Origin of the sequence: Streptomyces paromomycinus, assembly GCF_003865155.1 — a bacterium.
In the GTDB taxonomy this organism is placed as follows: Bacteria; Actinomycetota; Actinomycetes; order Streptomycetales; family Streptomycetaceae; genus Streptomyces; species Streptomyces chrestomyceticus.
The window spans coordinates 1,601,292-1,658,962 of sequence record NZ_BHZD01000001.1 but is presented as its reverse complement, the minus strand read 5'-3'; the positions used below and the strand labels follow the sequence as shown (position 1 = coordinate 1,658,962).

The 57,671-nt window shown below is 73.6% G+C and carries 46 protein-coding genes and 2 pseudogenes (1 of these 48 only partly in view); 31 read left to right on the top strand and 17 right to left on the bottom strand.

All coding sequences use genetic code 11. The annotated features are described in order from the left end of the window. Window positions 1-177 precede the first annotated feature (177 nt). Genes OEIGOIKO_RS06295 through OEIGOIKO_RS06285 form a run of 3 tightly spaced genes read left to right on the top strand, consistent with a single transcriptional unit; the run spans window position 178 to window position 1,801 of the window. Complete coding sequence (locus tag OEIGOIKO_RS06295; RefSeq protein ID WP_030020487.1) at window positions 178-723, top strand: RNA polymerase sigma factor; 546 nt, start codon at window positions 178-180, stop codon at window positions 721-723. Beyond that, the gene (locus OEIGOIKO_RS06290) at window positions 714-1,367 is read left to right on the top strand and encodes an Asp23/Gls24 family envelope stress response protein (RefSeq protein ID WP_125052589.1); all 654 of its coding nucleotides are present in this window, start codon (window positions 714-716) and stop codon (window positions 1,365-1,367) included. Before OEIGOIKO_RS06295 ends, OEIGOIKO_RS06290 begins: the two co-directional genes overlap by 10 nt. Beyond that, window positions 1,364-1,801 (top strand): Asp23/Gls24 family envelope stress response protein, encoded by a 438-nt coding sequence (locus tag OEIGOIKO_RS06285; protein ID WP_246177234.1) that lies wholly within the window; start codon window positions 1,364-1,366, stop codon window positions 1,799-1,801. Before OEIGOIKO_RS06290 ends, OEIGOIKO_RS06285 begins: the two co-directional genes overlap by 4 nt. Window positions 1,802-1,870: 69 nt before the next feature. On the opposite strand, the gene OEIGOIKO_RS06280 is transcribed toward OEIGOIKO_RS06285, so the two are convergent. Then, window positions 1,871-2,914 (bottom strand): DUF1266 domain-containing protein, encoded by a 1,044-nt coding sequence (locus tag OEIGOIKO_RS06280; protein ID WP_246177233.1) that lies wholly within the window; start codon window positions 2,912-2,914, stop codon window positions 1,871-1,873. 106 nt (window positions 2,915-3,020) lie between these two features. Between OEIGOIKO_RS06280 and OEIGOIKO_RS06275 the strand changes: the two genes are divergently transcribed. Both OEIGOIKO_RS06275 and OEIGOIKO_RS06270 read left to right on the top strand, forming a co-directional pair. Continuing rightward, window positions 3,021-3,968, top strand: a complete 948-nt coding sequence (locus OEIGOIKO_RS06275) for a methyltransferase (protein ID WP_125052587.1) — start codon at window positions 3,021-3,023, stop codon at window positions 3,966-3,968. Between the two features lie 101 nt (window positions 3,969-4,069). Then, complete coding sequence (locus OEIGOIKO_RS06270; RefSeq protein WP_125052585.1) at window positions 4,070-4,495, top strand: VOC family protein; 426 nt, start codon at window positions 4,070-4,072, stop codon at window positions 4,493-4,495. A 259-nt stretch (window positions 4,496-4,754) separates the two neighbouring features. Here the strand turns inward: OEIGOIKO_RS06270 and OEIGOIKO_RS06265 are convergent, their stop codons facing one another. From OEIGOIKO_RS06265 to OEIGOIKO_RS06245, 5 genes are all read right to left on the bottom strand, one after another. After that, window positions 4,755-5,075, bottom strand: coding sequence for an SH3 domain-containing protein (locus OEIGOIKO_RS06265; protein ID WP_125052583.1), 321 nt, complete (start codon window positions 5,073-5,075; stop codon window positions 4,755-4,757). Window positions 5,076-5,340: 265 nt separating this feature from the next. After that, window positions 5,341-6,171, bottom strand: a complete 831-nt coding sequence (locus tag OEIGOIKO_RS06260) for an aldo/keto reductase (protein WP_125052581.1) — start codon at window positions 6,169-6,171, stop codon at window positions 5,341-5,343. Window positions 6,172-6,268: 97 nt separating this feature from the next. Continuing rightward, the gene (locus OEIGOIKO_RS06255) at window positions 6,269-7,285 is read right to left on the bottom strand and encodes a hypothetical protein (protein WP_125052579.1); all 1,017 of its coding nucleotides are present in this window, start codon (window positions 7,283-7,285) and stop codon (window positions 6,269-6,271) included. Between the two features lie 107 nt (window positions 7,286-7,392). Continuing rightward, complete coding sequence (locus OEIGOIKO_RS06250; protein ID WP_246177232.1) at window positions 7,393-9,219, bottom strand: AMP-dependent synthetase/ligase; 1,827 nt, start codon at window positions 9,217-9,219, stop codon at window positions 7,393-7,395. 353 nt (window positions 9,220-9,572) lie between these two features. Beyond that, complete coding sequence (locus OEIGOIKO_RS06245) at window positions 9,573-10,457, bottom strand: LysR family transcriptional regulator (RefSeq protein ID WP_125058498.1); 885 nt, start codon at window positions 10,455-10,457, stop codon at window positions 9,573-9,575. A gap of 255 nt (window positions 10,458-10,712) precedes the next feature. Here OEIGOIKO_RS06245 and OEIGOIKO_RS06240 point away from each other — a divergent pair, with 255 nt between their 5' ends. Beyond that, a complete protein-coding gene (locus tag OEIGOIKO_RS06240) occupies window positions 10,713-11,834 on the top strand; it encodes a bile acid:sodium symporter family protein (RefSeq protein WP_125052577.1) in 1,122 nt (373 codons plus the stop codon). A 32-nt stretch (window positions 11,835-11,866) separates the two neighbouring features. Here OEIGOIKO_RS06240 and OEIGOIKO_RS06235 read toward each other — a convergent pair whose 3' ends face one another. Both OEIGOIKO_RS06235 and OEIGOIKO_RS06230 read right to left on the bottom strand, forming a co-directional pair. After that, window positions 11,867-13,876, bottom strand: coding sequence for an exo-alpha-sialidase (locus tag OEIGOIKO_RS06235; protein ID WP_174857132.1), 2,010 nt, complete (start codon window positions 13,874-13,876; stop codon window positions 11,867-11,869). 270 nt (window positions 13,877-14,146) lie between these two features. After that, a complete protein-coding gene (locus OEIGOIKO_RS06230; RefSeq protein WP_125058494.1) occupies window positions 14,147-15,088 on the bottom strand; it encodes a quinone oxidoreductase family protein in 942 nt (313 codons plus the stop codon). A 141-nt stretch (window positions 15,089-15,229) separates the two neighbouring features. Here OEIGOIKO_RS06230 and OEIGOIKO_RS06225 point away from each other — a divergent pair, with 141 nt between their 5' ends. Continuing rightward, window positions 15,230-15,724, top strand: a complete 495-nt coding sequence (locus tag OEIGOIKO_RS06225) for a MarR family winged helix-turn-helix transcriptional regulator (protein WP_125052575.1) — start codon at window positions 15,230-15,232, stop codon at window positions 15,722-15,724. Between the two features lie 170 nt (window positions 15,725-15,894). Here the strand turns inward: OEIGOIKO_RS06225 and fdhD are convergent, their stop codons facing one another. After that, entirely contained in the window at window positions 15,895-16,749 is an 855-nt protein-coding gene (fdhD, locus tag OEIGOIKO_RS06220; protein ID WP_125052573.1) for a formate dehydrogenase accessory sulfurtransferase FdhD, read from the bottom strand. 253 nt (window positions 16,750-17,002) lie between these two features. After that, complete coding sequence (locus OEIGOIKO_RS06215; protein ID WP_125052570.1) at window positions 17,003-18,256, bottom strand: FAD-dependent monooxygenase; 1,254 nt, start codon at window positions 18,254-18,256, stop codon at window positions 17,003-17,005. Between the two features lie 271 nt (window positions 18,257-18,527). On the opposite strand from OEIGOIKO_RS06215, the gene OEIGOIKO_RS06210 reads away from it, so the two are divergent. Continuing rightward, window positions 18,528-19,205, top strand: coding sequence for a GntR family transcriptional regulator (locus OEIGOIKO_RS06210; protein WP_125052568.1), 678 nt, complete (start codon window positions 18,528-18,530; stop codon window positions 19,203-19,205). A 64-nt stretch (window positions 19,206-19,269) separates the two neighbouring features. Here the strand turns inward: OEIGOIKO_RS06210 and OEIGOIKO_RS06205 are convergent, their stop codons facing one another. Further along, window positions 19,270-20,460, bottom strand: a complete 1,191-nt coding sequence (locus tag OEIGOIKO_RS06205; RefSeq protein WP_125058492.1) for a serine hydrolase domain-containing protein — start codon at window positions 20,458-20,460, stop codon at window positions 19,270-19,272. Window positions 20,461-20,870: 410 nt separating this feature from the next. Between OEIGOIKO_RS06205 and OEIGOIKO_RS06195 the strand changes: the two genes are divergently transcribed. Further along, on the top strand, window positions 20,871-21,647 hold the full coding sequence (locus OEIGOIKO_RS06195; protein ID WP_125052566.1) for a MerR family transcriptional regulator: 777 nt from the start codon (window positions 20,871-20,873) through the stop codon (window positions 21,645-21,647). Between the two features lie 36 nt (window positions 21,648-21,683). Here the strand turns inward: OEIGOIKO_RS06195 and OEIGOIKO_RS06190 are convergent, their stop codons facing one another. After that, window positions 21,684-22,682: a hypothetical protein gene (locus tag OEIGOIKO_RS06190; protein ID WP_125052564.1), complete on the bottom strand. Its 999-nt coding sequence runs from the start codon at window positions 22,680-22,682 to the stop codon at window positions 21,684-21,686. Between the two features lie 313 nt (window positions 22,683-22,995). Here OEIGOIKO_RS06190 and OEIGOIKO_RS06185 point away from each other — a divergent pair, with 313 nt between their 5' ends. Beyond that, a complete protein-coding gene (locus tag OEIGOIKO_RS06185) occupies window positions 22,996-24,003 on the top strand; it encodes a siderophore-interacting protein (protein WP_125052562.1) in 1,008 nt (335 codons plus the stop codon). Window positions 24,004-24,021: 18 nt separating this feature from the next. On the opposite strand, the gene OEIGOIKO_RS06180 is transcribed toward OEIGOIKO_RS06185, so the two are convergent. Next, window positions 24,022-27,609, bottom strand: coding sequence for an AfsR/SARP family transcriptional regulator (locus OEIGOIKO_RS06180; protein WP_218039980.1), 3,588 nt, complete (start codon window positions 27,607-27,609; stop codon window positions 24,022-24,024). Between the two features lie 216 nt (window positions 27,610-27,825). On the opposite strand from OEIGOIKO_RS06180, the gene OEIGOIKO_RS06175 reads away from it, so the two are divergent. From OEIGOIKO_RS06175 to OEIGOIKO_RS06080, 20 genes and pseudogenes are all read left to right on the top strand, one after another. Beyond that, window positions 27,826-29,007: an ROK family transcriptional regulator gene (locus OEIGOIKO_RS06175; RefSeq protein WP_125052560.1), complete on the top strand. Its 1,182-nt coding sequence runs from the start codon at window positions 27,826-27,828 to the stop codon at window positions 29,005-29,007. A 479-nt stretch (window positions 29,008-29,486) separates the two neighbouring features. After that, window positions 29,487-31,175, top strand: a complete 1,689-nt coding sequence (locus OEIGOIKO_RS06170; protein ID WP_125052558.1) for a sugar ABC transporter ATP-binding protein — start codon at window positions 29,487-29,489, stop codon at window positions 31,173-31,175. A gap of 113 nt (window positions 31,176-31,288) precedes the next feature. Then, the gene (locus OEIGOIKO_RS06165) at window positions 31,289-32,236 is read left to right on the top strand and encodes an ABC transporter permease (protein WP_246177950.1); all 948 of its coding nucleotides are present in this window, start codon (window positions 31,289-31,291) and stop codon (window positions 32,234-32,236) included. Continuing rightward, window positions 32,233-33,324, top strand: coding sequence for a substrate-binding domain-containing protein (locus OEIGOIKO_RS06160; protein WP_125052555.1), 1,092 nt, complete (start codon window positions 32,233-32,235; stop codon window positions 33,322-33,324). The genes OEIGOIKO_RS06165 and OEIGOIKO_RS06160 overlap by 4 nt, the downstream gene beginning before the upstream one ends. A 336-nt stretch (window positions 33,325-33,660) precedes the next feature. Beyond that, window positions 33,661-34,809: a Gfo/Idh/MocA family protein gene (locus tag OEIGOIKO_RS06150; protein ID WP_125058489.1), complete on the top strand. Its 1,149-nt coding sequence runs from the start codon at window positions 33,661-33,663 to the stop codon at window positions 34,807-34,809. A 207-nt stretch (window positions 34,810-35,016) separates the two neighbouring features. Then, entirely contained in the window at window positions 35,017-36,030 is a 1,014-nt protein-coding gene (locus tag OEIGOIKO_RS06145; RefSeq protein ID WP_125052553.1) for a sugar phosphate isomerase/epimerase family protein, read from the top strand. 141 nt (window positions 36,031-36,171) lie between these two features. After that, complete coding sequence (locus OEIGOIKO_RS06140; RefSeq protein ID WP_125052551.1) at window positions 36,172-38,664, top strand: PQQ-dependent sugar dehydrogenase; 2,493 nt, start codon at window positions 36,172-36,174, stop codon at window positions 38,662-38,664. Between the two features lie 123 nt (window positions 38,665-38,787). Then, complete coding sequence (locus OEIGOIKO_RS06135; protein ID WP_125052549.1) at window positions 38,788-40,140, top strand: ThuA domain-containing protein; 1,353 nt, start codon at window positions 38,788-38,790, stop codon at window positions 40,138-40,140. A 254-nt stretch (window positions 40,141-40,394) separates the two neighbouring features. Beyond that, window positions 40,395-41,498 (top strand): inositol-3-phosphate synthase, encoded by a 1,104-nt coding sequence (locus OEIGOIKO_RS06130; RefSeq protein WP_246177231.1) that lies wholly within the window; start codon window positions 40,395-40,397, stop codon window positions 41,496-41,498. Continuing rightward, window positions 41,495-42,160 (top strand): annotated as a pseudogene (locus OEIGOIKO_RS43850) (SCO3242 family prenyltransferase); the annotation flags it as partial. The gene OEIGOIKO_RS06130 and the pseudogene OEIGOIKO_RS43850, both read left to right, overlap by 4 nt. A gap of 348 nt (window positions 42,161-42,508) precedes the next feature. Continuing rightward, window positions 42,509-42,889 carry a UbiA prenyltransferase family protein gene (locus tag OEIGOIKO_RS43845; RefSeq protein ID WP_371859044.1) on the top strand — a complete coding sequence of 127 codons (381 nt, stop codon included), beginning with the start codon at window positions 42,509-42,511 and terminating at the stop codon, window positions 42,887-42,889. Beyond that, window positions 42,886-43,860: a sugar phosphate isomerase/epimerase family protein gene (locus tag OEIGOIKO_RS06120; protein WP_125052543.1), complete on the top strand. Its 975-nt coding sequence runs from the start codon at window positions 42,886-42,888 to the stop codon at window positions 43,858-43,860. Before OEIGOIKO_RS43845 ends, OEIGOIKO_RS06120 begins: the two co-directional genes overlap by 4 nt. Further along, entirely contained in the window at window positions 43,854-44,744 is an 891-nt protein-coding gene (locus tag OEIGOIKO_RS06115; protein WP_125052541.1) for an EboA domain-containing protein, read from the top strand. Before OEIGOIKO_RS06120 ends, OEIGOIKO_RS06115 begins: the two co-directional genes overlap by 7 nt. 162 nt (window positions 44,745-44,906) lie before the next feature. Continuing rightward, window positions 44,907-45,754, top strand: a pseudogene (locus OEIGOIKO_RS06110) (TatD family hydrolase). Between the two features lie 12 nt (window positions 45,755-45,766). Next, on the top strand, window positions 45,767-47,146 hold the full coding sequence (eboE, locus tag OEIGOIKO_RS06105) for a metabolite traffic protein EboE (protein ID WP_125052539.1): 1,380 nt from the start codon (window positions 45,767-45,769) through the stop codon (window positions 47,144-47,146). Beyond that, window positions 47,143-48,537 carry a nucleotide pyrophosphatase/phosphodiesterase family protein gene (locus OEIGOIKO_RS06100; RefSeq protein WP_125052537.1) on the top strand — a complete coding sequence of 465 codons (1,395 nt, stop codon included), beginning with the start codon at window positions 47,143-47,145 and terminating at the stop codon, window positions 48,535-48,537. Before eboE ends, OEIGOIKO_RS06100 begins: the two co-directional genes overlap by 4 nt. Before the next feature lie 130 nt (window positions 48,538-48,667). Then, entirely contained in the window at window positions 48,668-49,777 is a 1,110-nt protein-coding gene (locus tag OEIGOIKO_RS06095) for a sugar phosphate isomerase/epimerase family protein (RefSeq protein WP_125052535.1), read from the top strand. Window positions 49,778-49,862: 85 nt separating this feature from the next. Next, window positions 49,863-50,246 carry a chorismate mutase gene (locus OEIGOIKO_RS06090; RefSeq protein ID WP_125052533.1) on the top strand — a complete coding sequence of 128 codons (384 nt, stop codon included), beginning with the start codon at window positions 49,863-49,865 and terminating at the stop codon, window positions 50,244-50,246. A 114-nt stretch (window positions 50,247-50,360) separates the two neighbouring features. Then, window positions 50,361-50,939, top strand: coding sequence for a hypothetical protein (locus OEIGOIKO_RS06085; protein ID WP_125052531.1), 579 nt, complete (start codon window positions 50,361-50,363; stop codon window positions 50,937-50,939). A 172-nt stretch (window positions 50,940-51,111) separates the two neighbouring features. Beyond that, complete coding sequence (locus OEIGOIKO_RS06080; RefSeq protein WP_125052529.1) at window positions 51,112-51,768, top strand: PASTA domain-containing protein; 657 nt, start codon at window positions 51,112-51,114, stop codon at window positions 51,766-51,768. A gap of 159 nt (window positions 51,769-51,927) precedes the next feature. Here OEIGOIKO_RS06080 and OEIGOIKO_RS06075 read toward each other — a convergent pair whose 3' ends face one another. Beyond that, window positions 51,928-52,524 (bottom strand): class I SAM-dependent methyltransferase, encoded by a 597-nt coding sequence (locus tag OEIGOIKO_RS06075; protein WP_125052527.1) that lies wholly within the window; start codon window positions 52,522-52,524, stop codon window positions 51,928-51,930. A 54-nt stretch (window positions 52,525-52,578) separates the two neighbouring features. Further along, on the bottom strand, window positions 52,579-53,700 hold the full coding sequence (locus OEIGOIKO_RS06070) for an NAD(P)/FAD-dependent oxidoreductase (protein ID WP_125052525.1): 1,122 nt from the start codon (window positions 53,698-53,700) through the stop codon (window positions 52,579-52,581). Window positions 53,701-53,791: 91 nt separating this feature from the next. Between OEIGOIKO_RS06070 and OEIGOIKO_RS06065 the strand changes: the two genes are divergently transcribed. Beyond that, window positions 53,792-54,400: a helix-turn-helix domain-containing protein gene (locus OEIGOIKO_RS06065; RefSeq protein ID WP_125052523.1), complete on the top strand. Its 609-nt coding sequence runs from the start codon at window positions 53,792-53,794 to the stop codon at window positions 54,398-54,400. Window positions 54,401-54,440: 40 nt separating this feature from the next. On the opposite strand, the gene OEIGOIKO_RS06060 is transcribed toward OEIGOIKO_RS06065, so the two are convergent. Next, window positions 54,441-55,805 carry an OFA family MFS transporter gene (locus OEIGOIKO_RS06060; protein WP_174857131.1) on the bottom strand — a complete coding sequence of 455 codons (1,365 nt, stop codon included), beginning with the start codon at window positions 55,803-55,805 and terminating at the stop codon, window positions 54,441-54,443. Window positions 55,806-55,838: 33 nt separating this feature from the next. Beyond that, window positions 55,839-57,671 carry the 3' portion of an acetate--CoA ligase family protein gene (locus OEIGOIKO_RS06055; protein WP_125052521.1) on the bottom strand. It continues 342 nt past the right edge of the window, so the window shows 1,833 of its 2,175 coding nt (coding positions 343-2,175); its start codon lies off the right edge, out of view; it ends in the stop codon at window positions 55,839-55,841.

Here is a 57,671-nt window from a genome sequence, read left to right as displayed (position 1 = left end):
TCGCGCAGCGTACAAGCGTGCGGAGCGCGCTCCGTCCGGTGGTGCGCCGTGGTAGGCGTCTTCCCTGCGGCCGGCTCGGGTGACGGGGCGGAAACGCCGGTGATGCCCGTATAGCCGCAAAGCGGTGCATTGTGTCCGTCTCCGGTGAAGATGGTCAGGGAAGGAAGGAGCCGGTGAGTGCCCGAACCCAGCGACGCCCTGCTGGCCGTACGTGCCGCAGAAGGGGACGAGGGGGCCTTCGAGGTGCTCGTACGGCGGCACAGCGCTCAGCTCCTGCGCCTGGCGACCCGGCTGCTCGGCAGCCGCACCGACGCGGAGGACGCCGTGCAGGACGCCTTCGTGAGCGCCTGGCGCCGCATCCCGGAGTTCCGCGGCGACGCCGCGTTCGCGACCTGGATGTACCGCATCGTCACCAACCGGTGCCTGAACCTGCTGCGGGCCCGCAGGCCCACCCAGGACCTCGGCTCGGTGCCCGAGCCGAGCGCGCCCGAGCACGCGTCCTCGCCGGTGCGGGCGGCCGAGTCGACCGCCGCCGTCGAGGCGCTGATGCGGGCGATGGACGGACTCACCCCGGAGCAGCGAGCCTGCTGGGTGCTGCGCGAGCTGCACGCCCTGCCGTACGAGGAGATCGCCGCGGTGGTGGGCATCAGCCACCAGGCGGTCCGTGGCAGGGTCTTCCGGGCACGCCGCTATCTGACGGAGGCGATGGGCGCATGGCGCTAGGTGAGCACGACGACCCGATCCTGCCCTGCGGCCGCGCGCTGTCGTCCGTGTGGGAGGAGAGCGAGGCGGAGCGCACGGACGGTCCGGCCGGGGACGGCGCCCCGGACGCCGGTCCGCACGCAGACCGGTGTCCGTACTGCCAGGAGGCGCTCTCGGGCCTCGGCGTCCTCGACCGTTACGTACGCGAAGCCCGGCAGAGCGCGGGGACGGCGGGCCGCGACGAGGAGGAGCGGAGCGCCGAACGCTTCACGGCCCGGGTGATGGACCTGGTCAGAACCGAACTCCGGCCCGGCAGGACGCTGCCGCTGGGCGACCCGGAGGACGACGCCTGGATCACCGAGGCCGCGGCGGCCAAGTCCTTCCGCGCCGCCGCCGAGACCCTGCCGGACGTCCAGGCGGGCAGCTGCCGGGTCACCCTGCTCGCGCCGCGCGGGCCCATGAAGGTGGCGATCGAACTGGCGGCCGGGTACGCGTGGCCGCTGCCCGCACTGGCCGACCGGGTACGCGAACGGGTGCGCGCGGCCGCGCGGGACGGCATCGGCCTGGAGGTCGAGGAGGTGGACGTCACCGTCGTCGACCTGGTCGACGGGGAGGCGGAGGGCTCCGGCGGGCATCCGGAGGCCGGCGAGGGGGACAGGTCATGAGCCAGATCATGAGCGGTGACGCGCAACTGCACGCCGCGGTTCTCCGTGCCGCCGCAGGGGCCGCCAAGGACACCCCCGGTGTCGCCTTCCTCCGGCCCGGCCTGGGCGAACTGCTCCGGGGAACGGTGGCGCGGTCGACCGGAACCGGCTCCGGCGCCCGGCCCGGCCCGGGTACCGTCTCCCGGTCCGGCGCCGGTTCTCCCTCCCCGTCCGGGCGGGGCGGCCGGGTGCCCGGCGTACGGGCCGACCGCGGCCCCGGCTCCGGGCCGTGGCGGATCCGCGTCCACCTGGCCGTCCGGCGCGGTCACCGGGCCCTGGACGTGGTCCGCGCGGTCCGGCCACGCGTCATGTCGGCGGTCCAGGAGACGCTGCGGACGGCGGGCGAAGCCCCACCCGAGGTCGCCGTGACGGTGACCGTCACGGACATCACCTGAAGAGCACCACCTGAAGAGCACCACCTGAAGGACATCACCTCGGAGCACCCCGCCGCGTGTCCCGCCGGGTCAGGCGAAGGGTAGATTCGCCCACGGCGAGGCCGGGTCCTGGCCGAGCACTCGGTGCAGGTGCACCGCCTCCTGGTACGCCGTGCCGAACCAGCCGTTGTCGAAGGCCAGCGCCCGGCCCAGCGCGTACCCCGCCGAGAACTCCTGCCAGGAGCCGTACGCCGCGCGCGCCAGCTCACCGGCGCGCAGTACGGCCTGCTCGGCCTCCGGCGGCGCGCAGTAGCGGGCCCCGAGCCCCCAGCGGACGAGGGCGACGGCATGCGCGTAGTCCAGGGCGACGAGCGACTTCACCTGCCCGTCCGCGGGCAGCACCCCGTCCGCACGGAAACGCTCCTCGTACTTGTCCACCAGCTCCGGCACACTGCCGGCTCCGGTGTCTTCCCCACCGGCGCGGGCACGCAGCGCGGCTTCCGTCCCGGCCGGTACGAAGCCGGCGTCGAGCAACTGGCCGAGGCGCTGCTGCCAGGACGCCGGATCGGTGACCGACCACTGCTCGTGCAGCAGCTGGGCGTCGGCCGCGTAGTCGAGGAAGGCGGTGCCCAGTTCGTTCCACGGCACGCTGTGGTGCACGGCGACCGGGGCGCCGCAGGCGAGTCCCTGGGCGAGCGGACCGTGCAGCGGACCGCCGAGGTGGGTGGTGAGCAGCCCGCCGGGACGGACTCCGTACTGGGCGCGGATGCGCGTCCAGGCGCCGCGGTGCGCGGCGGTGGCCGGCAGGTACGCGGCACACGGCGTACCCGGGTTGACCGCCAGGTTCCACCGGTCGTTCGGCCAGTCCTGCGCCAGCTCCTCCACCGTGACCCGGTCGAAGAGCTGCTGGGGGTGCCAGGGCGGCAGCATGCCGCGGGTCGTCACGGGGATGCACGTACCGCCGCCGGCCGGGTCCTCGTAGACCGGCAGCGGGTCCTGGCCCTGCTGGGGCACCGCCAGATACAGGTCCTCGCCGGCCACGGCCGCGACTTGGCCTTCCCGGTCGCCCCGCGCACCGGCCTCGCACAACCGCCGTTCCGTCTCGGTCGGCGGTATCCATCCTGGAGTTCCCACGGAGCAGAACCTTACGGTGGGCGGTCCGGCGGCCCAGAAGGCGGGGTGTTTTGCCGGACCAGCAAGGATGTTTGCCTTATGGCCCGCCCTGCCGGACGCTCGCACCATGACGGACCACCACCACGGCACCACCACCCCGGCGCCCGAGCACGGCCACGACCATGGTCAGGGCAACGGCCACCACCACGACCACACGCACATGGACTGGGACGCGCTCGCCGCCTACCTCGAAGGCGAGGCGGAGTTCCTGACCCCGCTCCTCGAACAGGCCACCGCCTGGCTCCGGGACCTGCTGACGCAGTCGTCCGGCCCGGGGCCCGACGAGGTCCGCCGGGTGCTCGACGTCGGCAGCGGCCCCGGCGTCACCAGCTGCCTGCTCGCCCAGGCGTTCCCGCAGGCCGAGATCGTGGCGGTGGACCCGACCGAGGCGCTCCTCGGACGGGCCCGGGAACGCGCCGCCCGGCTGGGCCTCGGCGACCGGTTCCGTACCCAGGTGGCCGAGCTGCCCGACCACATCGACGCCGTCGGGGACGCGGACCTCATCTGGTCCAGCAAGGCCCTGCACCACGTCGGCGACCAGGCGGCCGCCGTGGCCGCGCTGGCCCGGCGGCTCCGTCCGGGCGGGCTGCTCGTCGCGTCCGAAGGCGGCCTCGCCCCCCGGTTCCTGCCCCGCGACTTCGGCATCGGCCGTCCCGGCTTCCAGGCGCGTCTCGACGCGGTGCAGGAGGACTGGTTCGCCCAGATGCGCGCCGCGCTGCCCGGCAGCCGGGCCGTCGTCGAGGACTGGCCCGCCCTCCTGACCGCCGCGGGCCTGCGCTCCCCGCACAGCCGCAGCTTCCTGCTCGACCTGCCCGCCCCGCTCGCCCCGGCCGGACGGGCCCAACTCACCCTGCTGCTCTCCCGCTTCGCCGAGAAGGCCGGCGACGACCTGGACGAGGAGGACCGTGCCACCCTCGCCCGCCTCCTCGACCCGGACGACCCGGCGGGCATCGCCCGGCGCCCGGACCTCTTCTGGCTCTCCGCCCAGACCTTCCACACGGCACGAGCGGCCTGACGGCCCGGCGGCCGGCCGCCGGGCGGGGCAGGACGGTAAATGACGATCGCTTCTGTTTCCGACCGGCGCGCGGGGGACACCCGCTGTCAGAGGTGATCACATTGTCCGGAGCGAACGCGCTGACTCTGCACCAGGTGGTGCTGGACAGCACCGACATCCGGGGGCTGGCGGAGTTCTACCGCTCGCTGCTCGGCCTGGTCTACAGGCCCGGGGACGAACCGCCCGAGGCGGGGCGACCCGACGAACGGGGGCAGGACTGGCTGGTACTGCACACCGCCGACGGCAGGCCGCGGCTGGCCTTCCAGCACGTCGGCCGGCTGACGCGGCCGACGTGGCCCGACGGGCCGGTGCCGCAGCAGCTGCACCTGGATCTGAGCGTGTCGTCGGTCGAGGAACTCACGGCGCAGCACGAACGGGTCCTGAGCCTCGGCGGCCGCCTGCTGTCCGACAACAAGCAGGGGCCGGAAGAACCCTTCCGGGTCTATGCCGATCCTGCGGGCCACCCCTTCTGCATCTTCGTCGACTGAGCGCCCCGCCCTGGGAGCGGGCGGGACGCGACGGCACCGCCCGGCCGCCGCCCCCCGTAGAGCCACGTCCATGGCCTGCCGCGCACGCCCCCGTCGGTGTGCTCTCGTGCGCGATGGGCAGGACGTGGCCGAACGGCGGCCGGCCGGTGCCGGGCGGGGTGGTGGCCCTCCCGGCCGGGAAGACCCCTCCACCACCCCGCCGTGTGATCAGCTCGCCGGCCCGGAGCGCGGGCCTGTGGCCGGGCCGGCGGGCCGGTCCTCAGCAGTCCAGGTAGGCGCGGTGGATCCACACCCCGGTGCGGCCGCCCCACAGGTCACCCATGACCCAGGAGCCTTCGGTGCCGCGCGCGTTCATCTTCTGGCCCCGGTTCACCTGGCCCAGCACCGGGTAGCCGGTGCCCGGGCCGCCGCGGTAGTTGACGCCGTTGTCGTTGACGGTGCAGACGACGGCCTGGACCGCGGGCGAGGTTGTCTGGCGGGCAGGGGCCGGACCGGCGGCGGTGGCCATGGTGCCGCCGCCGAGGGCGAAGACGGCCGCGGTGGCCGCGAGAGCGGCGGCGGCGCGGGGAATGCGGATCATCTGAAGCTCCTCCGTTGGGTGATCCTCGGTGCGCCGGGGCCGTCGGCTGCCCGGACCCGGCACCCTGACCTTCGTCCCGCGCCGGGCTGCGGGCCAAGGGGTTTCCCGTCCCCCGCGGGGCGTGGGAAACCGGGAAACCGGGTGTGAGCTGGGAGGGACGCGAGGAGGAGATGGAACGGACGGGACGGAAAAGGCGGCGCCGCCGTCCCGGGTGGGGCGGCGGCGCCGGAAGGTGCCGCACCGGACCGGAGTCCGGGCAGGCGTCTCAGCCGTTCATGGTGTCCGGGTCCGGGCCCAGGCGGGTGCCGGAGTCCAGGGCCGCGAGGGCGGACAGGTCGGCGTCGTCCAGCTCGAAGCCGAAGACGTCGATGTTCTCCTTGATCCGGGACGGGGTCACGGACTTCGGGATGACGACATTGCCGAGCTGGAGGTGCCAGCGGAGCACGATCTGCGCGGGGGTGCGCCCGTACTTCTCGGCGAGCCCGGTGACGGTCGTGTTCTTCAGGAGGTCCTTGCCCTGGCCCAGCGGCGACCAGGCCTCGGTCGCGATGCCGTGCCGGGCGTGGAAGGCGCGCAGCTCGGACTGCTGGAGCTGCGGGTGCAGCTCGACCTGGTTGACCGCGGGCACGACGGACGTCTCGCCCATCAGCCGCTCCAGGTGGGCGGGCTGGAAGTTGGAGACGCCGATGGCCTTGGCGCGGCCCTCTGCGTAGATCTTCTCGAACGCCCGGTACGTGTCCACGTACGTGTCCTTGGCGGGCATCGGCCAGTGGATCAGGTACAGATCCACGTACTCCAGGCCCAGCTTGCCGAGGGAGGTGTCGAAGGCGCGCAGGGTCGCGTCGTAGCCCTGCTCGTCGTTCCACAGCTTCGTCGTCACGAAGAGCTCGTCACGCGCGATGCCGGAGGCGGCGAGCGCCTTCCCCGTGCCCTCCTCGTTGCCGTAGATCGCGGCGGTGTCGATGCTGCGGTACCCGGCTTCCAGGGCGTGGCCGACGGCCGTGGCGGCCTCGTCGTCCGGCACCTGCCAGACGCCGTAGCCGAGCTGCGGCATGGCGACGTCGTTGTTGAGGGTGATGTGGGGGACCTTGCTCACGAGCGATTCGATCCTTAGGTCGTCGTACATGTTCTCCAACGTCAACGATCATCCCGTACGGAGCATTCCCGCGCACCTTCGGTACGTGCGGAAAAGTTCAGCCCGTGCCGACACCTTCCGGCGCGGGTGCGGACGAGGACGCCGTACGGGCCGTCTCGGCGGCCAGGGTGAGGGCGCCGAGGCAGAGCACGACCAGCCCCGTGACCAGCTCCAGGGCGCCCGCCAGGCCGGGCAGGCCGCGGGTGGGAGCCGGCCCGCCGCCGGTCAGGGCGTCGGCCACGGTCCACGAGAGCCACATCGTCCCGCCCCACGCGAACACCGTCGCGGAGCCCAGCCAGGCCAGCGCGAGCGGCACCCGCGTACGCAGCCGCCGCAGCCGCCCCCGGTGGGGAAAGAGGAGAGCGGCCAGCCCGGCCGCGCCGGCCAGCGCCAGCAGGCCCTGGACCACGCCGGACGTGGCCGTGACGACGCTCCGCGCGGGCAGGGCCGCCGCTCCGGGGCCCGTCGGCACCCCGAGGCCCCACAGCACGTCGACGATGCCGAGTACGGCGAGGAGCACCGCAGCGGGCACACCGAGCAACCGCCGTGCCGCCCGTACACCAGCGGCGGGAGCGGGTACGGACTCCAGCCGCCGCCGCAGCAGCGTGCCCCAGCGCCGGTGCGCGTAGAGCCAGAACGCGCTCAGCAGGGTGAGGCCCTCGACGATGAAGGCGCCGTAGACCAGCACGTAGACCCAGGGTTCGAGGAAGTCGCCGGATGCCATCGGATTCGCCGCGCCGGTCAGGGCGGCGACGGCGGAGCCGGTGGGCACGGTGATCATCAAGGGCGTGAGCAGCCCGGCCGCCATCCACAGGGGCAGTGCGAGCAGCCAGGCGGGGGCCCGCAGGCCGGACGGGCGGGTGAGGGTGTACGCGATGGCGGCGGCGACGGCGTCCATCAGGAACGTGACGGCGTTGGCCGCGATCCAGGTGCCCCGGCCGGCCCTGCCCACGTCCACGATGCCGAGGTCATGGCCCAGGATCCACAGCAGTTTGAGGAGGAGGTACGGGGCGCAGGCCGCGACGGCCACGCGCCCCAGGAGGACCTGGCGGCCCATGAGCTGTTCGGTGTTCATGACACGAGCCTCCCGGCGGCGCCCGGACGGCACCTCCGGCCGGGGGACGAACCGCCTCCGCCGCGCGGGGGAGGCGGGGGTACGACCGTGCGGCCCCTCGTGCCCCCTCACGCCCGGTACAGCGCCTCCACCTCCGTCGCGTACGCCGCCTCGATGGCCTTGCGCTTCAGCTTGAGCGACGGCGTCAGCAGACCGTGCTCCTCGCTGAACTGGTGCGCCAGTATCCGGAACGTACGGATCGACTCGGCCTGCGAGACCAGCGTGTTGGCGGCGACCACGGCCCGCCGGATCTCCGTCTCCAGGTCGGGGTCGTGCACCAGGTCGGTCGGCGGCAGCTCCGGCTTGCCGCGCATCCTGAGCCAGTGCCCGACCGCCTCCGGGTCCAGCGTCACCAGCGCGGCCACGTACGGGCGGTCGTTGCCGACGACGATGCACTGGGCGACCAGCGGGTGCGCCCGGACCCGCTCCTCCAGGACGACCGGGGAGAGAGTCTTGCCGCCGGAGGTCACCAGGATCTCCTTCTTCCGGCCGGTGATCGTCAGGTAGCCGTCCTCGTCGAGCGCGCCGAGATCGCCGGTGGCCAGCCAGCCGTCGCGCAGGACGGCGTCGGTGGCCCGCGCGTTGTTCAGGTAGCCCTGGAAGACCTGGCCGCCGTGCAGCCAGATCTCGCCGTCCTCGGCGATGTGCACGGTCGTCCCGGGGACGGGGGAGCCGACCGTGCCGAAGCGGGTGCGCTCGGGCGGGTTGGCGGTGGCGGCGGCGGTGGACTCCGTCAGGCCGTACCCCTCGTAGATGGTCACACCGGCGCCGGCGAAGAACAGCCCGAGCCGGCGCTCCATCGCCGAACCGCCCGACATGGCGTGCCGCACCCGGCCGCCCATCGCCTCCCGCACCTTGCTGTAGACCAGCTTGTCGAAGAGCTGGTGCTGCATGCGCAGCGGCGCGCCGGGTCCGGACGCGGTGCCGAACGCCTTGTGCTCCAGCGCCTCGGCGTAGCGGACCGCCACGTCGACGGCTTTCTCGAACGGGCCGAGCCGCCCCTCCGCCTCGGCCTTGCGCCGGGCCGCCGCGAAGACCTTCTCGAAGATGTACGGCACGGCGAGGATGAAGCTGGGCCGGAACGACTGGAGGTCCGGCAGCAGGGCGGCGGCGGACAGCTCGGGCTGGTGGCCGAGCTTGACCCGCCCGCGTACCGCCGCGACCTGCACCATCCGGCCGAAGACATGGGCGAGCGGCAGGAACAGCAGGGTGGACGCCTCGTCGCCGGGCCTGGAGTGGAACACCGTCTCGTAGCGCTGGACGACGTTGTCGGCCTCGGCCATGAAGTTCGCGTGGCTGATCACGCAGCCCTTCGGGCGGCCGGTGGTGCCGGAGGTGTAGATGACCGTGGCGGTCGCGTCCGGGGTGACCGCCATCCGGTGGCGGTGCACCACGTCGTCCTCCAGGTGCGCGCCCGCCGCCGTCAGCTCGGTGACCGGGTCGGCGTCCAGCTGCCACAGGCGGCGCAGCTGCGGCAGCCGGTCGATGACCGAGCCGACGGTCATCGCGTGGTCCTCGTGCTCCACCATGCAGGCCGACACCCCCGCGTCGTGCAGCATCCAGAAGACCTGCTCGGCGGACGAGGTGGGATACAGCGGTACGGGCTGGGCGCCCACGGACCACAGGGCGAAGTCGAACAGCGTCCACTCGTAGCGGGTACGGGACATGATCCCGACCCGGTCGCCGAACCGGACGCCCTGCGCGAGCAGCCCCTTGGCCAGGGCCAGCACCTCGTCACGGAACTGCGCCGCGGTCACGTCCTGCCACCGGCCGGCGTCGTCCTTGCGCGCCAGCGCGGTCCGGCCGGGATCCGAGCCGGCATGATCGAACACAGCGTCCGCCAACCCGCCGACGCGGGGCGCCGTCGCCAAAGGCGGGACGGAGAACTCGCGCAATGACCCAGCTCCTCGACGTGCTTCTCACCGGGCCGAGACCGTACCCCAACACCGCGGCCCGCGGGAGGGGCGGCCGGCCGGCCGGACCGGTGGCGTAGTCGCTGGTCATGAGGCGAAAACGGGCTACTCAGGAGAAGCCCGGACATCGTCGGGGGCGCCGTGCCCCCGACGATCACGACGCCGGGACCGGATCTGCACCAAATCTCTTCGTGGCCCGGCGCGTCTTTTCCGGGCGAGCGCGCCGGTACGGGCGGGGCGGCCGTCCGCCGTACTCCGCCGTACTCCGCCGTACTCCGGCGTTCTCCGGCGTTCTCCGTCGGTCGGAGGGACGGCGGCTCGCCGCGGCCGCGCCGTCACGGCAACTGCAGTCGGTCGCCGCCCGCCAGTATCGCGTCGGCCAGCGCGTCCGCCGGGCCCCTGGCCGCACCGTCCCGTTCCCCGTGCAGCAGGACGAAGTCCACCCCGCCGAGATCCGGCAACCCGGCCCGGGACGGCACCCGCCCCAGGCCGGGCGGGATCATGCCGAGGCTGTGGGCCATCACGCCCAGGCCCGCCCGGGTGGCCGCGATCAGGCCGTTGAGGCTGCCGCTCGTACAGGCGATGCGCCAGTCGCGGCCCTGTCGCTCCAGCGCCTCCAGCGCGCGGGCCCGGGTCACCGCCGGCGGCGGGAACACCACCAGCGGGACCGGCCGCCGCGCGTCCAGCCGCAGCCGGTCCGTGCCGACCCACACCAGCCGGTCCCGCCAGACGAGCCGGCCGGTGGGCGCCTCCGCCCGGCCGCGTGCCGGGCCGGGGCGCCGCTTGGCCAGTACGAGGTCGAGACGGCCGGCCGCCAGCAGTTCGTGCAGCGTCCCGGAGAGTTCGACCGTCAGCTCCAGGTCCACCTCGGGGTGGTCGCGCCGGAACTCCTCCAGCACCTCCGGCATCCGGGTCAGCACGAAGTCCTCCGAGGCCCCGAACCGCAGCCGGCCGCGCAGCCGCGTGCCCGTGAAGAAGCCCGCGGCCCGTTCGTTGGCCTCCAGGATGGTGCGGGCGAAGCCGAGCATCGCCTCACCGTCCTCGGTGAGGTCCACGGCATGGGTGTCCCGGGCGAACAGCCGCCGCCCGGCCGCGTCCTCCAGCTTGCGCACGTGCTGGCTCACGGTGGACTGCCGCAGGCCGAGCCGGTGCGCGGCCTGCGTGAAGCTCAGCGTCTGCGCCACCGCGAGGAACGTCCGCAGCTGTACGGGATCGAACATGGCCCCGGTCCGGTCACTCATCACGCGTCTCCGCGCATCATCACACCATCGTTCATCACACATCATGATGACAGTCACCACGGTGAGAGGGCTTCCCGATGGCTGTACCACCAGGCAGGCTGGAGAGGGCACCGTCCACACCACCTGCACCGTTCAACCCACCTGCACCGCTCGCCGCACCTGCATCGTCAGCCCCTCCCGCACTGTCCGCCCCTCGCCCCCTCGCCCCACCCGCCCCACCCGCGAAGAGAGAACATGCGCCGCCCTCAGCTCAGAATCCCCTCCTGGCTCCCCGTGGACGGATTCATCCTGGCCCTCGTCGGTACCGTCGGCCTCGCGGCCCTGCTCCCCGCCCGCGGTGCGGCCGCCACCGTCGCCGACGACGCGTCGACCGGTGCCGTGGCGCTGCTCTTCTTCCTCTACGGCGCCCGGCTCTCCACGCGGGAGGCGGTGGACGGGATGCGCCAGTGGCGACTGCATCTGACGGTGCTGGCGTGCACGTTCGTCCTCTTCCCCCTGCTGGGGCTGGCCGCCGGCGGCCTCGTCCCGTACCTCCTGACGCAGCCCCTCTACACCGGCCTGCTCTTCCTGTGCCTGGTGCCCTCCACCGTGCAGTCCTCGATCGCCTTCACCTCCATAGCGCGCGGCAACGTCGCGGCGGCGATCTGCGCGGGCTCCTTCTCCAGCCTCATCGGGATCGTCGTGACACCGCTGCTTGCGGCGCTCCTCCTGGGCAGTGACGGCGGCGGGTTCTCGGCGAGCTCACTGGTCTCGATCGTCTTCCAGCTCCTGGTGCCGTTCCTCGCCGGCCAGCTGCTGCGCCGCTGGATCACCGGCTTCATCACCCGCCACAAGAAGATCCTGGGCCTCGTCGACCGCGGCTCGATACTCCTCGTCGTCTACACCGCCTTCAGCACGGGCATGGTCCAGGGCATCTGGCACCAGGTCTCGCCGTGGCGCCTGCTGGGCCTGCTGGCCGTCGAGGCCGTCCTGCTGGCCCTGATGCTGACGATCACGTCCTACGGTTCCAGGAAGGCCGGGTTCGCCCGCGGCGACCGGATCGCCATCACGTTCGCAGGCTCGAAGAAGAGCCTGGCCGCCGGGCTCCCCATGGCCAGTGTCCTGTTCGGCGCGCAGGCCGGGCTGGCGGTGCTGCCGCTGATGCTGTTCCACCAGATGCAGCTGATGGTCTGCGCGGTCCTCGCGAAGCGGTACGCGGCACAGGCGCCCGATGATCGGGAGTCCGGGACCGGGGGCGGGCCCGGGGATCTGACCGAGCCCGGCGAGCGAGAGGCGGGGGTGCGGCCGCGGCTTGGTGTCGATCCAGGCGGCGCGGAGCAGGCCGGTGCGGTACGACCGGCCCACTCCGCTCCGTGACTACCGGCGCACACCCGTGATGTGACGGGTCGTCAGTCCTCCTCGTCCACCCGGTCCAGCGGCAGGTGCAGGACGACGGGACCGGGGACGCGGGCGTTGTCCCCGCGTACGCGTGCCAGCTCGTCGTCGTCCAGCGCGCGCCCGTAGACCCGCACCTCGTCCAGGTCGCCGGAGAGCTGGGAGCGGCTGTCCACCTTCTGGCCCGCGTGGACGCCGAAGACCGAGGTGCGGCTCACGGAGCCCGGCACGTCGGGGACCGTGCGGGTCTCGGCGCCGTCGACGGTGAGTGTCAGCCGTCCGCCGGTGCGCCGCAGCGCCAGGTGGTGCCACGCGCCGTCGTTGTACGCGGCGGTGGCGGCGACCTCGGCGGTGGCGGGCGGCCGGGCCCCGTCGAGCGCGGTGATGTGGGCGACGACCCGGTTACGCGCGGGGTCGCCGCGCAGCGCCACCTGCGGACTGCGGCTGCCCACCCCGCCCATCCACAGGAAGGGCTGCTCACCGGAGGCGGCGCGGTAGCGGAACCAGAGGCTGCACGTGAAGTCGCCGCTGCCGAGGGGCAGTGCGCGGCGGAAGGGCAGCCGTACGGCGTCGTCCCGGCCGTCGAAGGAGAGCCCGTCGCCGAAGCGGCCGGCGGCCGGCCGGGCGCCGCCCAGGGCGAGCGCCGGACGGGCGTGCCGCCCGTGGTCGGGCGTCGTCGGGTCGGGGGCGCGGCGCGGGCCGAGCCAGTCGTCGGTGAAGCGCGCGAAGCGGATCTCGTCCCGGGCGTCGGCCGCGCCGCCCTCGTACAGCAGACCGGTCGAGCCGGGCGCGACGGACACCAGGTCGGAGTAGCCGGACCAGTCGGTGGTGACCCGGGCGCCCCGGTCGACGCCTTCCCAGGTGCGGCCCTCGTCGTAGGAGGAGCGGACGGTCATGGTACGGCGGCGGTCCGGGTCGGCGGGCGCGGCGAGCAGCGTACGGCCTGCCTTGCCGGAGCCGGGTGCCGGCAGCCGTAGCACCGAGCCCTGCACCATCGGCGCGTACAGGTCGGGCAGGGTGCGGAAGGGCCGGGCGAAGGTCTCGCCGCCGTCGTGGCTGACGGCCGCCGTGCGGTGGCCGAGGTCGGTGCCGTCCTGCTCGCGCGCGTTGACGTACACCGAGCCGTCGGAACGTTCCAGCAGGCTCATCTCGGACGGCTTCTGACGGAACGTGCCGTCGGCGGCGATCGGGTAGCTGTCCACGGCGCCGACGCGCCAGTTGTCGCCGCCGTCGTCGCTGAGCACGAGTGCCGCGTGGTTGGCGGTTGTCCGGCCGCCCGCGTAGCTCTCCGCGTTGACGGTGAGGACCAGGCGTCCGGCGTGCCGTCCGCGGGCGAGCTGGACGCCGTGCACGGGGCCGGTGGCGTACCAGGAGTTCCAGCCGGCGGGCCGGAGTTCGGCGGTCAGGTCGCGGGGCGCGGACCAGGTGGCGCCGTCGTCGTCGCTGTACTGGAGGTGCGGGGTGCGGTCGCAGGGTACGCCGCAGTTCGCGGCGTCGGGGCGGCCCTTGTTGTAGGTCTCCGCGAGCAGGATGCGGCCGGTCTCGCGGTCGACGACGGGGGCGGGGTTGCCGTGGGTGTCCCCGCCGCCCTCGTTGACGACCTGGAGGGGGCCCCAGGTGCGGCCGCCGTCGGTGGAGCGTTTCAGTACGAGGTCTATGTCGCCGGCGTCTCCGCAGTCGCGCACCCGGCCCTCGGCGAAGGCCAGCAGGGTGCCGGCGGTGGACCGGACGATCGCCGGGATGCGGAAGCACGCGTAGCCGTGCTCCTGGGACGCCTTGAACAGTACCTGCTGCTCGAAGCCGGTGGCGGGGGAGGCGGTACGGGAGGTGGCGGCGGGGGGCGCCGGACGGGCCTGGGCGGTGGCCACCGGGACGAGGACGGCGGCCGCCGTGGCGAGCGCGGCCAGGGTGCGGACCCGGGGCCGGGTGCCGATCCGGGCCCGGGGGCCGCCGTGGGCGGGGGCGCCGGCCCCGGTGGCGGGTCTGCGGCGGTGGTTGTCGTGTGCGCGGAACGGTGACGTCATGATCCGACCTGCCCTTCGAGGCATCGGCGAGGCATCGGCGAGGCGTCGCGGAGGATGAGAGAGGAGACGTACGACCGGACGATGACCAGACGTATGACCGGTGCCGGACATCCGACGTAGGACGTCCCATGTCCGCTCTCCAGTGCGCAGGAAGCTACTGGGCCCCCGGCACCGCCACAAGCCACACGCGGCGGTTCTTCGCACCCGGCCGGATTTCCCCCGTCCGCACCACGGCGGGCACATCAGTACGGCTCTCGCCGTGAGGACTGCTCAGGGGATCAGTACGACCTTGCCGAGGTTGGCGCGGGTCTCGATGATCTCGTGCGCGCGGGCCGCCTCGGCCAGCGGAACCCGGGCGTGCACGGCGGCTCGCAGGCGCCCGGCGAAGAAGTGGTCCCACAGCTCGGCGCCGTGCCGCTCGTACCGCTCCGGGCGGGTGGCGGCGAACCGCGCCATGGTGAGGCCGGTGATCGTCTTGGCGCCCGCGAGGAGGTCGTAGGCCGGGACCGTACCGCCGCCCGAGTTGAAGAACACCAGCCGTCCGCCCGGCGCGAGGGCCGCCACCGCGCGCGGCAGCAGCTCCCCGCCGACGCCGTCGAGGACGATGTCGACGGGCTCGCCCCAGGACGCGTCCTCGTACGTCACGACCTCGTCGGCGCCGAGCCCGTACAGGAAGTCCGCCTTCGCGGCGGAGCTGACGGCCGCCACCACCCGCGACACGCCCCGCAGCTTGGCCAGTTGCACCGCCAGGTGCCCGGTGGCGCCGGCCGCGCCCGTGATCAGCACCGACTCCCCGTCGGCCGGGGCGGCGGTGGCCAGCGCTGCGAGCGCGACCTGTCCGCCGCGTACCAGGGCGACGGCGTCCACGGCGGCCGCGGCGTCCGGTATGCGGGCGGCCATCGCGGCGGGCACGGTGGCCGCCTCGGTGTACGAGCCGGTGAAGGAGAGCGAGGTGACACGGTCGCCGACCGCGAACCCGGTGACGTCCGGGCCCAGGCCGACGACCGCACCGGCCACCTCGCCGCCGAGCACGGCGGGGAGCGGCACGCCACCGCCGTTCCCGTCACCGCGCGTCCGGCGGACGGACGGCAGCGTCACGCCGATGGCCTCCGTACGGACGAGCAGTTCGCCGGGGCCCGGCACGGGGACCTCGGTCTCCTCGACGCGCAGGACTTCGGGTCCGCCGTAGGAATGGAAACGGACTCGCCGCACGGGCACCTCCGGGAGGGTGGGCGCGGCCGGACGCCACGCAGGGGCGGTCGCCCGGGATCGGATCGCCCGAGAACCATTGGGTGCCCCAACGGTAGCAGTGTTTGTTGGGGCACCCAATGGTTTTGCGGATAGGCTGGTCCCATGCCCGAGACTCCGTACGCCCCCTCCCGCATCCGCTCCCTCCCCAGCTGGCTGCTCGGCCGCGCGGCGGCCCGCGGCCACCGCCTCGTCGCGGAGGCGCTGGCCGAGGAGGGGATGCGGATGATGCACCACGCGGTGCTCTCGGCCGTCGGCGAACTGGGGCCCGTCTCCCAGGCCGAACTGGGCCGCAGTGTGGGCATCGACCCCAAGGACATGGTCGCCGTCGTCAACGACCTCCAGGCCGACGGGCTGGTGACGCGCACCCCCGACCCGAAGGACCGGCGCAAGAACGCCGTCGAGATCTCCGCGGCGGGGCGGCACCGGCTCCGGCGTACGGAGGAACTGGGCGACCGGGCCAACGACGAGCTGACCGCGGGCCTCACCCCGGCCGAGCGGGAGCAGCTGATGGCGCTGCTCGCGCGGGTGGTGGAGCCGGGGGCGGAACCGAAGGGGAAGTCGGGGGCGGGCTCGGAGGGGGAGCCGGGGGCGGGCTGACGTGCTGCCCGGTCCGAACCCCGCGCTCGGGCTCTGTCCGGTTGGCACCCCGTGCTCAGGCCCTGTCCGGCTCGTACCCCGCGCTCAGCCCTCCCCGGCTCGCCCCCCCGCGCTCGGGCTCTGTCCGGTCCGAGCCCCGCGCTCAGCCCTCCCCGGCTCGCACCCCGCTCTCAGGCCCTCCCCGCCGCCGCGCCCAGCGCGATCCGCTCCTCGCCCGCGTACACGTTCATCGACGTCCCCCGCAGGAACCCGACCAGCGTCAGACCGCTCTCGACGGCCAGGTCGACGGCGAGGGAGGACGGCGCGGAGACGGCGGCGAGGGCCGGGATGCCCGCCATGACCGCTTTCTGTACGAGTTCGAACGACGCCCGGCCCGAGACCATCAGGACGGTGTCGCGCAACGGCAGCCGGCCCTCCTGGAGGGCGCGGCCGACGACCTTGTCGACGGCGTTGTGGCGGCCCACGTCCTCGCGGACGTCGAGGAGTTCGCCGTCGGAGTCGAAGAGCGCGGCGGCGTGCAGCCCGCCGGTCCGGTCGAACACGCGCTGCGCGGCCCGCAGCCGGCCGGGGAGGGCGGTCAGGGTCGCGGGCGTGATGCGGGCCGCGGCGTCGGCGGGCGGGTCCAGGTGCCAGCGGGCGGACGTGCGGACCGCGTCCAGGCTCGCCTTGCCGCACAGGCCGCAGGACGACGACGTGTAGACGTTGCGTTCCAGGGAGATGTCGGGGACGGGCACGCCGGGCGCGAGCTGCACGTCCACCACGTTGTACGTGTTCGACCCGTCCTCGGTGGCGCCCGCGCAGTACACGATGTTCGCCAGCTCCCCGTCGCTCCCCAGCACGCCCTCGCTGACGAGGAAGCCCGCGGCCAGCGCGAAGTCGTCGCCCGGCGTGCGCATCGTGACGGCGAGCGGCCTGCCGCCGAGGCGGATCTCCAGCGGCTCCTCGCCGACGAGGGTGTCCGGGCGTGCGCTCACGGCTCCGTCGCGGATGCGGATGACGCGGCGTCGCTCGGTGACCCGTCCCATGTCTGATCAGTCCCGTCCGTCCTGGTGCGCCGGCCCGTGGCAGCGGGCCGGTCTCGGCGGTTCCATTGTCCGGTACGCGGTCGGCAGCTTGTACGAGGTCCGTCGCCCGCCGCCAGGGCCCACGAGGTCCGTCGCCCGCCGCCAGCGCCTACGAGATCCATCGCCCGCCGCCGGTGCGTACGCGCCCCGTCGCCCGCCGCCGGTGCCTACGCGCCCCGCAGCCCGCCGCCGGGAAGTACGCGCCCCGCTGCCCCTACCGCACCGTCCCGTGTGCTGCGCGCTGCCCGTCCGCTCCCCGCAGTACGCGCCCGCCGAACGCGGCCGCGCCCGCGCCTGCCCACAGCGCGTCCAGCTGCGCCTGGCCCACCGTCCGCCAGTCCGGGCTCCCCAGGACGAGGGCCTCGCCCAGCCGGCGGCCCAGCTCCATCATCGAGACTCCTACGGGACCGCGCGCGGCCCCGTACGCGGCGGACACCTCGGACCAGGTGCTCGCGGCGGTGATCGCCGTCTCCAGCACGGTGACGTCCTGAAGGGCCTTCACCGCGCCGCTGCCGGTGTGCGGGCGGGCGACCGTGGCCGCGTCCCCGGCGAGCAGCAGGCGACCCGCGGCGTACTGGGGCGCCGTGAAGTCGTACATCGGCTGGATGAACAGCTCCTCGGGCCGCGTGAGCTGGAGCAGGCCACCCCAGTAGGGCGGCAGGAGTTCCGCGGTGATCTGCGCGAAGCAGGCGTGCAGCGCCTCGCTGAGGGTGCCGGGCGGCAGGCTGGTGGGGGAGACCAGGCCGAGGGCGGTGTCCGGCGGCGGGACGGCGTACAGCACCCAGTTGGCGCGGTGGCCGCCGGTGCCGTCCGGGATGCGGTAGATGACGGCGTGACCGCCGGGGAAGACGGCGAAGACGCAGTCCTCGACCGGCCAGACGTCGTCCGGGTCCGGGCCGAGTGCGGCCAGCCGCTCGGCGGGGAACGCGCCGCGCCAGGCGAGGTACCCGGCGTACGCGGGCCGTACGTCGGGGAAGGCGGCGCCGCGGACCACGGAGCGGTAGCCGTCCGCGCCGACGACCAGGTCGGCGTGGTGGGCGCTGCCGTCCTCAAGGAGCACCGTCGCGCCGTCGGGTGAGGACTCGACCGTACGGACCAGGCTGTCGCCGCGGAACACGGCGGTCTCCGGCATCCGGGCGCGCAGCCCGTGCCAGAGCGGTCCCCAGTTGTACGTACGGAACGGAAAGGGCAGTTCCCCCACCGGCCGCCCGAGCGGCAGTTCGCCGTCGCGCGTGTACCAGCGGCGCCGCCAGAGCTGCAGCCACGGGATGCCGGTGTCCAGGTAGCCCGCCGACGCCAGCTCCGCGTAGCGGTCGTTGTGCACGGCCAGCCCGGCGCCGCGGTCCGCCAGCCGGCCGGCGGCCCGTTCGTACACCGTGACCTCCGCCGCGCCGCCCCGGTGTGCGGCGAGTGCGGCGGCGCAGCCGGCGATGCTGCCGCCCACGACGGCGACCGTTCCTCCGTGCATCGGCAACCCGCTTCTCTCGGCGGCTCCGAGTGGGGCGGAGCCGCGGTGGACCGAGGGTGTTCCAGCGGTCGTAGTTTCGCAGCACCTGCCGGTGTCCGGGGCGCAGGCGGCGGAAGGCGGCCGGTCGTGGTGGCCGGAAGGCGGCGGTTCTGCGAGTGGCCTGCGTCGGGGCGTCCGCGGTCGGTAGACTGTAGACGATAACCAATCGGCGTCCGCAGTACGGGCGTCCGCGCGGGAACACCGTCCCGGCCGCGTCACGGAGGGGTACTCGATGCTGTCCACAGGGCTGCCGCAGGGCGCCGTACCGAAACTGGAACGCCCCGGACCGCTGCGCGAGCGCGTCTACGAAGCGCTCCTCGAACTGATCACCACCCGCACGCTGCGCCCCGGCCAGCACCTGGTCGAGAGCGAGCTGGCGGGACATCTCGGGGTCTCCCGGCAGCCGGTCCGCGAGGCGCTCCAGCGGCTCAACACCGAGGGCTGGGTCGATCTGCGCCCCGCGCAGGGCGCGTTCGTGCACGAGCCCACCGAGGAGGAGGCCGACCAGCTGTTCACCGTACGGACGCTGCTGGAGGCGGAGGCCGCCCGGCTCGCCGCCGCCAACGCCGGGCCGGCCGGCATCGCGGAGCTGGCGGCGCTGTGCGACAAGGGTGAACAGGCGGTACGGGACGACGCGGTGGAGACCGCGGTCGCCACCAACGCGGAGTTCCACGCCAAGGTGATGGAGCTGGCCGGCAACGCCGTACTGGCCGGTCTGGCGGCGCAGGTCGGGCGACGGGTGCGCTGGTACTACACGCCCGTCGCCCGGCAGCGCGGAAAGCGGTCCTGGGCCGAGCACCGGGAGCTGATCGCGGCGATCACCGACCGGGACGAGGCACGGGCGTCCGCCGTCATGCGGGCGCACACCGAGCACACCCGGCGTACGTACCACGACCGCGACCGGGACTGACGGCGAAGCCGAGGTCGCTCGGCCCGCCGACCGGCCCGCCGTCGACCGGCCCGCCTCGGCCGCCTCAGCCGTTCGTTCCCGCCGCCTCGGCCGGCTCGGCCGGCTCGGCAGGCTCGTCGGCCGAGCCGGACCGCCCGCCGCCGAACACCTCCTCGACGAGCCGTTCCTGCGCCCGCAGGAACGGCAGTGTGAGAGACAGCGCGGCGTCGTCCACGTAGTTCAGCGAGGCGGTCAGGGTCCTGCTGCCGTCGAGCGTGCTGTACATCAACGCCGCGTGGCCGCCGGCGCCTCCGTTGTGGAAGAGGAGGGTGTCGCCGCCGGGGCCCGTGTCCTGCACGCGCAGCCCCAGGCCGAAGCCGCTCTTGGGGTGCGGCGCGCGCATCTCGGCCAGCAGCGGGGCCGGCAGGAGTCTGCCGCCCGCCAGCGCGGAGATGAACGTGTGGAGGTCCCGGGTGGTGGAGATCATGTCACCGCCGGCGGAGATCCAGGAGGGGTTGACCCGGGTGACGTCGACCGTCTCCGGCCGGCCGGCGTCCTCGTACCGGTAGTAGGCGTGGGCGTGCGGCTGGGGGATCTCCGGCGAGGCGCCCGGCACGATGGTGCCCGACAGGCCGAGCGGAACCAGGATCCGCTCCCGCGTCTCCTCGGCGCACGAGCGGCCGGTGACCTCCTCGACCAGCATCCTGGCCAGCACGTAGTTGGTGTTGGAGTAGCTCCAGTCGGTCCCCGGCTCGAACCGGGCCGGCTTGGACAGGGCCAGCCGTACCAGGTCGTCGGGCCGGTAGGTGTGGAACCGCTGGTCCACCCATTCCTTGCCCGAGATGGTGGAGGGGATCCCGGGCACCGTCGTCCCGTCCTCGTAGAACTCGCCGGTGAAGTTGAACACCCCGCTGGTGTGCTGCAGCAGCATCCGCACCGTGATCCGCCGGTCCAGCCCGAAGCCGGGCAGGTAGTCGTCCGCCGGGGCGTCCAGCGCGATCTTTCCCTCGGCCACCAGTTGCAGGACCAGGGTCGCGGTGAAGGTCTTGGTGTTGCTGCCGATCCGTACGTGCCCGTCGGCCGGCGGTTCGGCGGACCCGCCCAGCTCGGCCACTCCGGCGCTGCCGGTCCACTCGCCCCGCTCGTCGTGCACGCGCAGCGATATGCCGGTGATGCCGGAGTCGACGACCTCCTGGAGGACCTTTCGCAGCGCCGGGCGGTCCGGTCCGGCGGCGGAGTTCCCCGTGGTGCGGTTCTCCGTGGCCAGGTTCTGCATGGCGGGGTTCTCCGTGGTGGGGTTCTCCGTGGTGGGGTTGTGCGTGGCGGGGTTCTGCGTGGTGGGGTTCTGCGTGGTGCGGAGGGTCTTGGTCATGGTCATTCATTCCTCTTGGCGCGGTGGTGGGCGTCCGGCACGGCTCGGCAGCGCAACGGTGGCCCCGCGGCCACCGGCCCTTTCGAAGCGGTGCTGCGATGAGCGTCCACCCTGACCCAAGGTCAAGGTCAATCTCTGTCGGGGACATGCCCTGGGCGGTGACGGGCGCGCTACTCTCCCCCCTGTGATCGTCCGCAACTCGTACGCTCCGTACGCCCCGTACCTCTCCCGTCCCTCGCGCCTCTCCCGTCCCTCGCGCCCCTCTCGTCCCTCGCACCTCTCGCACCTCTCGTGCCGGAAGGCGGGCTGAGCCGATGGCGGACGGACTCACGATCGGCCAGGCGGCCGCCTTCGTCGGTGTCACGGTCAAGACGGTGCGGCACTATCACCGGCTCGGCCTGGTCGCCGAGCCGGAACGGGACAGCTCCGGCTACCGGCGTTACGGATCGGCCGACCTGCTCCGGCTGATCCAGGCACGCACCCTGGCCGGGGCCGGCGTGCCGCTGGCCGAGATAGCCGACCTGCTCGACGCCGGTCCCGAGCGGTTCGCCACCGCCCTGGACGACGTCCACCGCCGGCTCACCGAACGGATCGAGGACCTGACCGCGCGCCGCGACACGCTGCACCGGCTCACCCATGGCGACCGGGTCCTGCTGCCCGACCGGGCGTGCGCGGTCCTGGACCGGCTCGCCGGACTCGGTTTCCGGCCCGACTACGTGGCCGCTCAGCGGGAGGCGCTGGTGCTGGCCCGGGCGCTGGTCCCGGAGATCGTCGACAGCTTCCTGACCCGGCTCGAACTCCTCCTCGACGATCCCGAACACGTCGAGCTGACCCGGCGCGGCTGGGACGCGCGGTCCTGGGAGCCGGACGACCCGCGGATCGAGGAACTGGCGTCCGCGCTGACGGACAAACTGCTGGCCGACCGCGCGCGGCTGACGATGCCGGCCGGTTTCGGGAAGCAGACCGACGCCGCCGCGCGGTACCGGCTGGTCAACCGGCACGGGGAGGACCAGGCACCGTCCATCGCCCGGTTGAACACGCTGATCGAGGCGAACCTGCGCGCGGCCGGCGTCGACGTCCCGCGGCAGTGACGCCCGGTCAGGCCGCCACCGCCACGGGCAGCGGGGTCAGTCGGACGACACCTGGCGCAGCGGGTTCATGGCCACGTCGTTCACCGGGTCGACGGCCGGGTCGCTGAGCGGGCGGGGTGCGACGGCCGGTGGCTGGCCCTGCGGGGTACCGGGGGTCTGCTTCCGCGGGGTCCCCGAAGTTTGCGGAGTCCCGGAAGTCTGCGGGGTGCCGGGGGTCTGCTTCCGTGGGGTCCCCGAAGTCTGCGGGGTTCCGGAAATCTGCGGAGTTCCGGAGGTTTGCGGAGTTCCGGACGTCTGCGGGGCTGCGGGATTCTGCTTCCGCGCGGGGTCGGGCGTCTGCTTGCGCGCGGCGCCCGGCGCCTGCTCACCAGGGGCGGCCGGGGTGTGCTTCCGGGCGGTGCCGAGCCGGGCCGTACCGTCCCCGTCGAACATCCGCTGGCCCGCGGCGAGCGGCGAACGTCCCTGGAACGCGCCGCGGAAGGCGCCGACGCCTCGCTGGGTCAGGGTGAAGGGCAGCTGCGCCCGTACCTGTCCGCCACTCACCTTGACCCGGTTTCGGTCCACGCGGAACGCCAGGAAGTCGGTCCGGTGCGCCTTGGAGCCGCCCACGTTCGCGGTGACGCGCGAGGTGGCGAGGTCGGCCCGCAGGGAATCGATCTTCAGATGGCGCTTGTCCTTGCGTACGAAGTCGAAGCCGCCCCTGAAGGTGAGGTGCCCGGAGCCGGCGCGGAGGTCGAACGCGCCACCCGCGATGGGCGCGGACACGCACCGGCGTCCGGCCGGGCCGGTGAGCTTCGCCGGGGCGACCGCCGCGAGGCGGATTCCGGCTGATGCGAGCGCGCGGGTGGCAACGGGGGTGAGGCAGAAGTCGGCGGTGCCGGTCCCCACGCGCACTGACGTGCCCTGGGGGGCCTGCGGCGCGGCGTGTACGGGGGAGGCGGCGAGGGCGGTTCCGGCGCCCAGGGTGGCGGCGAGGGCCAGGATGCCCGCCGCGGTGAGGGAGTGCGGGCGGCGGCGGTCCGTGGGCAGGGGCATGGTGTGGTGTTCCGTTCTCGTGCGGGACGGCTGTCAGCAGACCTATTGACGGTGGAGAGCCCACCGTGACGGCCCTGGCGGCGAATCACCCGGATAGCTGGGCCGCGCGCGGCACGCGGGAGGCGGCTGCCCGTGCGGGCGCCCCTCGTACGTGCTGTACCTGGCCGTGCAGGTGAGCTGTAGGTGGCGTGTCGGTGGCGGCTGCGACGGTCGTGTCCCTGCCCCTGTCCCTGTCCCTGTCCTCGCCCCTGTCCCGCACAGGGCGCCACCGCCGCAGTGGGCCGGTGGCCCGCCCCTCCCCTCAGGAGAAGTGATGCAGCAGCAGACTCCCTCGCCGGAACCCCTCCCCGTCCGGTACATCGAGGTCACCGCGGTCCGGCGGCTCTCGCCGCACCTGGTCAGGATCACCTTCGGCGGCCCCGACCTCGCCGGATTCCGCCTGGACGCGCCGGACCAACAGGTGAAGCTCTACTTCCCCCGGCACGGTCAGCGCCTCCCGCGGCTCCCGGAAGCCTCGGCCGACGGCGACCTGATGCGGTGGTACCAGGCGTTCCGGACGATCCCCGAGGACGAACGGCCGTGGACGCGCAGCTACACCGTCCGCGCGCACCACCCCGAGACCGGCACGATCGACATCGACTTCGTGCTGCACGGTACGGGCCTGGTGAGTGGCGCGGGCAGTGGATCGGGCAGCGGACCGGTGAGCGGACCGGACGGCAGCCCGGTGAGCGGATCGGACGGCGGCCCGGACGGCGGCCCGGTGAGCGGATCGGAGAACGGATCGGCGAATGGCCCGGCGACCCGCTGGGCGCACCGCGCGGCGCCGGGTGACACGCTCGGCATGTTCGGCCCGTCGGCGTACTTCGCCCGGCCGGTCCCGCTCGGCACGGCCGACTGGATGCTGCTCGCCGGGGACGAGACCGCACTGCCGGCCATCGGCACGCTGGCCGAGTGGCTGCCCGAAGGCGCCCGCGCGGTGGCGTACATCGAGGTCACGGACGCGGCGGACGAGCAGACCTTCGACACTCGCGGGGACCTGACGGTGCACTGGCTGCACCGGGGCACGGGGCCGGCTGCGCCGGGGGAACCGCTGGTCGAGGCGGTGCGCGGGGCCCGGTTCCCGGCCGGGTCGGTGTTCGCCTGGCTCGCCGGGGAGGCGGGCGCGGTCCGCGCGCTGCGCAGGCACCTCGTCGAGGACCGCGGTCTGGACAAGCGGGACATCGATTTCACCGGCTACTGGCGGCGCGCGCTGACCCAGGACGACGCGCCGACGGAAGACGACCTGGCCGACGCGCGGGAACGGCTGGCCGACGCGCAATAGGGCGGACGGCGCCGCCCGTCAGACGAGGGCGACGGCTTCATGCACCGTGAGGCCGCCGCCCTCGGCGTGGGCACGCCGGTACGCGTCGGTGCCCAGCACGGCACGCAGCGCTGCTTCGGCGTGCTGCCGGACCCGGGCCTCGGCCTCGGGCGGCAGCGGCTGGAGACCGAAGCCGTCGGCGCCGGGCGCGTGACGGTCGTACGCACCCAGCAGGCGGGCGCCGTCCTCGGCCGCGTCCGAGTGGGCCATCGACCACCCGCCGCAGAGCAGCTGATGGGCCAGCAGGCGCGGAGCCACCAGGGGCGCGAGGCCGGCGAGCTGCCGTACGGCCCGGCGCACGTGCTCGCGCGCCCGGGTGAAGTCCCCGTCGAGACAGTCCAGCCAGCCGTGCAGCCCGGTCACCACCCCGGTGAAGAGGGCCGGAGTGCCGGTGGTGAACGCCTGCTCGGCCTCCCACAGCTGCTCCCGGGCGAGGCCGGTGCGCCCGGTCCGGCCGTAGTGCCGGGCCAGCAGCAGCCGCGCGGTGCTCAGCGTCTCGCCGGAGGAGGGCCGGGACTCGGCCACGGCTTCCAGCAGCAGCCGCTCGGCCTCCCGCACCCGCAGAGAGAGGGAAGCGCCGGCCCCCTCGGCACTGCCGCTCTCCTGGCCCGTCCCGTACGTGATGTCCTTCCCGTGCGTGATGTCCTTCCCGTACGTGATGTCCTTCCCGTACGTGATGTCCTTCCCGTACGTGATGTCCTTCCCGTACGTGTCGTCCTTCCCGTACGTGTCATCCCTCTCGTACGTGTCGCCCCTGTCGTACATGTCCCCCTTCCCGTACGTGCCCTCCAGCCGTACGGCCGCCAGCCTCGCCTTGAACTCCGGCACCTGCACGTCCGCCCCGACCCGGGCGGAAGCCTCCATGGCGCGCTCGAAGTCCGCGTCCGCCAGTGCGTACTGCCCGCGCCGCTCGTACATGTCGCCGCGCGCGGACAGGGACTCGGCGGTACCCCACAGGTCCCCGGCCGCCTCGAAGAGCGCCAGCGCTTCCTCCGCGTCGCGCGCCGACCGGTCCAGTTCACCCGGCCGGCCGCCGAGCAGTTTGGTGCGCAGCAGCAGCGCCAGGCCCAGGTCCCAGCCGTCCCCCAGGTCCCGGCAGTGGCGCACCACGGCGTCGACGGTCTCGTCGAGCCCCGCGAACCCGCCGGTCATCAGCCGGGCGAAGAACCACATGACGCCCGGCTGCCGCACGGTCTGCGGCAGCCCCGGCCGGTACGCGGCCACCACCGACTCCGGCCGCACCGGCCCGGAGGGCCCGGTCTGGTCGCTGTTGCTCGCCAGCACCAGCAGCCGGACGCCGCGCCGGGCCTCGCGCAGCCGCTCGCCCGACCACGGCGGAGGGACCGCCGTGCACCGTTCCGCCAGGGGCTCGGCGGGCCGTACGGGGTCGGCGAAGGGGTCGGAGCCGAGGGCCGCGACGGCGGCGGCCCAGTGCCGGGCGTCCGCCTGATGGTTGCGCAGCTGCCAGAACCAGCTCATGGACAGCGCCAGGCACAGTCCGTCCTGCTCCTCGGCCCGGGCGACCGCCGTGCGCAGCGCGGCCCGTACGTTGGCGTGCTCGGTCTCGAAGCGCTCCAGCCACGCCGCCTGGTGCGGCCCGCGCAGCTCGGGCTCGCCGGTCCGGGCCAGCTCCCGGTACGCCGTCAGGTGCCGCCGCTCCACGGCCGCCCGCTCCCCGGAGTCCGTCAGCCGCTCCCCGGCGTACTCGGCGACCGTTTCGAGCAGCCGGTAACGCATCCCGCGCGGACTCTCGGGGGCGGCGGTGACCAGGGACTTGTCGACGAGGGAGGTGAGTACGGCCAGGACGTCGGCGGGGGAGTGGGGGCCGTCGGCGGAGGACTGGGGGCCGTCGGCCGGGGCGGGGACGGCACACACGTACTCCGCCTCCGCCGCCTCGCAGCCGCCGGAGAAGACGGACAGGCGGCGCAGCACCGCGCGTTCGTCGGCCGTGAGCAGGTCCCAGGACCAGTCCACCACGGCGCGCAGCGTCTGCTGCCGGGGCAGGGATGTCCGGCTGCCGCCGGTCAGGAGCCGGAACCGGTCGTCCAGCCGTTCCGCGATCTGCCGCGGTGTCAGCGCGCGCAGCCGTGCCGCCGCCAGTTCGACGGCGAGCGGCAGGCCGTCCAGCCTGCGGCAGATCTCGGCGCACGCGGCCGGGTCGTCGTCGGTACGGAACCCGGGGCGCGCTGCGGCACCACGCTCGCCCAGCAGCCGGAGCGCGGCCTGCGGGGACAGCGGCTCGACGGGGCGTACCGATTCGCCGGGAACGCCGAGCGGTTCGCGGCTGGTGGCCAGTACCGTCACACCCGGGCAGCGGGCCAGTACGGTGTCCACCAGCTCGGCAGCCGCGTCGAGCACGTGCTCGCAGTTGTCGAGCACCAGCAGCATCCGCCGCTGCCCGCAGTGGTCCACCAGCTGGTCGAGAGGGGTCGCGGGGCTCCCGGGGGCGTGCAGGTCGTCGGCGCCCGGCGCCCGTACCTGTGTCGTCCGGCCGCCGAGCGCGGTCAGGACGGCCTCGAGCACGCTCTTCCCGTCCCGTACGGAGGCCAGCTCGGCGACCCGGGTGCCGTCGGTCCACCGTTCGCCCTGCGTGCAGGCGGCGTCGGCGGCCTCCAGGGCCAGACGGGTCTTTCCGACACCGCCCGCGCCCAGCAGGGTCACCAGTCGTTGTCCGGTCAACTCGCGGCTGAGCGAGGCCAGTTCGTCGGTGCGGCCCACGAAGGAGGTGAGTCGGGCGCGGAGGTGGCCAACCGGTGCGGGGGTGGCGGGGGCCGGTGTGGTGGGGGTGCCGGTGGAGGAGGCCGCTGACGGCGCGGTGAGTGGTTCCATGGTCCCGGCCAGCAAGTGTGCGTGGAGGGTGCGCAGTTCGGTGCCGGGGTCGGTGCCCAGCCGGTCCGCGAGTCCCGCCCGCACCTCCTCGTACGTCTGAAGTGCCTCGGCCTGCCGCCCCGCCGCCCACAGTGCCCGGATGCGCAGGGCCTGCAAGGGCTCGTCCAGGGGCTCCGCCGTGGCCAGCGACGCCAGTTCGGCCAGGGTGTCCGCTGCCCGGCCCAGCGCCACGTCGGCTGCCAACCGGGCGTGGCGGGCCTCGCCGTGCCGCCGTTCGGCCCGTACGGCGAGCGGATCACTGTCCCGCCCCGGCAGGTCCGCCAGCGCGGGGCCCTGCCACAGGGCCAGCGCCTCGTGCAGCAGCGCGGCCGCCCGCGCGGGGTCGCCGTCGCGCAGTGCGGCCGTGCCTTCCGCCGTCAGCCGTTCGAAGCGGAAGAGGTCGATGCTGTCCGGCCCGGCCGCCAGCCCGTACCCGCCGGGCGACGAGGTGACCGCCGGCCCGCCGAGAGCCCTGCGCAGCCGGCCGACCAAAGCCTGGAGCGCCGCCGGGGCGTCCACCGGCGGCTCCGCGTCCTCGCTCCACACCTGGGCGATCAGCCGGTCCGCCGGTACGGGCCGCCCGCCGCCCGCCGCGAGCGCGGCCAGCAGGGCACGCAGCCGCGCCCCCTTCACGGGCGCCTCGGTGCCGTCGGGGCGGCGCGCCTGGGTGGCGCCGAGCACGCGGTAGCGGTAGTTCACCGGCCCATTCTCCCCGGGCCGCCGCCGGACGCCGACCAGCGGCCACGGCGGCTTTGTCCGCAACTTTGTCCTCACGCAGGAGAAAGTCTGTGGCGATCCTGTCCGTACTTCTTCCCCGCCCGGACAAGCGCTGCTACGTTCCCCTCGAAAGCCCCGGCGCCGCTCGGTGCCGGACCGCGTACGGCCGACGACGGCTGGAGGGGTGGCGTGAGGCGCATGACGGCGAGGCCCGCCAACGCGCACCAGGCGCGGCTCCTGCGCCTGCTCCGCGACCACGGCCCCAACTCCCGTGCCCAGCTGGGCGACCAGGTCGACCTCTCACGCTCGAAACTGGCGGTGGAGGTGGACCGGCTGCTGGAGACCGGGCTGGTCGTCGCCGACGGCCTTGCCGCCTCCCGGGGCGGGCGCCGCTCGCACAACGTCCGGCTCGCACCCGCCCTGCGCTTTTTGGGCATCGACATCGGTGCCACCTCCGTCGACGTGGCCGTCACCAACGCGGAGCTGGAGGTGCTGGGCCACCTGACCCAGCCCATGGACGTGCGCGAGGGGCCGGTCGCCGTCTTCGAGCAGGCCCTCGCGCTGGCGGGCAAGCTGAAGGCGAGCGGGGTGGCCGAAGGGTTCGACGGCGCGGGCATCGGCGTGCCGGGGCCGGTCCGCTTCCCCGAAGGCGTACCGGTGGCGCCGCCCATCATGCCGGGCTGGGACGGCTTCCCCGTACGGGAGGCGCTCAGCCAGGAACTGGGCTGCCCGGTCATGGTCGACAACGACGTCAACCTGATGGCAGTGGGGGAGCAGCACGCGGGCGTCGCCCGCACCGTGCAGGACTTCCTCTTCGTCAAGATCGGTACGGGGATCGGCTGCGGCATCGTGGTGGGCGGCGAGGTCTACCGAGGGACGACGGGCAGCGCCGGCGACATCGGCCACATCCAGGTCGAACCGGACGGCCGCCCGTGCGCCTGCGGCAACCGGGGCTGCCTGGAGGCGTACTTCGGCGGCGCCTCCCTGGCCCGCGACGCGGAGGCCGCCGCGCGCGAGGGCACCTCACCGGAGCTGGCGGCGCGGCGGGCGGCGGCCGGCACGCTCGGCGCGCCCGAAGTGGCCGCCGCTGCCGCCGCCGGCGACCCCGTCGCACTGGACCTGATCCGGACCGGCGGCAGCCGCACCGGCCAGGTCATCGCCGGTCTCGTCAGCTTCTTCAACCCGGGGCTGGTGGTGATCGGGGGCGGCGTGACCGGCCTCGGCCACACCCTCCTCGCCGCGATCCGCACCCAGGTATACCGCCAGTCGCTGCCGCTGGCGACGAACAACCTGCCCATCGTGCTGGGGGAGCTGGGGCAGGCGGCCGGCGTCACCGGCGCCGCCCGCCTCATCAGCGACCACCTCTTCTCACCCGCCTGACGCACTACCCGCAGTACCACCCCAGTACCACCCCAGTACCACCCGCAGTACCACCCGACGCACGCACCACGTCGCGCGCTCGTTCCCGCACACCGCTGGAGCGGCGCCGAGCACGCCGCACGCCGTACGTCCGTACCGAAGCGACTCCGTACGCCAGTGATCGTCGTACCGCCCCTGTTCCGTCGTACCGTCTGCGTTCCGTCGTTCCGCTGCCGTTTCGTCGTACCGCCCTCGTCCCGTCGTTCCGCTGCCGTTTCGTCGTGCCGCCCCCGTCCCGTCGTACCGTCTGCGTTTCGTCGTTCCGCTCCCGTCCCGTCGTTCCGCTCCCGTCCCGTCGTACCGCCCCTGTCCCACCGCCGTACGTCCCGCACGTGTCCGTCCGCACCGCAGCGCGCCCGCACCGCCCGGCCTGCCCGCACTGCCCGGCCTGCCCGCACCGCCCGGCCCGCTCACCGACGTCGTCGAGGAGGCTGCACGCCATGGCACCAGAGCGCCACCCCGGACCGCCGGCCTCGTCCGGACCGCCGGGCCCCGGCGAACCCCTGCTCACCATGCACGGCATCAGCAAGTCCTTCCCCGGCGTACGGGCCCTGGACGGCGTCGACCTCGATGTGACGGCCGGTGAGACGCACTGCCTCCTCGGCCAGAACGGCGCCGGCAAGTCCACCCTGATCAAGGTGCTGGCCGGGGCCCACCAGCCCGACGCGGGCGAGATCCGCTGGCAGGGCACACCCGTCGTGCTGAAGTCGCCGGCCGCCGCCATGGGACTCGGCATCGCCACCATCTACCAGGAACTCGACCTGGTGGAGCACCTGTCGGTGGCCGAGAACGTCTTCCTCGGGCACGAGCGGGCCACCATGGGCTTCGTCCGCTCCCGCGAGGCCCGCACCGCCACCGCCGCGATCCTGGGCCGTCTAGGGCACCCCGAGATCGACCCGGGCGCGCCGGTCGGCTCGCTGTCCGCCGCCGGGCAGCAGATCGCCTCCATGGCCCGCGCCCTCTCCCACGACGTACGGCTGATCGTCATGGACGAGCCGTCCGCCGCCCTCGACCCGGACGAGGTCGGCAACCTTTTCCGGATCGTCGCGGGCCTGACCGGCGCGGGCGTCGCCGTCGTGTACATCTCGCACCGGCTGGAGGAGATCCGCCAGGTCGGCGACCGGGTCACCGTCCTCAAGGACGGCCGGGCGGCGGCCCGCGGGCTGGCCGCGCGGACGACCGCCACCCGGGACATCGTGACCCTGATGACGGGCCGCACCGTCGAGCACACCTTCCCCGTACGGCAGCACACGGCGCCCCCCGGGCCCTCCGCGACCACTGCGACCACCGAGGACAGAGCCCCCACCCCCACCCCGGCACCCGCTACCGCCCTCACCCCTACCCCTACCCCCACCTCCGTCCCCACCCCCGTCCCGACCCCCGCCCTCACCGCCCAAGGCCTCACCCGCCGCGGCGAGTTCGCGCCACTGGACTTCGACCTGTACCCGGGCGAGATCCTCGGGCTCGCCGGGCTCGTCGGGTCCGGGCGCTCGGAGATCCTGGAGACCGTCTTCGGGGCGCGCCGCCCCACCGCGGGCCGCGTCCTCGTGGACGGGCGTCCGCTGCGCCCCGGCAGCGTCCCCGCCGCCGTACGCGCCGGCCTCGGCCTCGCCCCGGAGGAGCGCAAGTCCCAGGCGCTGCTGCTTCTGGAGCCCGTCCACCGCAACGTCTCGGTCTCCTCGCTGCCGCGCTTCTCCCGCGCCGGATGGCTGGACCGCGCGGCGGAACGTTCCGCCGCCCGCACCGCCGCCCGGAACCTGTCGCTGCGGCCCGACGACCCGGACCGGCCGGTGCGGACCCTGTCCGGCGGCAATCAGCAGAAGGCCGTACTGGCCCGCTGGCTGCTGCGCGGCTGCCGGGTGCTGCTGCTCGACGAGCCGACCCGAGGGGTGGACGTCGGTGCGCGCGCCGAGCTGTACGCGCTGGTGCGGCGGCTCGCCGACGACGGGGTGGCGGTGCTGCTGGTGTCGAGCGAACTCCCCGAAGTCCTGGGCCTGGCCGACCGCGTGCTCGTCCTGCGCGAGGGCCGGGTCGTCCACGAGGGCAGCGCGGCGGCACTGGACGAACACCGGGTGCTCGACCTGGTCATGGCAGGCAGCGCCGACACAGCGCGAGGAGACCGACCGTGAACACCTCCGAAGAGAAAGTGCCCCGCCGGCCGGTGCCCGCCGGCGCCGGGCGCGCACCGGCGCACGCACCCGCGCCGGAGACACCAGGCCCGCCCCCGTCCCGTACCCCCGCCGTGCGCGGCCGGCTGCGCGCCCGCGCCGACGTCCGCAACCTCTCCCTGCTCGGCGTGCTCGCGGCACTCGTGGCCGTCGGTGCCCTCACCCGGCCGGAGCAGTTCCTGAGCGTGCAGAACCTGCAACTGGTGCTCACCCAGGCCTCGGTGATCGGCGTGGTGACCGTCGGCGTCACCTTCGTGATCATCGGGGGTGGGATCGACCTGTCCGTCGGCGCGACGGTCGCCCTCGCCACGGTCTGGGCGACGACGGTGGCCACACAGGAGTACCGGCTCGGCGGCATCCTGCTCTGCGCGCTGCTGGTAGGCCTCGGCTGCGGGCTGGTCAACGGACTGCTGGTCGCGTTCGGCGGCATGGTGCCGTTCATCGCCACGCTCGCCATGCTCGCCGCCGCCCGCGGGCTCGCCCTCCAGATCAGCCAGGGCGGCACGCAGATCGTCTCGGTACCGTCCGTACTGGATCTGGGCCGCCGTGACGCGTACGTCCTCGGCGTCCCGCCGATCGTGCTGGTCTTCGCCGCCGTCACCGTCACCGGCTGGCTGCTGTTGAACCGTACGACCTTCGGGCGGCGCACCGTGGCCGTCGGCGGCAACCCGGAGGCGGCGCGGCTGGCGGGCATCGACGTACGGCGGCAGCGGCTGCTGCTCTACCTGCTGTCCGGGCTGTGCTGCGGCATCGCCGCGTTCCTGCTGATCGTGCTGACCGGGTCGGGCCAGAACACCAACGGCAACCTCTACGAGCTGGACGCCATCGCCGCCGCGATCATCGGCGGCACCCTGCTCAGCGGCGGCCGCGGCACCGTCACCGGCTCGGTGCTCGGCGTCCTCGTCTTCACCACGATCACCAACCTGTTCGCCCTGAACAACCTGGAGACCGCCGTCCAGCAGATCGCCAAGGGCGCCATCATCGTCGTCGCCGTACTGGTCCAGAAGGGGCACAAGTCATGACCGACAGCACGCCGGGCCCGTACGGCACGCAGGCGGGTGCACCGGCCACCCGCGCCACCCGCCGGAACATGCTCTTCGGCGCGGCGGCCGTCTCGGCCGGCGCCCTGCTCAGCGCCTGTACGAGCAACCAGCGCGGCGACGTGTCTGCGGGCGCCACGCAGCAGCAGGCGGGCGGCGCGGACGACCGGCCCGGCAAGAAGGTCACCATCGGGTTCGCCGGGCCGCAGGCCGACCACGGCTGGCTCAACGCCATCAACCAGAACGCCAGGAACCGCGCGAAGCGCTACCGGGACGTCACCCTCGACATCACCGAGGGCTCCAACGACACCGCCCAGCAGATCGGGCAGATCGAGACCCTCATCAACAAGAAGGTCGACGTCCTGGTCGTCCTCCCCGCCGACGGCAAGGCGCTCACCCAGGTCGGACTGAAGGCCATGCGGGCCGGCATTCCCGTCGTCAACCTCGACCGGGTCTTCGCCTCCCCGCAGGCGTACCGCTGCTGGATCGGCGGCGACAACTACGGCATGGGCCTGAACGCCGGGCGCTACATCGGCGAGCAGCTCAAGGACAAGCCGGACGCGAAAGTCGTGGAACTGGCCGGCATCGACACCCTCGAACTGACCCGGGAGCGTACCAAGGGCTTCGACGACGCCCTGAAGAACTACCCCAACATCCGCAAGGTGGGGCGGCAGGCCGCCGAGTTCACCGTGGAGTCGGGACAGGCGAAGATGGCCGGGCTGCTCCAGGCGCACCCCTCCTTCGACGCGCTGTGGAACCACGACGACGACCAGGGCGTGGGCGCCGAGCGCGCCATCGAACAGGCCGGGCGGGACGGCTTCCTGATGGTCGGCGGCGCCGGTTCCCGGCGCGTCATGGAGACCATCAAGGCCGGCAACTCGGTACTGAAGGCCACCGTCCTGTACCCGCCGACCATGTCGGCCTCGGCCGTCGACCTGGCCCGCGCTCTCGCCCAGGGCCGGGGCATCTCCGGCACGGCCGAACTGGAGATCCCCGCCTCGGTGACCCTCTACTCCGCCGTCGTCACCGGGGACAACGTCGACGAATACCTCCCCACCGGCTTCAACTGACGGACTCTGCACCGCAGTTCCCGGAAGACCGCCGACCACGGCCGACCGACGAGGTGATGCATGAATGACCGCGAGGAGCACGACGGGCACGACGATCGTGATGACCGCGACGAGCACGACGAGCACGACGGGCACGACGGGCACGACGGGCACGACGGGCACGACGATCGTGATGACCGCGCAGAGCACGGTGGGTACGGCGGCCGGGGCGGCCACGTACGGCATCCGGCACCGCACGCCGCACGACCGGTTACGGAGGTGACCCCGCCGCCCCTGCGCCCCCAGCAGCCCCACCAGCCCCCACTCCCCGCCCCGCAGGCGGAACTGGGCATCGGCATGGTCGGCTACGCCTTCATGGGCGCCGCCCACTCCCAGGGCTGGCGCACCGTGGGCCGCGTCTTCGACCTGCCGCTGCGCCCCGCGATGAACGCGGTGTGCGGCCGGGACCGGGACGCCGTAGCGGCCGCCGCGGCCCGGCACGGCTGGGCCGCCGCCGAGACCGACTGGCGGCGCCTGCTCGACCGTGCCGACGTGCAGCTCGTCGACATCTGCACGCCGGGCGACAGCCATGCCGAGATCGCCGTCGCCGCGCTCGCGGCAGGCAAGCACGTCCTGTGCGAGAAGCCGCTGGCGAACTCCGTGGCGGAGGCGGAGGCGATGGCGGCCGCCGCCGAGACCGCCCGGGCCCGCGGCCAACGCGCCATGGTCGGCTTCAACTACCGTCGCACCCCGGCCGTCGCCCTCGCCCGCCGCATGATCCGTGACGGCCGGATCGGCACTCTCCGCCATGTACGCGCCACCTACCTCCAGGACTGGCTGGTCGACCCCGAAGCGCCCCTGACCTGGCGGCTGCGCCGGGAACAGGCGGGTTCCGGAGCACTCGGCGACCTCGGCGCGCACCTCGTCGATCTCGCCCAGTACCTGGCAGGGGAGCGGCTCGCGGGCGTCTCCGCGGTCACCGGCACCTTCGTACGGGAACGGCCGTCGCCCACGGGCGGGCTGGGTACCGTCACCGTCGACGACGCCGCGCTGTTCACCGGCCGCTTCGCCTCCGGCGCGCTCGCCTCCTTCGAGGCCAGCCGGGTCGCCGCGGGCCGCAAGAACGCACTGCGCATCGAACTGAACGGGGAACACGGCTCGCTCGCCTTCGACCTGGAACGGCTCAACGAGCTGTCCTTCCACGACCACACCGAACCGGCCGTCGCGGCCGGTTTCCGCCGCATCCTGGTCACCGATCCCGGTCATCCGTACCTGGAGGCGTGGTGGCCGCCCGGTCACGGCCTCGGTTACGAGCACACCTTCGTCCACCAGGCACGCGACCTCGTGCACGCCGTCGCGGCCGGCCGGGAGCCCGCGCCGTCCTTCGCGGACGGGCTGCAGGTGCAGCGGGTGCTGGCGGCCGTCGAGGACAGCGCGGCCAACAACTGCGCGTACACGCCCGTACCCGAATCCGCCCCCGCGCTCGTGGCCGACTTCCCCACCTGACGCACCCCTCCCTCTTGTCAGCCGCGGCCACCGGCCGGATCGTTTCCTCGCAACGGCCGCAGCACCGCACGTACCGCTCCGCACCGCACGTACCGCTCCGCACCGCCCGTACCACCCCGCGCCTCCCGTACCGCTCTACCGCCCCCGTACCGCCCAGCACCCCCGTACCGACCCACCCGTCCGTCCGCCCGCCCCGAGGAGTCACGTATGGCCAGACCGTTCACGCTCTTCACCGGACAGTGGGCCGACCTGCCCCTGGAGGAGGTCTGCCGGCTCGCCCGCGACTTCGGCTACGACGGTCTCGAACTCGCCTGCTGGGGCGACCACTTCGAAGTGGACCGGGCCCTCGCCGAGCCGGGCTATCTCGCCACCCGCGGCCGGCTCCTCGACAAGTACGGCTTGAAGTGCTGGGCCGTCTCCAACCACCTGGTGGGCCAGGCCGTCTGCGACGCGATCATCGACGAGCGGCACCACGCCATCCTGCCCGCCCGCGTCTGGGGCGACGGCGAACCGGAAGGCGTACGGCGCCGGGCCGCCGCCGAGATGGCGGACACCGCACGCGCCGCCGCGGCCTTCGGTGCACGGACCGTGGTCGGCTTCACCGGCTCCGCGATCTGGCATCTGGTCGCCATGTTCCCGCCCGTAGCGCCCTCGACGATCGAAGCCGGATACACGGACTTCGCCGAGCGGTGGGGGCCGGTCCTGGACGCCTTCGACGCGGAGGGCGTGCGCTTCGCCCACGAGGTGCACCCCGGCGAGATCGCGTACGACTACTGGACCACCCGCCGCGCCCTGGAGGCGGTCGGCGACCGGCCCGCCTTCGGCCTGAACTTCGACCCCAGCCACTTCGTCTGGCAGGACCTCGACCCGGTCGGCTTCCTGTACGACTTCCGGGACCGGATCTACCACGTGGACTGCAAGGAGGCGCGGCGGCGCCTGGACGGCCGCAACGGCCGCCTCGGCTCCCACCTGCCCTGGGGCGACCCGCGCCGCGGCTGGGACTTCGTCTCGGCCGGGCACGGCGAGGTGCCCTGGGAGGACGTCTTCCGGATGCTGCGTTCGATCGGTTACGAGGGGCCGGTGTCGGTCGAGTGGGAGGACCCGGGCATGGACCGCCTCCAGGGCGCGCCCGAAGCGCTGGCCCATCTCAAGGCGTACGACTACGAGCCGCCCGCCGCCGCGTTCGACGCGGCGTTCGGGGCGGACCCGTCCGGCGGCTGAGGACCAGGGCGCTTCCGACGGATCTCCGCGGGCATCGCGACTCCCCCGGCTACCGCTGGGAGGCGCCCCCAGGCACGCACCCCGGCCGGTCCGCATGGCCGAGCGACACCCCTTCGCCCACCTACCCGCAAGGGAGGCACCGTGCACCGAAGACCACGCCGAGGCACCCTGCGCCCGGCGCTCGCCCTGTTCGCGAGCGCGCTGCTGGCCGCCACGTCCCTGTCCCTGACCGGCACCCCGGCCGCCACCGCCGTACCGGCCAGGGGCACGCCGCAGGCCGCCCCGGCGCAGGCAGCCCCGGCCGCCGCCGAGGACTTCCAGCAGGTCACCCTCGCCAAGGGGGAGCCCGAGATGGGCGAGCCGATGTCGCTCGCCGTGCTGCCGGACCGGTCCGTGCTGCACACCTCGCGGGACGGAACGGTCCGCCTGACCGACGCGGGCGGCACCACGAAGGTCGCGGGCAAGCTGTCCGTCTACAGCCACGACGAAGAAGGCCTCCAGGGCGTCGGCATCGACCCCGGCTTCGCCGCCAACCGCTTCGTCTACCTCTACTACGCGCCCCCTCTCGGCACTCCCTCCGGCGACGCCCCCGACGAGGGCAGCGCGGCGGACTTCGCGAAGTTCGACGGCGTCAACCGCCTCTCCCGCTTCGTCCTGAAGGCCGACGGCACCCTGGATCCGGTCAGCGAGAAAAGGATCCTGGACGTGCCCGCCTCCCGCGGCATCTGCTGCCACGTGGGCGGCGACATCGACTTCGACGCCCAGGGCAACCTCTACCTCTCCACCGGCGACGACTCCAACCCGTTCGCCTCCGACGGTTACACGCCCGTCGACGAGCGCGCGATCCGCAACCCTGCCTACGACGCCCAGCGCAGTGCGGGGAACACCGATGACCTTCGCGGCAAGATCCTGCGTATAAAGGTCAACGCCGACGGCACGTATTCCGTTCCCGACGGCAACCTCTTTCCCGCCGGCACCGCGAAGACCCGGCCCGAGATCTACGCGATGGGCTTCCGCAACCCCTTCCGGATGAGCGTCGACAAGCCCACCGGCACCGTCTACGTGGGTGACTACGGGCCCGACGCCGGCACCACCGACCCGAAGCGCGGCCCGGCGGGACAGGTCGAGTTCGCGCGGGTCACCAAGCCCGGCAATTACGGGTGGCCGTACTGCACCGGCGACAACGACGCCTACGTGGACTACGACTTCGCCACCGAGACCTCCGGCGCCGCCTTCGACTGCGCCGCCCCGAAAAACACCTCGCCGCGCAACACCGGGCTGACCGACCTGCCGGCCGCCCAGCCCGCGTGGATCCCGTACGACGGCGGCTCGGTGCCCGAGTTCGGCACCGGCTCCGAGTCCCCGATGGCCGGGCCCGTCTACCGGTACGACGCCGCCTCCACCTCGCAGGTCAAGTTCCCGCAGGCGTACGACGGGAACTTCTTCGCCGGGGAGTTCGGGCGCCGCTGGATCAAGCGCATCGCACAGGCCGCCGACGGCACCGGACGCACCATCAACGCCTTCCCTTGGAAGGGCACCCAGGTCATGGACATGGCCTTCGGCCCGGACGGCGCGCTGTACGTCCTGGACTACGGGACCGGCTACTTCAACGGCGACGCGAACTCCGCCCTCTACCGCATCGAGAACGCCACCGGCGGCCACTCACCGGTCGCCGAGGCCAAGGCCGACCGCACCTCCGGACAGGCGCCGCTCCGCACGAAGTTCACCGCCTCGGCCACCGACGCGGACGGCGACACGCTGACGTACACCTGGGACTTCGGCGACGGCACCACCTCGAACCAGCAGAACCCGGCCCACACGTACCGCCGGAACGGCACCTTCACCGCGACCGTCACCGCCAAGGACCCCGGCGGCCGCACCGGCACGGCGAGCGTGTACCTGACCGTCGGCAACACCGCGCCCCAGGTCACCCTGGAACTCCCCGGAGACGGGCAGCTGTTCACCTTCGGTGACAAAGTCCCGTTCAAGGTCGAGGTCACCGATCCCGAGGACCGGGCCGTCGACTGCGCCAGGGTCAAGGTCACCCACATCCTCGGCCACGACAGCCACGGCCACCCCGTCACCTCCGCCACCGGCTGCTCCGGCACCATCCAGACCTCGGCGGACAACGAGCACGACCCCAACGCCAACATCTTCGGGGTCTTCGACGCCGAGTACACCGACCTGGGAGCCAACGGCCAGCCGCCGCTGACCAGCCACGACCAGGCCGTCACCCAGCCCCGGCACCGCCAGGCCGAGCACTTCGGCACCTCCCGCGGCGTCCAGATCGTCACCCACACACCGGCGCACGGCGGCCGGACCGTGGGCGACATCCATCACGGCGACTGGATCGCGTTCCAGCCGTACCTCGTCAAGAACGCGAAGAAGTTCACCGCCCGGGTGTCCTCCGCCGGGTCCGGCGGCACTCTGGAGATCCGTACGGGCCGGGCGGACGGACCGCTGCTCGGCAGCGTCAAGGTACCGGTGACCGGCGGCTGGGAGACCTTCACCGACGTCTCGGCCACCCTCGGCGGCAAACCCCCGGCCGGTACCACCACCCTCTACCTCGTCTTCAAGGGCAGCGGCACCGGCGCCCTCTACGACGTCGACGACTTCACCTTCACCACCGGCTGACCCCAGGTGGCCACCGGGGCGGGCGGACGGCGCGGACGACGCGGACGACGCGGACGGCGCCCGGGACGACCGGACGCGGAACCGCCGGCCGCCCGCCCCGTGGCCGGAGGAAGGAGACCCCGTATGTACCCCGTTGCCCGGCTGGCCACCACCGCGGCGGCCGCCGCCACCCTGCTGGCGACCATGGCCCTGCCCGGCGGCACCACCCGTGCCCCGGAACGCGACGAGCACCGGGTCCTGGTCTTCTCCAAGACCGCCGGATTCCGGCACGACTCGATCCCCGACGGCATCACCGCCGTCAAGGCACTCGGCCGGCAGCACGGATTCACCGTGGACGCCACCGAGGACGCCGCCGCCTTCAACGACAAGCGCCTGTCCCGCTACACCGCCGTCGTCTTCCTCTCCACCACCGGCGACGTGCTGGGGACGGCCCAACAGCAGGCGTTCGAACGCTACATCGCGCGCGGCGGCGGATACGTCGGTGTGCACGCCGCCGCCGACACCGAGTACGACTGGCCCTTCTACGGGGAACTGGCGGGCGCCTACTTCCAGTCCCACCCCGCCGTGCAGCCCGCCACCGTACGCGTCGAGGACCGCGCCCACCCGGCCTCCGCCCACCTCGCGGCGGCCTGGAGCCGTACGGACGAGTGGTACAACTACCGCAGCAACCCCCGCACCCGCGCCCACGTCCTCGCCGCCCTCGACGAGTCCACGTACAGCGGCGGGACGATGCGCGGCGACCACCCCATCGCCTGGTGCCAGGAGTCCCGCGGCGGCCGCGCCTTCTACACCGGCGGCGGCCACACCCGGCAGTCCTTCGCCGACCCCGCCTTCCGCACCCACCTGCTGGGCGGCATCCGCTGGGCCACCGGCGCCGCCCAAGCCGACTGCCGCCCGGAGAACGGCTACCGGCCTCTCTTCGACGGCACCTCCACCCGCGGCTGGCACCAGGCGGGCCCCGGCTCCTTCACCCTGGAGGACGGCACCCTCATCTCCTCCGGCGGCATGGGCATGCTCTGGTACGCGGCCCGGGAATTCGGGTCGTACTCCCTCAAACTGGACTGGAAGATGTCCGGCGCCGACGGCGACGACAACTCCGGAGTCTTCCTCGGCTTCCCGCCCTCCGACGACCCCTGGTCGGCGGTGAACAACGGCTACGAGATCCAGATCGACGCCACCGACGCCCCGGACCGCACCACTGGCTCCGTCTACGGATTCCAGGCCGCGGACATCGCGGCGCGCGACGCCGCGCTCAACCCGCCGGGGGAGTGGAACACCTGCGAACTCCGGGTCGAGGGCGAACGGCTGCGCGTGTACCTCAACGGACGGCAGATCAACGACTTCACGAACACGGACCCGGCGCGCAGCCTGCGCCAGGGCCACATCGGCATCCAGAACCACGGCGACGAGGACCGGATCTCCTTCCGCAACATCCGGGTGAAGGAGTACGAGACGGCGGCGAAGGGCGGCAGATGATGACGGGGTCGGAGCGGGTGGCGGGGCCGGGGCGTACGGCGGGGCCGGGGCGTACGGCGGGGGCGGGCAGGGGTGGGGAGGGGGCCGGGGCCGGTGGCGGGCTGAGGCCGGGCAGGAGGGCTGGGAGCGGTGGCGGGCCGGGGCCGGACAACGGGGCTGTGGGCGGTGGCGGGTCGGGGCCGGACAACGGGGCTGCGGGCGGTGGCGGGCCGGCTTCCGGTGGGGATGTCGGGGGCCCTGGCGGGCGTACGGGAGTGTGGCTGGTCGGGGCGCGGGGGTCGGTCGCGACGACCGTGATCGCCGGCTGCGCGGCCGTCGCCGCGGGGCTGCACCCGCCGACCGGCATGGTCACCGAGACCGCGCCGTTCGACGGGGTCCCGCTGCCGCCGCTGTCCGCCCTCGTCTTCGGCGGCCACGACACCACCTCGTACCCGCTGCCCAAACGGGCCGAGGAACTCGCGGCGGGCGGCGTACTCCCGTACGGCCTGCCGCACGCCGTACGGGCCGAACTGGCCGCGGCGGACGAAGCCGTACGGCCCGGCGGCCCGCTCCCCGGCGACGACCGCGAGGACCGGGAACTGGTCACCGCCTTCACCGCCGATCTGCGCGCGTTCCTGCGGACCCACGCGCTCGACCGTGCCGTCGTCGTCAACGTGGCCTCCACGGAACCGGCGGCCGGGGGCGAACGAGCTGCCGCTGACGACCGCTTTCCGCCCAGTTCGCTCTACGCGCACGCGGCGCTGCGCGCGGGCTGCCCGTACGTCAACTTCACGCCCTCCACGGGCATGCACCACCCGCTGCTCCAGCAGATGGCCGAGTGCAGCGGGCTGCCGTACGCGGGCCGCGACGGCAAGACCGGACAGACCCTGCTGCGCTCCGTACTCGCCCCGATGTTCGCCCAGCGGGCCCTCCCCGTCCGGGCCTGGTCCGGCACCAACCTGCTCGGCGGCGGTGACGGAGCCACCCTGACCGACCCGGCGGCCGCGGCCGCCAAGAACGCGGGCAAGGCACGCGTCCTCGCGGACAATCTCGGGGCCGCACCACCCGGTGAGGTGCACATCGACAACGTCCCCGCGCTCGGTGACTGGAAGACCGCCTGGGACCACGTCGCCTTCGAAGGGTTCCTCGGCAACCGCATGATCCTCCAGACCGTCTGGCAGGGCTGCGACTCGGCGCTCGCCGCGCCGCTGGTCCTCGACCTGGTGCGCCTGACGGCCGCCGCGCACGCGGCCGGCATCTCCGGGCCCCTCACCCCCCTCGGCTTCTACTTCAAGGACCCGGACGGCGGGCCCGCCGCCCTGGCCGACCAGTACGCCGAACTTCTCACCTTCGCCCACGACCTCCGGACCCGCCGATGAGCCTCCCGCCGATCCGCCTCTCCTCTCCCTGGTTGGAACTCTTCCGGGTGTCCGCCCTGTTCAGCGTGCCGGGGGACCTGCTGGCGGGGGCTGCGGCAGCCGGGGCCCGGCCCGGCCGCCGTACGCTCCTCGCCACCGGTTCCTCGCTCTGCCTCTACGAGGCGGGCATGGCGCTCAACGACTGGGCCGACCGCGACACCGACGCCGTCGAACGCCCGGGACGCCCCATCCCGTCCGGCCGCATCGCCCCGGCCGCCGCCCTCGGCGCGGCCGCCGGGCTGGCGGGGGCGGGCCTCGCCCTGGCGGCAGCGGCCGGACGGCCGACCCTCGTCACCGCCACCGCGCTCGCCGCCACCGTCTGGGCGTACGACCTCCACCTCAAGAACACCCCGGCGGGCCCGCTGGCCATGGCTTGCGCCCGCACCCTCGACGTACTGCAGGGCGCCGTTTCGGCGGCTCCGGTGCGGGCGGGGCGACCGGGGCGGGAGCGAGGCGAGGGGCTCGGGTGGGGGCGGGCGATGCGAAGGGCGCTGCCGTCGGCCGCGCTGCTGGGCACCCACACGCTCGCGGTCACCACCGTCTCGCGCCACGAAGCACAGGGCAGCTCGCCGGCTCTGCCACTGGCCGCGTTGGGGGTGGTGACTGTGGTGGGCGGGGTGGTTGGTGGGGTGGTTGATGGGGTGGGCCGGGTCCGTGGTTCGAATGGTTTCGATGGTACGAGTGGGCTCGGTAGCGCTAGTGGTGTCGATGGGATAGTTGCGGCTGGCGGGTCTGGCGGGTCTGGCGGGTCTGGCGGGTCTGGCGGGGCCGGCGGGGCTGGCGGGGCTGGCGGGGCTGGCGGGTCTGGCAGGTCTGGCGGGGCCGGCGGGGCTGGCGGGGCTGGCGGGGCTGGCGGGTCTGGCAGGTCAGGTGGGTCTGGCAGGTCTCGCAGGTCAGGCGGGAACGGGAGGAACGGCAGATCTGGCAAGGCTGGCAGGGCCAATGGCAGCACCCCGGCCACCGACCCCGCGGTGACCAGGCCCCTCGCCCCCGCACGCGCCAAACCCCATGCCAAACCCCATGCCAGGCCCCTCGCCAACGCCCGCGTTGAACTCCACGCCAGCCCCCTTCCCAAGCCTCACACCGGCCCCCTTCCCAAGCCCCACACCAGCCCCCTCCTCCCCAGGGCCACCGCGCTCCTCTACCTCGGGACCGCCGCGCGTCCCTTCTTCCACGCGGCGCTCAATCCCTCGCCCTACCTGCTCCAGCGTGCCGTCGGCAGCGGAATCCGCGCCATGATTCCGCTCCAGGCGGCCCTCGCCGCACGGGTCGGCGCCCCCGGAGCGGGGGCCGCGGTGCTGGCCCTGGTGCCCGCCGCTCGGCGGCTGTCCCGGAAGGTCAGTCCGACATGACCACGACGAATCCGCTGCGCCTGGCCTACGGCACCAACGGCCTGACCGACCTCCGGCTGACCGACGTCCTGGCCCTCCTCTCCGACCTCGGTTACGACGGCGTCGCCCTCACCCTCGACCACATGCACCTCGACCCCCTCGCCCCCGACCTCGCGTCACGCACCGCCCAACTGGCACGCTGCCTCGACGCCTTGGCCTTGTCCGTCGCCGTCGAAACCGGCGCCCGGTACGTCCTCGACCCCCGCCGCAAGCACCACCCCACTCTCCTCGACCCCGATCCGGACGCCCGTGCGGCCCGCACCGCCCTGCTCCGCACCGCGGTCCGCGTCGCCGCCGACCTCGGCGCCACTGCCGTGCACTGCTTCAGCGGGCCCCGCCCAGCCGGTACGCCGGAACCCGTCGCCTGGCAACGCCTCGCCGACGCGCTCACCCCCGTACTCGACACGGCCGCCACCGCCCGCATCCCCCTCGCCGTCGAACCCGAACCGGGCCACCTCCTCTCCGACCTCGCCGCATTCCACCACCTGCGCGCCACCCTCGGCGCCCCGCCCGCCGACGTCCTCGGCCTGACCCTGGACATCGGTCACTGCCAGTGCCTGGAACCCGCCCCGCCCGCCGCGTGCGTCCGCGCCGCCGCGCCTTGGCTGCGGCACGTCCAGATCGAGGACATGCGGCGCGGCGTGCACGAGCATCTGCCGTTCGGCGCGGGCGAGATCGACTTCCCGCCGGTCCTGGCAGCGCTCCGGGACACCGGCTACCAGGGCCTGGTCAGCGTCGAGCTGCCCCGCCACTCCCACGCGGGCCCCGACCTCGCCCGTACCTCCCTCTCCTTCCTGCGCGCCGCCGAAGCCGCACACACCGACACCGACACCGACACCGGACCACCGAGCCCCGCCCGCACCCCTGGGCCGGGAGGCGCCACCGCCCCGCCGCGCCCGTCGGTTCCGAGCGCAGGAGGCCCGCGATGCTGACGCCGGAGGCATGGATGGCCCAGCTCCAGACGGCCCTGCGCGACCGGCTCGGCGGCGCCGCCCGCGCCTGGCTCGACGAGGCACTGGACGAAGCCCACGCCGAGGCCCGAGCCACCGCACGAGCCGCAGCGGAAGCCGAAGTCGCAGTACGGACCGCAGGGGAAGCCGAAGCCGCAGTACGGACCGCAGCGGAAGCCGAGGCCGAGGCCGAGGCCGCAGGTCTCCGGGACCCGGCGAGCAGCAGCGTCTCCGCCCTCTCCTACACGGCATACGCCCCGCCCGTGTGGGAGATGCGCTTCGCCTCGGCGGGGCGGCACTGCACCCGTCGTGAGCCGCCGCACGCGCGGGACCGGGAAGCGGCCGAGGCCGCCCGCATCCTGCTCCTGCACACGGCCCGCGCCGACGCCCGGACCGTCACCCGGCTCTACGAGCACGGCACTGCCGCCGAACGCCGCGCCGTGCTCATGGCGCTGCCCCACCTGGACCTCGGCCCGAGCGCCCGGCCGCTCGTCGAGGACGCGCTGCGCACCGACGACACCCGGCTGGTCGCCGCCGCCGTGGGCCCGTACGCCGCCCGTCACCTCGACGCGCACACCTGGCGGCACGCCGTACTGAAGTGCCTGTTCACCGGCGTCCCGGTGACCGCCGTGGCCGGCCTGGCCGAACGTGCCCGCGGCGATACGGAGCTGGCCCACATGCTCACCGCGTACGCCCGGGAGCGCACCGCCGCGTACCGCCCCGTGCCCGCCGACCTTCAGCGCGTCCTGGACCTCACCGCACCATCCACATCCACCGCCCCACTCGCATCCCCCTTCCCGTCCGATTCCTCACCCGCACCCGCACCCGCACCCGCGCCTCCCTTCCAGCCTCCGCTCAGCCCGTGAGCCCCGCACTTGAGCCAAGCCCGTGAGCCTCGGGCTTGACCCCAGCCCCTGAGCCCCGGACTTGGCCCGGCACCTGAGCCCAGCACCTGAGCCCGCCACCTGAGCCCTGTCCCACAGCCCCGCCCACCGGCCCCGCTTCCCCCCGGCACGCGAGGAGACCCGATGCGCATCTTCGACCCGCACATCCACATGACCTCCCGCACCACGGACGACTACGAAGCCATGCACGCCGCGGGCGTCCGCGCCGTCGTCGAGCCCTCCTTCTGGCTGGGGCAGCCCCGCACCTCACCCGCCAGCTTCTTCGACTACTTCGACTCCCTCCTCGGCTGGGAACCCTTCCGTGCCGCCCAGTACGGCATCGCCCACCACTGCACACTCGCCCTCAACCCCAAGGAGGCGAACGACCCCCGCTGTACCCCCGTCCTCGAAGCCTTGCCCCGCTACCTCGTAAAAGACCCGGTCGTCGCCGTCGGTGAGATCGGCTACGACTCGATGACCCCCGCCGAAGACACTGCCCTCGCCGCCCAGCTCCAGCTCGCCGTGGACCACGGCCTGCCGGCCCTCGTCCACACCCCCCACCGCGACAAGGCGGCGGGTCTCAGGCGCACCCTCGACGTCCTGCGCGAATCCGATCTGCCCCCGATCACGTCGTCCTGGACCATCTCAATGAGACAACGGTAGAGGCAGCCACTGACAGTGGCTGCTGGCTGGGCTTTTCCCTCTACCCGGACACCAAGATGGACCCCGACCGCATGGTGCGCATCCTGCGTCTGCACGGCACCGGCCGGGTGCTGGTCAACTCCGCCGCCGACTGGGGCCGCAGCGATCCGCTGCAGACGCGGCGCGTCGGCGAGGCGATGCTGGCCGCCGGATTCACCGAGGACGACGTGGACCAGGTCCTGTGGCGCAACCCCGTCGAGTTCTACGGCCTCAGCGGCCGGCTGGACCTCAGTACGCCGTCCCCGGGCACCCTGCACGAAGGCAACTCCATTCTCCGCGGCGGGGAATGAGAGGGACGGGCGATGCGCTTCCGGCACCCCGACGGTTCGACCGTCCATCTCGCGTACTGCACCAACGTCCACCCGGCCGAGACCCTGGACGGGGTGCTCGCCCAACTCCGGGACCACTGCGAGCCCGTACGCAAGCGACTCGGCCGGGACCGTCTCGGCATCGGCCTGTGGCTCGCCCGCGACGCCGCCCGCGCGCTCGTCCACGACTCGGCCGCACTGCGCGGGCTGCGCCGTGAACTCGACATCCGCGGCCTCGAAGTCGTCACCCTCAACGGTTTCCCGTATCGCGGGTTCGGCGACAGCCACGTCAAGTACCGCGTCTACCGGCCCGACTGGACCGAGCCCGCGCGCCTGGACCACACCGCCGACCTCGCCCGGCTGCTGGCCGCCCTCCTCCCCGACGACCTGACCGAGGGCACGATCTCCACCCTGCCCCTCGCCTGGCGCACCGACTTCGACGCGGTACGCGACGCCGCCACCCGGCACGCCACCGCCCTCACCGCCCTGCACACCCTCGCCGGCCGGCTCGACGCCCTGGAAGAGCTCACCGGCCGCTCCATCCGTGTCGGCCTGGAGCCCGAACCCGGCTGCCTGGTCGAAACCACCGCCGACGCCGTCGAGGCGCTGGGACACGGGCGGAGCAAGCCGTCCGGGTCAGCCGCGTCCGCCGGGCCAGCCGCGTCCGCCGCATCTGCTGCGTCCGCAGGGCTCACCGCGTCCGCCGAGCCCGTCAAACCCACCGATCCCACCGATCCCACTGAACCCACTGAGCTCACCGGGCTCACCGAGCTCACCGAGTCCACCGAGCCCACCGCACCCCCGCCCCACCGCATCGGCGTCTGCGTCGACACCTGCCACCTCGCCACCTCCTTCGAGGACCCGCACACCGCTCTCGAAGTCCTCGGCCGGTCCGGCGTCCCCGTCGTCAAGGCCCAGCTGTCCGCCGCACTGCACGCCGAACACCCCGGCCGTCCGGACGTACGCGCCGCCCTGGGTGCCTTCGCCGAACCGCGGTTCCTCCACCAGACCCGCACCCGCACCCCCGACGGGCGGCTGCGCGCCACGGACGACCTCCACGAAGCCCTGGCCGGGGAAGACGCCGGCGGGCTGCCGGACACGGCGCCGTGGCGCGCCCACTTCCACGTGCCGCTGCACGCCCCGCCCGAGCCGCCCCTCACCTCCACCCTGCCCGTCCTCCGGGCCACGTTGGCCCTCCTCGTGGGCGGGCCCGTACCGCGCACCCGGCACCTCGAAGTCGAGACCTACACCTGGCAGGCCCTCCCACCCGGCCTGCGCCCCCGCAGCAGAAGCCGCCTCGCCGACGGCATCGCGGCCGAACTCGCCCTCGCCCGCGACCTGCTGGCCGACCTCGGACTCAAGGAACTCCCATGAGCGCAGCACCGAACCGCCTGCTCGTCCTCGACGTCGTCGGCCTCACCCCCCGCCTCCTCACCCACATGCCGCACCTCCAGGCATTCGCGGACACCGGCGCGTCCGTGCCGCTGGACACCGTGCTGCCCGCCGTGACCTGCACGGTGCAGTCCACGTTCCTCACTGGCGCACCACCCGCCCAGCACGGGGCCGTCGGCAACGGCTGGTACTTCCGGGACGTCGGCGAAGTCCACCTCTGGCGCCAGCACAACGCCCTCGTCGCAGGTGACAAGGTCTGGGACGCCGCCCGCCGCGAACACCCCGGCTACACGGTCGCCAACGTCTGCTGGTGGTACGCCATGGGTGCCGACACCGACTGGACCGTCACCCCGCGCCCCGTCTACTACGCCGACGGCCGCAAGGAACCCGACTGCTACACCCGGCCGCCGTCCCTCCACGACGAACTCACCAGCCGCTTCGGCACCTTCCCCCTCTTCACTTACTGGGGCCCCACCGCATCCCTCACCTCCTCGCAGTGGATCGCCGACGCGACCCGCCACCTGCTGCACACCCGCCGCCCCGACCTCACCCTCTGCTACCTCCCGCACCTCGACTACGACCTGCAGCGGTACGGCCCGGACGACCCCCGCGCCGCCGCGGCCGCCGCCGCACTCGACACCGTCATCGGCCCCCTCCTGGCCGACGCGCGCTCCGCGGACATCACGGTCGTCGCCCTGTCCGAATACGGCATCCGGCCCGTCCGCCGCCCCGTGGACGTCAACCGCGCCCTGCGCCGCGCCGGCCTGCTGGAGGTGCACACGCAGGACGGGATGGAATACCTGGACCCCACCGCTTCCCGGGCCTTCGCCGTCGCCGACCACCAGATCGCCCACGTCTACGTACGCCGTCCCGAAGACCTCGACGCGGCCCGCGCGGCCCTCACCGGACTGCCCGGCCTGGACCGGCTGCTCGACGACGAAGGCAAGAAGGCGTACGGCCTCGACCACCCCCGCTCCGGCGAACTCGTCGCCCTCGCCGAGCCCGACGCCTGGTTCACCTACTACTACTGGCTCGACGACGCCCGCGCCCCCGACTTCGCGCGCCTCGTCGACATCCACCGCAAACCCGGCTACGACCCGGCCGAACTCTTCATGGACCCCCGCGACCCGTACGTACGCCTGCGCGCGGCGACCGCCCTGGCCCGCAAGAAGGCCGGCCTGCGCTACCGCATGGCGGTCGTCCCGCTCGACCCCGAGCCCGTACGCGGCAGCCACGGCCTGCTCCCCGCGGCCGGAGCCGACCCCGCCGACGGCCCGGTCCTCATCTGCTCCGCACCTGACGCACCCCTGCACACCCCCTTCGCCGCCACCGACGTGAAGTCCCTGCTCCTTCATCTTGCCCGCACCCACTGACAACGGGCCCCGTCCACGCACCGACCACACGCCCAGCCCACGTACCGACCACGCGCCCCGCCCACCCACCGACAGCGCCCCCCATCCCTCTTACCGCCCTCCGCTCACCCGACCGAGGAGCCAACCCACCATGCCTTCCCACCGGCCCAACCCCGACGATCCGCAGCAAGCCGCCCTCAGACGGACCCTCCACCGCCGCGGATTCCTCGGCGTCGCCGCCGGCGCCTCGGCGGCCGCGCTCCTCGGCACCGGAGCAGCCCCCGCGTACGCCGCCCCGCACGGCACACAGCCCGCCGCCCCGGCGACCCCAGCCCGGCCCCCCGCCCGGCACCCCTTCCACCGCCCCGTCCTCCCGCCCGGCCGCCTCGGCATCCAGCTCTACACGCTCCGCGACCAGACCTCGTCCCTCGGTTTCGCCCGCGTCTTCGAGGAGCTCGCCCGTTACGGCTACGACGAGGTCGAGTTCGCCGGTTACACCCAGGGCTCCGCCGGCGCGATCACCCTGCGCCGGATCAAGCGGCTCCTCAGGGACAACGGCCTGCGCGGCATCGGCAGCCACGTGGGGTACGCCTCGGCCGACCCCACCGCGTACACGTTCGCCACCGCCCTGACCAAGGTCCTCGACGACGCCGAGTCCCTGGGGCTGCCGTACGTCGGCACCCCGTCCGTCCCCGACCGGTACGGCAACACCGTCGACGCCTGGAAACGCGCCGCCGCCGAATTCAACGCGTACGGCGCCGCCGCCCGGGCCCGCGGGATGCGCTTCTACCACCACAACCACGCCGAGGAATTCGCGTTCGCCACCGACGACCCGCGCGTCCGTCTCTATGACGTCCTGCTCGCGGAGACCGACCCGCGGCTCGTCTTCTTCGAGATGGACATCTTCTGGGCCTATGTGGCGCAGTACCGTTTTTCCCGGCGCCCGGACGGCACCCCCGCCCCCTTCGAACCCCTCGACTACGTCCTGGCCGCGCCCGCCCGCTACCCCCTCTTCCACGTCAAGGACGGCGAGCACGACACCGCCACCCAGGACGGCTACCGCATGGTCGACGTCGGCGACGGCGACATCGACTACCGCCGCTTCCTCTCCGCCGTGGAGCGCCGCCGCGGCCGCCGCTCCGCCCACTGGATCGTCGAACGGGACGACGCCGTGGACCCGGCCGCCAACCCGGCGGGCTCCCTGTCGACCGCCCGCCGCTCCGCCCGCCATCTGCGGAGCCTGCGCGCACCGCACGGTTAAGCCGTACGCCCGTGGCCGGGTAGTGTGCTCAGGATCAGCGCTACCCGACCGGGGCCACCGGTACGACCAGATTGGCGAGACGTACATGAGCGAGGGGACCGCACCACCGGCGGGCGACGCGACCTCCGTCGCCGACGAGCAGGCGCGGGAGCGCCTGCTCTACCTGCGGGGCAGCATCGACAACCTGGACGCCGCACTCGTGCACCTGCTCGCCGAGCGCTTCAAGTGCACCCAGCAGGTCGGCGAGCTGAAGGCCCGCCACAACCTCCCGCCGGCCGACCCGGCCCGCGAGGCCACCCAGATCGCCCGTCTGCGCAGACTGGCGGAGGACGCCAAACTGGACCCGGCTTTCGCCGAAAAGTTCCTGAACTTCATCATTGGCGAGGTCGTACGCCACCACAAAGCCATCGCGGACCAGGAAACAGGCCGGGAGGGCACCCCCGGCCGGCGCGATGTGACCATCGGCTGACGGTTCCGGCACGCTCCAGCGTGTTCCGGCGTGCTCCGGTCCGGCTTGGCGGGAGCGGGTGGCCGCCGGTCGCGGAGACCTCCGTTGTCAGTGGTCGGCGTTACCGTCCGTGACATGACCGCAAGAAATCTTCTGCTGGACCGGATCGAGCGCACCCCGGACGTCCGGGAACTGCTGCGCTCCTCCTTCGCCTTCGACGTGGGACGGCGCAACGGCCACGGCCTGCGGCTCGCCTCGGGCGCGTCGCTGGAGCCGATCGCCGGAGAGTTCGCTGGCGGGACGTACTTCCTGTGCCCGGAGGAAGACGGCCGTCGGCCGGTGGTCTACGCGAGCTCCGAGGGGGAGGGCGGACTGATGGCCGACGATCTGGCGGACGCCCTGGAGATCATCGTCGGCCTCGACTGGAGGGACTGCCTCGGCTTCTCCGGCGGCGGCGACGCAGCCGTCATGCAGGTGTCCGCCCAGCATCTGGAACGGCACCTGGCCAGGGACAACCCGGAGATAGCCGAGGAGCGTGCCCGGGTGGCCGAGGCTCTTTCGCTCCGTGTCGTGCCCGTCGCCGACCTCGTCGTCCGGCTGCACGCGGCCGCCGCGCGGACCGTGCCCGAGTACGTGGTGACCACCGAGGACGGGGAGGAGTACGGTCCGCTCTTCGGTGCGTACTCGGAACCGCGCCTGGGTGGCTGGGACTGAACCATCGGCCGCCCCGGCCCGGCGGCGTGCCCACCGGCCGCACCCGGCCTGACGAACAGGTTTTCCCCCGGTCCCGCGCACAACCCTTGCCGGCGGTCGGAGGTCTCCGTCACCGTCACAACCTGTCACGACGCCATCTCTGCACCGGCGCCCTTCCCGTACTGGGGGAACCATGCACCGCACCACCGTCACCGCCGCTGCCCTCGCGGTGCTCTGTCTCGGTCTCACCGCCTGTCAGCCCGCGGGGAGCGCCGACGGCGCTGCCGGCTCGCCCACGAAGGCGGCGGCGGAGCCCGGGGTGGCCGCGGAGACCACGCCGGGGCCCGCTCCGGCCCGGAAGGCCACGCTGCCCGACCTGGTGGGGAAGGGGTTGCAGAGCGCGCAGGACTCCGCCCAGGCGGCCGGGTTCCGCTTGCTGCGCAGTCACGACGCGCTCGGCCGCGGACGGATGCAGGCGCTCGACCGGAACTGGAAGGTCTGTACGCAGACCCCGGGGCCCGGCCAGGCCGACACCGGCCGGACGGTGGACTTCGGTGCGGTGAAGCTGACGGAGTCCTGCCCCGAGACCGACGCCGGGTCCGGGGCCGCGGCGGACGTGTCCGCCGGGGCCGGATCGGCCATGCCGGACTTCCGGGACAAGTCGGTGAAGGTGGCCCGGCGCGCTCTCGATGCCGGTACCAGCGTCACGGTGAAGGACGCGTCGGGCCGCGGGCGGATGGTGCTCGTGGAGTCCAACTGGAAGGTGTGCCGCCAGAGCCCGGCGGCGGGCACGAAGGTGGATGGGCAGCCGGTGACGCTGGAGGCGGTGAAGTTCCAGGAGGACTGTTGAGGAGGAGAGGGCCCGTTGAAGCCCCCTGAGCCCCTTGTACCCCCTGAACCCCTTGTGCCCCCTGACCCACTTGTGCCCCCTGAGCCCTCTGACCCCCTTGGGCCCTCTGCCCCCTGATCCCTCTGAACCTGCCGAACCCGCCGACATCCGACATCCGCTTCAGCGCGGTCGCCGGGCCCGCAGAACGGTGTCGTGGGTGTGCGAGGTGCCGGCGGGCGCGGGAACCGTCCGGGGGCGGGTCTCGTTGATCTGTACGGTCCAGTCGGGGTCGAGGAGCCGGGCGATGTCGGCGGGCCGGTAGTAGTCGGCCGGGTCGAAGTCGGGCTGCGCGGGCAGGCCGGTCATGTCGTGGCCGACGAAGAGCAGGGTGCCACCGGGCGCGACGGCGGCCAGCAGCCCGCGCAGCGCGGTGTGCTCCGGTTCGTGCGTGAGCGGGAAGTACTGGACGGACACCAGGTCGAACGCGTCGGCCGGGGGCGGCGTGACGGCCACGTCGGCCCGTGCCCAGGCGACGCGGTCGGCGACGTCGGTGGCCGCTTCGGCGGCGCGCCGCAGGGCGACCTCGGAGATGTCCACCCCGGTGACCTGCCAACCCTGTCGGGCGAGCCACCGGGCGTCGGCGCCTTCACCGCATCCCACGTCGAGTGCCTGCCCCGGCGGGAAGCCGGTGATCTCGGTGACGAGCACGCCGTTGGGTGATCCGCTGAAGAGCTGGTCGCGGCTGCTGTACCGGTCGTCCCAGAACTGGGCGTCCATGCGTTTCTCCTGGGGGAGCGAAAGGGGGAGGGGAGGGGAGGGAAGGGAAGGGGGTTACAGACCGTGACGCCGGTCGCCCGCCACCAGCTCGCAGACACGGGCTTCCGACGCGGCGGAGAACGGGTCCTTACGGGCCCGCACCGCGCGGCGGGTGTCCTCGGCGACGAGATCGGCGTTGATCGCCCCCGCCGCGGCCGAGCCGGAGGCGGCGGACCCGAGGACGTTCGCGGTGAGGTCGGCGGCGTTGCCCGCGGCCCACACGCCCGGCACGTCCGTCAGACCGGCCGGACCGGCGGCCAGGTGCGAGCCCATGCCGCTCGGGTGCTCGGTGGGGGCCAGCCCGAGGGAGTCCAGGAGCGCGGCCGTCGTGGCGCCCGGGACGGCGCGGGGCGCCACCGTCAGTGCCTGGAGCGGGAGCACCTCGCCGGTGCCCAGGCGGACTCCGGTGAGGCGGTCGTCGGTGATCTCCAGGCCGGTCACCTCGCCGGGTACGACCGCGATGCCGCGCGCCGCCAGCTGCTCGGACTCCTCGTCCGTAGGGTGGGGGCCGGTGTGCAGCAGGAGGGTGAGCCGGTCGGTCCACTGGCGGAACAGCAGGGCCTGGTGCACGCCCATCGGGCCGGTGGCCAGGACGCCGATCGGCGCGTCGCGTACCTCCCAGCCGTGGCAGTACGGGCAGTGCAGCACATCGCGCCCCCACCGCCGGGCGAGGCCGGGGACGTCGGGCAGTTCGTCGGTGAACCCGGTGGTCAGCAGCAGCCGTCGCGCCCGTACGGTGCGCCCCGCGTCGTCGGTGACCGCGAACAGGCCGCCGTCCCGTACCGCCGACCGCGCCCGGCCGGCGCGGACCTCGACCCCGTAAGCGGCCACTTCCCGCCGTCCCGCCGCCAGCAGGTCGCCGGGCGGCGCGCCGTCGCGGGAGAGGAAGCCGTGCATGTGGGCTGCCGGTGCGTTGCGGGGCTCACCGGCGTCGATCACCAGGACGGACCGCCGGGCGCGGCCCAGCATGAGCGCCGCGCTCAGGCCCGCCGGACCGCCTCCGACGATCACCACGTCGTACCGGTCGCTGTCGTACCGGTCGCTGTCATATCGGTCGCCGTCGTACCGGCCACCGTAGTCGGGCCGGCTTTCCCGGAGTTCCCGGAGTTCCCGGAGTTCTCGGTCTTCTCGGGTCATCGTGACCACCTCCGCCCACCAACCTGCGCCCTCTCCCACCGCTCTGACAAAGTTCTTTGCGGAAACCGCAAAACGTGGGCACAGTGGAGGGGTGAACGGCGAGCGGACGGGCGACGACTTCGAGGCTGTGCTGGCCGCGGTCGGGCCGCGGCTGCGCGAGGTGCGGCGCCGCCACGGAGCCACGCTGACAGCCGTGTCGGAGACCACCGGCATACCGGTCAGCACCCTGTCCCGGCTGGAGTCCGGGCACCGCAAGCCGGGGCTGGAGCTGCTGCTGCCGCTGGCCAAGGCTTATCGGATGCCGCTCGACGAGCTGGTCGGCGCCCCGGCCGCCCTCGACCCACGGGTACACCCGAAGCCGTTCACCCGTAACGGCATGACCGTCGTCCCGCTGAGCCGCAACCCCGGCGGCCTCCAGGCGTTCAAGCACATTCTTCCCGCGGGCCCGGCCGACCGGGAGCCCGACCCGCGTTCGCACGAGGGCTACCACTGGCTGTACGTCCTCAGCGGACGGCTGCGCGTCGTCCTCGGCGCGCAGGATCTCGTCCTGACCAGCGGCGAGGTCGCCGAGTTCGACACCCACCTCCCGCACTGGTTCGGCAACGCCGACGCGCGGCCGGTGGAATTCCTCAGCATCCTCGGCCCCCAGGGCGAGCGCTTCCACATCAAGGCCCGCTACCGGCCCACCGATTCCCGGTAGGCCGGAGCGGGCCCTCGTCCGGAGCGGGCCGGCCCGCCCCTCACCCCACCTCGACCGCCCCTCCCTTCCCCGCCGGCCGCCGCAGCAGCAGGGACAGGCCCGCTGCCAGCAGGCCCACGCACCCGGCGACCGCGTACGCGCCCTCGTACCCCCACGCCGCCACGACCGCCGCGCCGAGGCCGCCGCCCAGGAGGCCGGAGACCAGTTTGGAGCTGTAGACGAGGCCGTAGTTCGACGCGTTGTTGTTCTCGCCGAAGTAGTCGGGGACGAGGGCGGCGAAGAGCGGGAAGAACGCGCCGCCGCCGAAGCCGGACAGGAAGGCGAAGACGAGGAACAGGGGCTGGTTGGCGTGCTCCCCGGCCCACAGGACGCCGAACTGGGCGAGGCCCAGGACCAGGCACACGTACGTCAGGGTCACGCGCCGCCCCAGCCGGTCCGAGAGCCAGCCGACCACGCCCCGGCCCGTCCCGTTGACGACCGACATGATGCCCATGGAGGACGCCGCGACCAGCGGCCCGAACCCGGCGTCCTTGGCGTACGGCACCTGGAAGGAGATGCCGAAGATCGAGACGCCGGCGGTGCACAGCAGGCAGACCCACATCAGGGGCAGCATGCCCGTACGGACGGCCTCGCGCGGGGTGAACTGGGCCGCCGCGGGCGGGTTCTTGCGCAGCGCGGCGGAGGTACGGGCGTCGCGCGGTGCGGCCAGCGGGTCGACGTGGGCGGGCCACCAGTTCTTCGGCGGGTCCTTGAAGAACAGGCCAGCTACCGCGGTCAGCAGCAGCACGTACAGGCCGACCAGGTCGAGGACGGTCCGGTAGTTGCCGGCGTCGAAGCCGTAGGAGAACAGGAAGATGAACGGCACGGCGCCGTACGCGAAGCCGCCGTTGACGAAACCGGTCTTGCCGCCGCGCCGTTCCGGATACCACTTGCCGACCGTGTTGATGCAGGTCGCGTAGACCAGCCCGGCGCCGGTGCCGCCCAGCACGCCGAAGCCGGCGATCGCCCACCGGATGTCCGCGGCGTGGCTCAGGCTCAGAAAGCCCGCCAGGGACAGTACGGACCCGCAGAGCATCGCGGCACGGCTGGTGAGCAGGCCCTTCTCCCGCAGTCTGCCCGCGGGGAAGGCCACCGCCGCCTGGAAGAAGATCCAGACGCTCAGGACCCAGAAGGTGTCCGTGTGCGTCCAGTGGTGCGCCGCGGAGAGCGTGGTCTCGGCGGCTCCGAAGGCGTACTCGAAGATGCTGATACCGAGCATCGCCGCCCAGGGCAGCAGCACCATGGTCCACCGGGGGTGGCCGAGCAGCTGCCGGTCGGTCTCGCCCATGCGGTAGACCCGCCCGTGCGCGTCGCGGACCTCGGTGACCGTGGTGCGGTCCGCGCTCCTGACGTCCTGAGTGGTCACCTCACATCGCCTCCCGTCGCCTCGCCGTCCGGATCACAGCAGGCCGGCGGCGCGTGCCCACCGGTATTTCGCGCCGAGCGCCGCCACCGGCTTCTCGGTCGTGTACGGGTACGCCACCACGCCTCGCGCGAAGAGGTACGCGCCCGCCTCCGCCACCTCGGTGTCCCCGGCCAGCGACGCCACCACCGGCTTCTCGACCCCGGCCGCCCGGAACTCGGCGACCACGCGCGCCGTCAGCTCCGCGAAGACCATCGGCGGGGTGACGAGGGTGTGCCAGTAGCCGAGGACCAGGGCGTGGACCCGGGGGTCGCGCAGGGCGAGCCGGATGGCGGCCTCGTACGTGGCGGGCGGTTCGCCGCCCGTGATGTCCACCGGGTTGCCGGCGGCCCCGAAGGGCGGGATGAACTCCCGGAAGGCGGCGTCCAGGTCGTCCGGGACGGTCATCAGGCGCAGCCCGTGATCGACGGCCGCGTCCGAGAGCAGGACGCCCGAGCCGCCCGCCCCGGTGACGATGAGGACGTTCTCGCCCTTCGGCGTGGGCAGCACCGGCAGCGCCCGCGCGTACTCCAGCATCTCGTCGAGCCCCGGCGCCCGGATGACGCCGGCCTGCCGCAGGATGGCGTCATAGACCGCGTCGTCCCCGGCGAGCGCGCCGGTGTGCGACCCGGCGGCCTTGGCGCCGGCGCCGGTCCGCCCCGCCTTCAGCACCACGACGGGCTTCTCACGTACGGTCTTCCGCGCCGCCGCCACGAACGCACGGCCGTCCTTCAGGTCCTCCAAGTGCATCGCGATGCTCCGGGTGTGCGGGTCGTGGGCGAAGTACGTGAGCAGGTCGTCCTCGTCCACGTCCGCCTTGTTGCCGAGGCCGACGATCGCCGAGACGCCCGTCCCGGTGGCGCGCGCGAAACCCAGGACGGCCATGCCGATGCCGCCGGACTGCGAGGTCAGCGCGACCGGGCCGGTGACGTCGTACGGGGTGCAGAAGGTGGCGCACAGGTGGTGCCAGGGGGAGTAGTAACCGTAGATGTTCGGGCCGAGCAGCCTGGTCCCGTACTTCTCGGCGATGGCCACGAGCCGTTCCTGGAGGGCGTGTTCGCCGGTCTCGGCGAAGCCGGAGGGGATCAGTACGGCGTTCGGGATGCCCTTGCGCCCCACTTCCTCCAGGGCCGCGGGCACCAGCCGCGCCGGGACGGCGAAGACCGCCACGTCGGCGCCGTCCGGGACGTCCGCGACGGAGCGGTACGCCGTACGGCCGAGGATGGTCCCGCCCTTCGGGTTCACCGGGTGGACCGCGCCGTCGAAACCGCCGTCGAGCAGATTGCGCAGTACCGCGTGCCCGATCTTCCCCGGTTCGGCGGAGGCGCCGACGACGACCACCGAGCGCGGCCGCATCAGCCGCTCCATCGAGGCGAGGATCTCCTCCTCGGAGTAGCGGCGGCGCTGCGGGGGCGGCCCGTCGCCGAGCACGATCCGTACGTCGGCGGCCAGCACGCCGTCCGGGGAGGCGAACACCGGGTTCAGATCGATCTCCGCCACCTCGGGGAAGTCGGCGGCGAGCCGGGACACCCGGACGATCAGGTCCGCCAGGGCCGCTCGGTCCACGGCGGGCCCGCCGCGTACGCCGCGCAGCACCTCGGCCGCGCGGATGCCGTCCAGCATGGACTCGGCGTCCTCCGTGGAGGCCGGCGCGAGACGGAAGGTGACGTCCTTGAGCGTCTCCACCAGCACTCCGCCGAGCCCGAAGGCGACCACCTTCCCGAAGGTCGGGTCGGTGACCGCGCCGACCAGCACCTCCAGCCCGCCCTCCGGCGCCATCCGCTGCACCAGTACGCCCTCGACGCGGGCCTTCGGGGCGTACGCCGCGGC

Bases quoted from the DNA above. Each gene is read 5' to 3' on its own strand.
- OEIGOIKO_RS06290 (WP_125052589.1), top strand. From the start codon at position 714: ATGGCGCTAGGTGAGCACGACGACCCGATCCTGCCCTGCGGCCGCGCG.
- OEIGOIKO_RS06285 (WP_246177234.1), top strand. From the start codon at position 1,364: ATGAGCCAGATCATGAGCGGTGACGCGCAACTGCACGCCGCGGTTCTC.
- OEIGOIKO_RS06275 (WP_125052587.1), top strand. From the start codon at position 3,021: ATGACGGACCACCACCACGGCACCACCACCCCGGCGCCCGAGCACGGC.
- OEIGOIKO_RS06265 (WP_125052583.1), bottom strand. From the start codon at position 5,075: ATGATCCGCATTCCCCGCGCCGCCGCCGCTCTCGCGGCCACCGCGGCC.
- OEIGOIKO_RS06255 (WP_125052579.1), bottom strand. From the start codon at position 7,285: ATGAACACCGAACAGCTCATGGGCCGCCAGGTCCTCCTGGGGCGCGTG.
- OEIGOIKO_RS06245 (WP_125058498.1), bottom strand. From the start codon at position 10,457: ATGTTCGATCCCGTACAGCTGCGGACGTTCCTCGCGGTGGCGCAGACG.
- OEIGOIKO_RS06240 (WP_125052577.1), top strand. From the start codon at position 10,713: ATGCGCCGCCCTCAGCTCAGAATCCCCTCCTGGCTCCCCGTGGACGGA.
- OEIGOIKO_RS06235 (WP_174857132.1), bottom strand. From the start codon at position 13,876: ATGACGTCACCGTTCCGCGCACACGACAACCACCGCCGCAGACCCGCC.
- OEIGOIKO_RS06225 (WP_125052575.1), top strand. From the start codon at position 15,230: ATGCCCGAGACTCCGTACGCCCCCTCCCGCATCCGCTCCCTCCCCAGC.
- fdhD (WP_125052573.1), bottom strand. From the start codon at position 16,749: ATGGGACGGGTCACCGAGCGACGCCGCGTCATCCGCATCCGCGACGGA.
- OEIGOIKO_RS06215 (WP_125052570.1), bottom strand. From the start codon at position 18,256: ATGCACGGAGGAACGGTCGCCGTCGTGGGCGGCAGCATCGCCGGCTGC.
- OEIGOIKO_RS06210 (WP_125052568.1), top strand. From the start codon at position 18,528: ATGCTGTCCACAGGGCTGCCGCAGGGCGCCGTACCGAAACTGGAACGC.
- OEIGOIKO_RS06205 (WP_125058492.1), bottom strand. From the start codon at position 20,460: ATGCAGAACCTGGCCACGGAGAACCGCACCACGGGGAACTCCGCCGCC.
- OEIGOIKO_RS06195 (WP_125052566.1), top strand. From the start codon at position 20,871: ATGGCGGACGGACTCACGATCGGCCAGGCGGCCGCCTTCGTCGGTGTC.
- OEIGOIKO_RS06190 (WP_125052564.1), bottom strand. From the start codon at position 22,682: ATGCCCCTGCCCACGGACCGCCGCCGCCCGCACTCCCTCACCGCGGCG.
- OEIGOIKO_RS06185 (WP_125052562.1), top strand. From the start codon at position 22,996: ATGCAGCAGCAGACTCCCTCGCCGGAACCCCTCCCCGTCCGGTACATC.
- OEIGOIKO_RS06175 (WP_125052560.1), top strand. From the start codon at position 27,826: ATGACGGCGAGGCCCGCCAACGCGCACCAGGCGCGGCTCCTGCGCCTG.
- OEIGOIKO_RS06170 (WP_125052558.1), top strand. From the start codon at position 29,487: ATGGCACCAGAGCGCCACCCCGGACCGCCGGCCTCGTCCGGACCGCCG.
- OEIGOIKO_RS06160 (WP_125052555.1), top strand. From the start codon at position 32,233: ATGACCGACAGCACGCCGGGCCCGTACGGCACGCAGGCGGGTGCACCG.
- OEIGOIKO_RS06150 (WP_125058489.1), top strand. From the start codon at position 33,661: ATGGTCGGCTACGCCTTCATGGGCGCCGCCCACTCCCAGGGCTGGCGC.
- OEIGOIKO_RS06145 (WP_125052553.1), top strand. From the start codon at position 35,017: ATGGCCAGACCGTTCACGCTCTTCACCGGACAGTGGGCCGACCTGCCC.
- OEIGOIKO_RS06135 (WP_125052549.1), top strand. From the start codon at position 38,788: ATGTACCCCGTTGCCCGGCTGGCCACCACCGCGGCGGCCGCCGCCACC.
- OEIGOIKO_RS06120 (WP_125052543.1), top strand. From the start codon at position 42,886: ATGACCACGACGAATCCGCTGCGCCTGGCCTACGGCACCAACGGCCTG.
- OEIGOIKO_RS06115 (WP_125052541.1), top strand. From the start codon at position 43,854: ATGCTGACGCCGGAGGCATGGATGGCCCAGCTCCAGACGGCCCTGCGC.
- eboE (WP_125052539.1), top strand. From the start codon at position 45,767: ATGCGCTTCCGGCACCCCGACGGTTCGACCGTCCATCTCGCGTACTGC.
- OEIGOIKO_RS06100 (WP_125052537.1), top strand. From the start codon at position 47,143: ATGAGCGCAGCACCGAACCGCCTGCTCGTCCTCGACGTCGTCGGCCTC.
- OEIGOIKO_RS06095 (WP_125052535.1), top strand. From the start codon at position 48,668: ATGCCTTCCCACCGGCCCAACCCCGACGATCCGCAGCAAGCCGCCCTC.
- OEIGOIKO_RS06090 (WP_125052533.1), top strand. From the start codon at position 49,863: ATGAGCGAGGGGACCGCACCACCGGCGGGCGACGCGACCTCCGTCGCC.
- OEIGOIKO_RS06085 (WP_125052531.1), top strand. From the start codon at position 50,361: ATGACCGCAAGAAATCTTCTGCTGGACCGGATCGAGCGCACCCCGGAC.
- OEIGOIKO_RS06080 (WP_125052529.1), top strand. From the start codon at position 51,112: ATGCACCGCACCACCGTCACCGCCGCTGCCCTCGCGGTGCTCTGTCTC.
- OEIGOIKO_RS06075 (WP_125052527.1), bottom strand. From the start codon at position 52,524: ATGGACGCCCAGTTCTGGGACGACCGGTACAGCAGCCGCGACCAGCTC.
- OEIGOIKO_RS06070 (WP_125052525.1), bottom strand. From the start codon at position 53,700: ATGACCCGAGAAGACCGAGAACTCCGGGAACTCCGGGAACTCCGGGAA.